Here is a 54,220-nt window from a genome sequence, read left to right on the forward strand (position 1 = left end):
GTCGGCGAGGTGGTGACGCTGATCACCGGCATCGCCAGCCAGACCAACCTGCTGGCGCTCAACGCCACGATCGAGGCCTCCCGCGCCGGGGCGGCGGGACGGGGCTTCGCGGTGGTGGCCGCCGAGGTCAAGGCGCTCGCTCAGCAGACCGCCCGGGCGACCGGGACGATCGCCGGGCAGATCGAGGCCATGCGGGCGGCGGCGGGCGACTCGGTCGAGGCGATGGCGCGCATCCGCGAGACGATCGGGCGGGTGAGCGAGAGCAGCGCGATGATCAGCGCCGCGGTCGAGGAGCAGAGCGCCGCCACTGCCGAGATCGCCCGCAGCACCCGCGACGTCAGCGCCGGCACCGACGAGGTCGCCCGCCTGATCGACCGGGTGCGCGAAGATGCCGGCGGCACCGCCGAGGCGGCGTCGCGCGTCACCGGCTCGACCCAGGATCTCGGGCGGCAGGCGGCGGCGATGAGCGCGGCGGTAGGGGCGTTCCTCGGCGAGGTCAGGGCGGCGTAGGGCTGCCGATCCCCGCCCGTTTCAAGGTCCCGGCCAGGAGCTCGACCTGGGCGGCGATGCGCCCGAACGCCGCCGAATCCGAGCCTTCCGGCTTCGGCGGCAGCCGCTCGCCGCTGGCGGTGCGGGCGAGCGCCCCGGCGAGCCACTCGCGCCAGGCCCGCCAGGTCGCGGCGTCCGCCCCCGCCGGCTCGGGCTCGTGGCGCAGGATCGAGAGCCGCCCGGCCATGCGGCGCAGGGTGGCGTCGGCGACCATCGCGGCCTCGATGCGCGAGCGGCCGCGCCGGCGCGGCTCCTGGAGCGCGCGGGAGAGCGCGGCTTCGAGGTTGTTGCTGGCAAGCCCCGCCGCCCGGGCCGCGGCCTCGGCGGCGGCGGAGGTGCCGTCCCCCAAGCGCTCCGCCACCACCGCCTCGGCGTAGCGGGCATGGGCCGAGAGGGCGGCGCGCAGGGCATCGCGCACCCGTCCCGGCTCCCAGAGCGGCCACAGCAGCAGACCGGCGAGCACCGCCACCGCGCCGCCCAGCACCGTGAAGAGCGCCCGCATCCCGACGATCTCCCAGGACGAATGGCCGGGCTCGACGAGCTCGACCAGCACCACCACGAGGGGCGTCAGGCAGGCGATGAAGGTGCCGTAGCTCACGCCGCGGGCGGCGAAGCCGATCACGCTGAGCGGCACCATCATGGCGGCGAGGATCGGCGGCGAGGTGGCGTAGAAGGCGAGCACCGCCCCGATCACCCCGCCGAGCACCGTGCCGCCGATGCGCTCCAGCGCCCGCTGCCAGGTGGCGGCGTAGAACGGCTGCATCGTCAGCACCACCGTGATGGTGAGCCAGTGGGTGAACGGGCCCGGCCACAAGAAGGTGACGGCCAGCGCCGGCAGCGCCACCACGGTCGCCCGCACGGCGTGGCGCAGGTTCGCCGAGGACCAGGTGAGGTTGGCGCGCAGCGGCTGAAGCACCGTCTCGCGCCAGGGCGGGGCCGGCGCGCCGGCGAGCCCGCCGCCGCCGGCCAGATCCTCCGGCCCCGACAGCTTGGCGCCGATCCGCACCCGGTCGATGATGCGCTCGGCCATCCGGCGATAGGCCGGGTCGGCGTCCGCCGCGGGCCTCGCCCGGGCGAGCGCCCGCTCGATGCGCCATAAGTCCACCGGCTTGTCGCGGCGGATCGCCCGGGCGAGGATCTTCAGCATCGGCGGCAGCAGGCGCAGGAGCTTCTCGGCCTGTCCCCGCTGCGCCGGGGTGGCGCGCTCGAGGTAGTCGGAGAGGGCGATCATCACCCCGAACAGCTGCTCGGCCGCCTCCAGCCGGATCAGCGCCCGGGCGTTGCGCTCCGAGAGCCGGGCACGGCTGCGGGCGAGATCGAGCACCAGGGTGCGGGCGGCCTCGATGGCGTCGCGCACCGCCCGGCGGTGGCCGCGGGCATGGGCCTCCCAGACCGCCAGGTCGAGGCCTTTCATGTCGAGGCCGTTCATGTCGGCCCCGTTCGTGTCGGATCCCGGCGGGTCGGCCGAGAGCCGGCGCAGGTCGCGGGCGAGCCGCGACAGGCCGCGCCAGACGCCCCCGATCGCCGCGTGGGCGGGCCGGTAGGGGTGGAGGCGCCAGACGACGAGCGCGAGGAACGCGGCCCAGAGCCCGCCGGCCCAGAACATCGCGGCGACGACCGCGCCCTGCTCGACCGTGAGCGCCCGGTCGAGGGCGAGGCAGAGCACCACCACCAGCACGTTGCCGACGGTCTGGGCCGGTACGCCCCAGACCCGCGCGAAGGTGCAGCCGAAGATGACGACGAGGGCCACCGGCAGCACCAGGGCCGGGCCGTAGCCCTCCATCACCCCGAAGGCGCCCCAGAACAGGCCGCCGAGCCCCGCGAAGGCGAGGAGTGCCCGGAGCCGCGGCCGGATCGGCCCGCCGATGTCGCAGAAGCACGTCAGGTTGGCGGCGAGCGCCATGGTGAGGAGCGGCGGCCAGGCCAGCCACCATTCGAGGAGGATGATGCTCGCGAAGGCGACCGCGGCCCGCAGGCCCTCGGCGACGTTGATGCCGGTGAGGTCCGGCGCCACCGGCAGCCGGGCGAGGTCGGGACCCGGCTCGCGCAGGGTGCCGCGGCGGAGGGGAAGGGGCTTCATCGGGGGGTAAGGGTCACGGGCGCGCGAGTCCTGAAGGGGCGCCGCGGGCGTGGCAAGCCGCGTGCCCCAAAGCCCCCTGATAGAGACCGGTTATAGGATGCGGGCGCGCGCCGTGTACCGCTCAGCCCTCCGGTCGCGCCGGGTAGACCGGCCGGCCCGCGACCGGCAGCGCGGTCCGGCGGCAGAGATAGACCTCCTCCTCCGGGTGCGCCTCGATCCGGAAGCCGGAGGCGCGCAGCATCGCCTCGGTGCAGGCACGATTGGGCGCCCACCAGTTGGTCGGGTCGCCGGCGTAGGCCTGCTCGATGAAGTGCAGCTTCGGGTAGCCCGGATCGTCGAAGGGGGCGGCGTCGAAGAAGTCGTAATCCGCCGCCACCGGCGCCACCGTGCTCGCGCCCCGCTGCATCGACTGGAACACCATCAGGTCGCCGGCGACGTGGGCGTGGATCAGGTCGAGGGCGAGGAGCGGGTGGCGCAGGTGGTAGAGCACGCCCATGAACAGCACCACGTCGAAGCGCTCGCCCAGGGCACCGACGTCGTAGACCGAGAGGTTGCGGAACTCGATCTCGGCGCGCAGCGCCCGGGCGACGAAGCGGGCTTGGGCGAGGTAGCGCTCGTCCTCGTCGATCCCGAGCACCCGGGCGGCGCCGCGGCGCTTCATCTCGACGGCGTAGAAGCCGGCATTGCAGCCGATGTCGAGCACCGTCTTGCCCGTGAGGTCGGCCGGCACCGCGTCGGCGAAGGTGCGCCACTTCACCATCGGGTAGTCGCCGAGGAAGTGGCCGGGCGCGGTGAACACGCCCGGCGCGATCTCGATGTTGTGGAACCACGGCCCCAGGGCCTCGGCGCGTTCGCGCAACGATTCGGCGCGCAAGGTCTCGTCGGTCATGGGTGGCTCCCCAGGAAGGCGCGCTCGTTCAGGCTCTCGACCTTGGCGCCCCAGGCGCCCAGCACCAGCACGCTCACCGAGGCCGGGCCGATCTCGAACAGCCGCATCGCATCCGCCCCGAGCCCGAGGGCGTGGGCGATCACGAGCTTGATCACGTCGGCGTGGCTGACGAGGGCGAGGCGGGCCTCGCCGTGGCGCGCCCGCAGCTCCTCCAGCCCCCGCAGCACCCGGGCCTGCGCCTCCAGCGCCGTCTCGCCTCCGGGCGGCCGGGTGACGTGGCGGGCCTGGTTCCAGCCGGCCCAGAGCGGATCCTGGTGCAGCTCGTCGAAAGGCAGCCCGGCCCAGGCGCCGAAATCGATCTCGTTGAGCGCCGGCAGGATCCCGACCGCGAGTCCCGCCCGGGCGGCGACCGGCTCGGCCGTCTCCCGCGCCCGCTCCAGCGGCGAGGCGTAGACCGCCGCCAGCCCCTCGCCGGAGAGCCGCGCGGCGAGCGCGTCGGCTTGCGCCCGCCCCTCGCGCCCGAGCGTCACCCCGGGCATCCGCCCGCACAAGACGCGGCCGAGCCGGTCGTGGGCGGCGTGCCGCACCAGGAAGAAGGTCGTGGTCATGCCCGGCGCGGCTCCCTCGTTCCGGACGCCAGATAGGCCGGGGGGCGGGAGCGGCCATGGGTGGGGCAGATACTGGAGGGTAGTTTTTTGAAACGGGGTGGCACGGCGGAGCCGACGCTCGTCGCGGTTCTCCTCACCCTGGCGCCCACGGCCGCTCGCGCTAGCTTCGCACCCGTGCCGAAACACGGCCTCGGACCGTGCGGCATCGCCCGGAGGATCCCCGCCATGCGCCCGACCCTGCTCCTCGCCCTGGCGGCCGCGCTCGCCGCCGGCCCGGCCGGCGCGCAGGGCATGCGCAACGCGCCCCCGCCCCGGGCGCTGGAGACGGCGGCCTACGTGTTCGCGGCGGCCAATGTCTGCGGCTACCGCATCGGCACCGCGCCGTTCGAGGCGCTGCTCGCCCGCTACCAGGTGTCGATCGAGGACGTGCGCCCGCCCCGCGGCCCGTTCGGCGCCAAGGTGCAGACGATCTTTTCCCTGATGTCGAACCAGATGATGCAGAACCGGGACGCCGCCTGCCGGGCGGTGGCCGGCGAGTACGGCCCCGAGGGCACCATCGCCCCGGGCATCCTCCTGCCCGCCGCCCCGGCGGAGCCGCCCGCGAAACAGCCTTGAGGATATGGAGACACGGATGAGCGACGAGGCCCGCCCGCAAGGCCAGCCGCACGGGCGCTACGCCTACAGCCCGCTGCCGCAGCGCCCGACCTACGACTGGCCGGGGGGAAAGCGGCTCGCGGTCTACGTCGCCCTCAACGTCGAGTGCTTCGACTTCGGCGGCGGCCTCGGGGCCGAGCTGGCGCCGGGCGGGCCGCAGCCGGACGTGCTGAACTACGCCTGGCGCGACTGGGGCAACCGGGTCGGGGTGTTTCGCCTCGCGGACGCGTTCGACGCCCTGTCCCTGCCCGCCTCGGTGCTGGTCAACAGCCGCATCTACGCCGAGTGCCCCGGCCTGATGGACACCTTCCGCGCCCGCGGCGACGAGGTGGTGGGGCACGGCCGCAGCAACGCCGAGCGCCAGGGCACCTTGGCCGAGGACGAGGAGCGGGCGCTGATCGCCGAGGCCACCGCGACCCTCGCCCGGGCGGAGGGCAAGGCCCCGGCAGGCTGGCTCGGCCCCTGGATCTCGCAGAGCCGCGCCACCCCGGACCTGCTGGCCGAGGCCGGCTACCGCTACCTCCTCGACTGGTGCCACGACGACCAGCCGACTTGGTTTAAGACCCGCGGCGGCGGCCGCATCCTCTCGGTGCCCTACCCGCAGGAGCTGAACGACATCCCGTCGATCGTCGGGCGCAAGGATTCCGGCGCGCAGTTCGCCGAGATGATCGTCGACGCCTTCGAAGAGATGCGCGCCACCGCCTCCGACGCGCCGCTGGTGATGGGCATCGCGCTCCACCCCTACCTCGTCGGCCAGCCGCACCGGCTGCGCCCGCTGCGCCGGGCGCTGGCGCATATCGCCGAACACCGGGATGAGGTGTGGATCACTCGCGCCGGAGACATCGCGGACCACGCGATCGGGCTGCCGGAGGGGATGGTGCCGGCCTGATGCCGAAGGGGAGCGACGCCGTACTCGAAGTCGAGGAGTCGCCCACAACCGGAGATCGCGTTGTGCGCGCCCTCTACCTCAGGGTTATACGCCGGGTAATGCGTTAACCGGCAATTCACGATGTTTTCCTACATCAACGGAGTATAGCTTCATTCGGGTAGTGGTATGTTACGCAGGCTGACCGTCCGATCCCGCCTCTACGTCGGCTTCGCGTCGTTGATGATCATCGCCGCGAGCTTGGGCGGATTCTCGATCTACCAGCAGGCCGGCCTCACCGAGCAGTACGAGCGCCGGGCGCTGCTCGACGACCTGTCGCGCTCCGCGCTTGCCGTGACCGCGTCCACCGGCACCCTGTCGGGCCTGGCCGAGCAGTACCGGCTCTCGCCGCGGCCGGAGCTGATCGCCGGGATCGACGGGGAGCGCCGGTCGATCGAGGAGGCGGGCGACCGCATGGCGACCCGGGCGATCAACGAGGAGCGCCGCCGGCTCTACGGCGAGATCCGCGAGCGGGCGCGCGAGCTGAAGCCCGACCTCCAGCGCCTGGAGGCCGCGGGGCGCAGCATGGCGGAGGCCAAGGAGAAGCTGTTCAAGGGCGGCGACGAGCTGACCCGCGCGAGCAACGCGATGGTGGCCGAGATGCGCGCCCGCGCCAGCGACGCGCAGGTGCTCCAGGCCGCCGCCGCCGAGAGCGCGGTGCTGCTGGTGCGGGTCGCCAACTGGCGCTTCCTGGCGACGCAGGACGCGAACGGCCCGGCGACCTTCGCGACCAATGCCGGCAAGGCCGAGGCCGCCCTCAAGGCCCTGCGCGGGACCGACGCCGCCGGCGCCTTCGCGCAGCCGATCCGCGCTACCGAGCAGGCGCTCGTATCTTACGTCGCCGCCTTCCAGGCCTACACCGCGGCGTCGGGCGAGAGCCGCCAGGCCTACGATTCCGGCATCAAGCCGCGGGTGGCGGCGATTGATCAGGCCACCCGGACGGTGCGGGCCAAGGTCGAGGCCGCGGTGCGCGAGATCGCCGCCGACACGGAGGCGATGACGGCCCGGACGCTGACGATCCAGCTCGTCCTGATGACCCTCGCCCTGTCCCTCGGCGCCGCCCTGGCGTTCCTGATCGCCCGCAGCATCGTCGGGCCGGTCACCGGGATGACCGCCGCGATGAAGCGGCTGGCGCAGGGCGAGACCGATCTCGTCGTCCCCTCCCGCGATGCCCGCGACGAGATGGGCGAGATGGCCCAGGCCGTCGAGATCTTCCGCCGGAACGCCATCGCCCGCGAGGAACTGGAGGCCCAGCAGCGCGACGAGCAATCCGCCCGCCAGCGCCGGGCCGACCGGGTCGACCAGCTGGTGCGGGGCTTCCAGCACCGGGTCGCGGGCTCGCTCGAGATCGTCACCTCGGCGGCGACCGAGCTCGACGCCACCGCCCGCACCATGACGAGCGTCGCCGACACCACCAGCGCCCAGGCGCAGGCCTCCAGCACCACCGCCGAGCAGACCTCGGCCAACGTCCAGATGGTCGCCGCCGCCGCCGAGGAGATGGTCAGCTCGCTCCAGGAGATCGAGCGCCAGGTGCTGCGCTCGAACGAGGTCGCGGGCAACGCTACCCGCGAGGCCGCGGCGACCGACGCCGCGATGACGAGCCTCAGCGCCGCCGCCACGCAGATCGGCGCCGCGGTGGCGACGATCACGGCAATCGCCGACCAGACCAACCTGCTCGCGCTGAACGCCACGATCGAGGCGGCGCGGGCGGGGGCCGCCGGCCGCGGCTTCGCGGTGGTGGCGGCCGAGGTGAAGGAGCTCGCCGCCCAGACCTCCCGGGCGACCGTCGAGATCGGCGGGCAGATCACCGCGATCCAGGCCGCCACCGGCCAAGCCGCCGGCGCCATCGGGCAGATCGGCCAGACCATCGCGACGATCAACGAGATCAGCGGCATGATCGCCGCGACGGTGACGGAGCAGACCGCCGCCACGGCCGAGATCTCGCGCAACGCCTCCCAGGCCGCCCGCAGCACCCAGGACGTGACCGTCGCGATGTCCGGCGTCCTCGGCTCGGCCGGCGAGACCGGCAGCGCCGCCTCCCAGGTGCTGACGGCCGCCGCCGAGCTGGCCATGCAGTCGCTCACGGTCAAGCAGGAGGTCGACGGCTTCCTGCGCGACATCCAGGCGGCCTGACCCGGCGGCGCTCGCCGGCACCGGACGTCACCGGGCCTGCCGCGGCGACGCGGCGGGACCGCTTCTGCGTCCGCCTCCCGGCGCCGTACCGGACGGTGATCTCCGCCGTTCCTCTCGCCTCAATGGACAGACTTGCTGTCCTCCAGGTCGTCCCGAACCGGGAGAGCGGAGCCCGGAGTGCCGAAGGCACGCCTGGAACCGCCGACGTTGCAGGATGGTGAGGCGACCGGTTCGCTTCGTTTACCGGCAAGGGCGGGCAGCACCGGCGCCGGACCTTGGCCGTATCCATCGCAACGTCACCGCAACGATTCCTACGTCTTCGCCGCCGGCCGTCGCGCCGGACCAGACCGTATGCGCGTCGCTGCCGTTCAAGAGCAAGATGTCGGAAATATTGGGCGGCGGAACGACTTTGTGCGCTGGCGCACACGGGGCGCCAGCGAGGCCTCGCTGGCGAGTGACGAATGTTGACATTCATCACCCCTCCGGTAGGTTGATCGACATGCGGCCGGGCCGGCCGCGACCTTGAGTTGAGCTCCGCCCCCTCGCTCCGCTCAAGGCCGTGGATCGGCCCGGCCGTACCCGTTTCCGTGACGCCGCTTTACGCCGGGCGGCGATTCTGGCACCGCCCACCCATGTCGCTGCGCGCCTGCCTCGTCCTCGCCCTGCTCACCGGCCTCGCCGGCTTAAGCTTGCGCCTCGCCGTGCCGGTCGCCCCGGTCGACCAGGATTATCGCGACGTGGTGGCGTTCTACCGCGCGATGCCGGCGGGCAGCGGGCACTGATCGGTCAGCCGATCTCCCGCTCCGCCGCCTCGGCCAGGGTCCGGAAGCGCTCCCCGGTCAGACCGGACCCCGAGATCTCGTAGAGCAGCCTCCCGCCATTCGGCAGGAGGCCGAACCCGCCCTCCGGCGCCTCGCGGAAGCGCTCGAGCGCGATCGGGACCCGGTTCAGGGTCGCGGCCTGGCTCGCATGGGCGGCGAACAGCTCGGCCTTGAAGGCGCAATCCTCGGGATCGAGGTGGAGCGCGATCGCCCGCCGCGGCGGGTCGGTGGGCAGGAAGCTGCCGGCGTCGAACCCGTCCGGGCCGGCATGGTAGAACGGCATCTCGATCACCGCGAGACGGTCCGGCCCGAGCAGCCGGCGGGCACCGCGCAGGGCGAGCGCCACGGCGTCGTGATCCGGATGGCCGCCCTCGACGGCGTGGGTCAGCGCCACGGTGATGCCGCGCGCGGTGAAGAGGTCGGCCAGCTGCCGGGCGAGCGGCGCGATCGCCTCCGCCACCCCTCCGTCGGGGTATCCAAGGGCGATGCGCCGCGCCTGTTCGATGCCCGCGAGGGTCAGCGCCGCGTCGAGTTCCCGGGCACGGGCGGCCGCGTAAGCCGTGGGATCGGGGAAGCCGCGGCGCATGGCATCTCCCCCATCGCGGGGCACGCCGTCGGTGACGTGGATCACCGTGAGGCCCAAGAGGCGCGGCAGCTGCGCGCCGCAGCCGATGCTCTCGTCGTCCGGGTGGGCGACGACGAGCGCGGCGGATTGCGCCGGAACCGGCCCGCAGGCCGGGTCGGCGAGGGCCGCCAGGAAGGCTTCGGCGGCGGGCGAGGTCGAGGCGATCGATCCCATCGCGATCAGATCGCCGGCTGCGGCCCGAGGGCGGGACCCGGCCGGATCATCCCGGCGTAGCGCCGCACCATCGCGGCGCAGAACTCGGCGAATTCCTCCTTCACCTGCGGCGGGCTGGTATGGTGGGGGGCGATGCCCCGGTGCTCGGGGGTGAAGCAGAAGGTCACGGTCACGTCGAACTCCGCCAGGGCCTCCATCTGCCGGTCGAACCAATCGAGGGCATCCGGCCGGAACGAATCGGCCCAGGACAGGCCGGTGCGCAAGTAGGTCACCCCGAGCCGCCGCATCCAGGCCACCGCCTCGTCGAGGCGGTGATCCTGGTAGTGGAACCACTGGCATAAGCCCAGCGCCGGGGTGTGGCGGGCGAAGTGCTCCAGAGCGGGCTTCGGCGTGCCGTCCTCGCGCAGCAATCCCATGTAGAAGTGCCGGTAGTACGAGGAGCCCTCCGCCTCCCGGTGCCGGGTGGTGGCGCCCCAGGCCTGCGGCAGGTCGTAGAGGCTGTACCAGTGGATCCGCGGCGCCCGGCCGATCAGCAATTCGGCGGTGCGATCGACCCCGAAGACCTGCACCTCCTCGGCGCCGAAGGTCGAGACGCCGACCTCGGTGACCCAGATCGGCTTCTCCGTCACCGCGCGGATCTCGGCGATCTTGTCCGGCCACTCGTTGATCTGCCAGAGGTTCCAGTCGAGGGGAAAGCCGTGCACCGCCACCACGTCGACGTGGTCGAGGGCGCCTCGCCCGTCGAGCATCCGGATGAAGGTCGGGTCGATCGGCGAGATGCCGCCCAGCACCGTCGGCAGGTGCGGCGCCTCCGCCTTCACGGCACGCGCGGCGCAATCGAGGGTGTCGGCGAAGAGCGACCAGCCCGGATCGATCTCGGGATCCCAGTGCGACTTGTTGTTGGGCTCGTTCCAGATCATCGCCGCTTCGATCATGCCGGCCTCGTCGCCAAAGGGGGTGGGAGTATGGTGGCCCGTCATGGCGGCAGGCCGGGCGCGGTGCAAGCCGTCCGCCGCCGCAGCGAGCGGACCGGGATGGAGTGAGTGCTTCCGGAGCGCGAGCACGCTGGAAGCATTCCGAAGAACAGCCGGTTGTCCCTGCGGCTTGACGGCCACGCAGCCCCCGCTTGTGCGGCGACGCCTTGACGGCGATGCCGCACCTGCGAGATGACCTCTCCCAAATCGAAACCCGTCGAACGCCTTCAGGATTCCTGGCCCGATGAGCAACTTCAACGAGGAGCGCGTCCTGTCCGTCCATCACTGGACGGATTCGCTCTTCAGCTTCCGCACCACCCGCGACCCGTCGTTCCGCTTCCGCAACGGCGAGTTCACCATGATCGGCCTCAAGGGCGAGGGCGCCAAGCCGTTGCTGCGCGCCTACAGCGTGGTCAGCGCCAACTACGAGGACGAGCTGGAGTTCTTCTCCATCAAGGTGGCCAACGGCCCGCTCACCTCGAAGCTCCAGCACCTCAAGGTCGGCGACCCGATCGTGGTCAGCCGCAAGGCCACCGGCACCCTGGTGCTCGACAACCTGATGCCCGGCCGCCACCTCTACCTGCTCGGCACCGGCACCGGCCTCGCCCCCTTCCTGGCGATCATCAAGGACCCGGAGACCTACGAGCGCTTCGAGAAGGTGATCCTGGTCCACGGCTGCCGCCACGTCCAGGAACTGGCCTACGGCGAGACGATCACCGAGACGCTGCCGAACCACGAGCTGATCGGCGACATGGTCCGCGACCAGCTGATCTACTATCCGACCGTGACCCGCGAGCCGTTCCGCAACCGCGGCCGGATCACCGACCTGATGACTTCGGGCAAGCTCTTCTCCGACATCGGCCTGCCGATGATGACGCGGGAGGCCGACCGCTTCATGCTCTGCGGCAGCCCCGACATGATCCGCGACACCCGCGACCTGCTGGCCGGCGCCGACTACGTCGAGGGCAACCACGGCGAGGCCGGCCACTACGTCATCGAGAAGGCCTTCGTCGAGAAGTAGCGGTGTGATACGCCGGATGCGCCGGGAGACTCGCGTGCGCATCCTGCTCATCAACCCCAACACCACGCCCGCCGTCACCGAGCAGGCCGCCGCGCATGTGCGGCGCCTGATCCCGGCCGAGATCGTGCCGGTGACCGGCCGGTTCGGCGCCCGCTACATCGCGAGCCGCGCCGCCGCCGCCATCGCCGGCCACGCCGCCCTCGACGCGCTGGCCGCGCATGTCGGGGCTTGCGACGCGGTCTACCTCGCCTGCTTCGGCGATCCGGGGCTTCTCGCCCTCAAGGAGGTCTCGCCGGTGCCGGTCGTCGGCATGGCCGAGGGCGCGCTGCATCTGGCCTGCACCCGCGGACGGCGCATCGGCATCGTCACCGGCGGCGTGCTGTGGAAGCCGATGCTGACCGAGTTCGCGGCGATGCTCGGCCTTTCCGAGCGGCTCGCCGGCATCCGCACCGTGGCGCCGACCGGCGGCGAGATCGCCCGCGACCCCGACGCGGCGCTCGGCCGCCTGGCCGAGGCCTGCCGCGCCTCGGCCGCGATCGACGGCGCCGACGTGGTGGTGCTCGGCGGCGCGGCGCTCGCCGGCCTCGCCGAGCGGGTCCAGCCCCAGGTGGAGGTGCCGGTGATCTGCTCGGTCGAGGCCGGGGCGCGGGCGGTCGTGGCCGCCGCGGGGCTCGCCGGCGCGCGCCCGACCCTGCCGCCGACCGAGAGCGTGGGGCTGTCGGAGGAGCTGGCGGGGTTGCTGCGCGGGGGTTGATGGGCGCGGGATCCCCGCCCGGCAGGGCTGTCAGTCCCACGAACGAAGCGCGGGCTTTCTCCTCTCCCCGCCGGGCGGGGAGAGGGCTGCATTCCCGTTCAGGGAATGCAGCAAGCGGAGGCGCAGCCGAAGCGAGGGTGAGGGGGTCTCGACGAGTGAGCCTCTTCCGGCAAAACCCCCTCACCCTCGCCCTTCGGGCTTGCTGCTGACCCAACGAGGGGTCAGCAGCCCTCTCCCCACCCGCGGGGAGAGGAGGGACCCGCGCCTTTCCTGTCCCCGGACGGCCCCGGCCCCCACAGGCCCGGAGATCAGGCGCCCCTTCGCCCCATCAAGCGCCCGGCTCCGCCCCCACCGAACCCTCGACGGGCCGGAAGCACGGCACCGGCGTCCCGTTCTTCGACGAGACGAAGACCAGCCTCACCGGCTGTCCCACTGCGACCTGCCCCGCCTCGCATTCGACGAGGCTCGTCAGCATCGTCGGCCCTTCCGCCAGGGTGACGTAGGCGATCGCCCGCGGCGGGTCCTCGCGGGTGAGCACCGTGTAGCTGTAGATCGTGCCCTCGCCCGAGGCCTCCTCCCAGGCGGTCTCACCGAAGCAGAACGGGCAAAGCTCGCGCGGGTACCAGTGCGCCTTGCCGCAGGCCGTGCAGCGGCGCAGCAGGAACCGGCCCTCCTTCGCCGCCGCCACGAAGGGCGCGGAGTCGGGGCTCGCCGGCGGATCGGGCCAGTCGCCGTCGCGCAAGGGGATCCGGGTCATCGTCTCACTCCCTTCCGAGTACCAGGGTCGCGGCGCCGTGGCGGCTGCCCAAGAGGCCGCCGATCCCGGTCGCGACGGCTAGGTCGCAGTTTCGCACCTGCACGGCCGGATGGGCCTCGCCGCGCAGCTGGCGCACCGCCTCGATCACCTTGGTGATGCCGCCCCGGTTGGCCGGGTGGTTGTTGCACAGGCCTCCGCCGTCGGTGTTGAACGGCAGGCGGCCCGTCCCCGCGATCAGGTTGCCGTCGGCGACGAAGCGGCCCCCCTCCCCCTTGGCGCAGAAGCCCAGATCCTCGAGCTGCATTAGCACCGTGATGGTGAAGCTGTCGTAGATCGAGGCATACTTGATGTCGGCCGGCGTCACCCCGGCCTCCGCGAAGGCCGCGGGCCCCGAATGGCGCGCCGCCGAATACGTCAGGTCGACCTCGCCGCCGAGCTGGCCCTTGTGGGCCTCGCCCGCCCCCATCACCCGCACCAGCGGGCGCTTGAGGCCCCGGGCGATCTCGGGCCGCACCACCACCAGCGCCCCGCCGCCGTCGCTGACGACGCAGCAATCGAGCCGGTGCAGCGGATCGGCGACCATCGGCGAGGCGAGCACGTCCGCGACGCTCACGACGTCGCGCAGCATGGCGTGCGGATTGTGTTGCGCGTGGTGCGAGGCCGCGACCTTGATCCAGGCGAGCTGCTCCGCCGTGGTGCCGAACTCGTGCATGTGGCGGCGCGCGCACAGGGCGTAGAGGTTGACCGTGGTCGGGCCGAAGGGCGTCTCCCACGGGCTGTCCGGCGCGTCGGCGATCACCGGCCGGGCGGCGGTGCCGGAATGCCCGGCGCTGCGGGGGCGGCCGGCCAGCGTGACGAGGGCGACGTTGCACCTCCCCATCGCGATCGCCTGCGCCGCATGCGCCACGTGGGCGATGTAGGAGGCGCCGCCGATATCGGTGCTGTCGAGGTGGCGCAGCTTCAGGTTCATGTAGTCGGCCATCGCCAGCGGCCCGAGGCCCGGCGCGTCGCCGGCGCAGAAATAGCCGTCGACGTCGTCCTTGGTGAGCCCGGCATCGGCCAGCGCGCCGGCGGCGGATTCGGCGTGGAGCTGAGCCACCGACTTGTCCGGAGCCTTGCGGGTCGGGTGCTCGTAGGCCCCGACGATGTGGGCGCGTCCGTTGATCGTCATGGTCACACCGGGTCCCAGGAGAAGACGTCGGGGCTGCGGTCGAGGGGGGCGAGGTGGCCCGAGAGCGCCGGCATGCCGTGATCGGCGATGGTCTCCGGCGTCCAGCCCTCGCCCCGGTGCACGCCGCGCACCGGGCGGGGATGGTTGAAGACGAACAGCTCGTTGTGGCGGGCGGCGAAGATCTGGCCGGTGACGTGGCTCGCCTGATCGGAGGCGAGGAAGACCGCGAGCGGCGCGTTCTTCTCCGGCCCCATCGCCTGGAGCTTGGCGACACGGGCCTTCTGCTCGGGGGTCTCGGCGGGGATCGAGCTCGTCATCCGGCTCCAGGCGAAGGGCGCGATGCAGTTCGAGCGCACACCGAACCGGCCCATGTCGAGGGCGATCGACTTCGACAGGGCGGCGACGCCGAGCTTGGCGGCGGAATAATTGGCCTGCCCGACATTGCCGATCAGCCCCGAGGTCGAGGTCATGTGGACGTAAGCGCCCGCATTCTGGCGCCGGAAGATCTCGGCGGCGGCGCGGGAGACGAAGAAGCTGCCGTTGAGATGGACGTTGATGACCGACAGCCACTCCTCGGGGGTCATCTTGTGAAAGATCTGGTCGCGCAGGATGCCGGCATTGTTGACCACGATGTCGAGGCGGCCGAAGGCGTCGAGCGCCGTGGCGACGATGCGTTGCGCCGCCGCCCATTCGGCCACCGTGTCGGTGTTGACCACGGCCTCGCCGCCGCGCTGCTCGATGATGGCGCGGGTCTGCTCGCCCGGCGTCGCCGAGGTCTCGCCGAGCCCGCTCAGGGATGCGCCGACGTCGTTGACCACGACCTTGGCGCCGGCGAGCGCCATGGCGAGCGCGATCTCCCGCCCGATGCCGCCCCCGGCCCCGGTGACGAGCGCGACCTTGCCGTCCAGCATGCCCATGGGGTTCCTCCCTTGCTTCACCGCCCGCTCCATTGCGGCGGGCGCTTCTCGACGAAGGCGCGCGGCCCCTCGCGGTAATCCTCGGAGGCCTGGACCCGGGCGCGGGCGGCGGCGCTCGCGGCGCGCAGGGCCGCCTCGTCGGAATCCGGCGCCAGCCGCGCGACCGCCAGGCTCTCGCGCACGGCGAGCGGAGCGTTGCCGGCGATGGTCTGCGCCAGCGCCAGCGCCTCCGCCCGGGCCGCGCCCGGCGCCGCCAGCCGGTTGACGAGGCCGAGCGCGTGGGCGCGCGAGGCCTCCAGCCGCGCGCCGGTCAGGATCAGTTCGAGGGCGACGGCCCGGGGCAGCGCCCGCGGCAGCCGGTAGAGGCCGCCGGCCGCCGCGACGAGGCCGCGGGTCACCTCCGGCAGGCCGAAGCTCGCGCCCTCCCCCGCGACGACCAGCTCGCAGGCGAGCGCGATCTCGCAGCCGCCGGCGAGGGCCGGGCCGTCGACCGCGGCGATCCAGGGCTTGGCCCGCGCCGCGTGGACGAAGCCGGCAAACCCGCCGGTTTCCGTCCAGAGGTCGTCGGCCCGGCCCTCGGCGACGACCTTGAGGTCGGCCCCGGCGCAGAAGACGGAACGTGAGCCGGCGAGCACCACCGCGCGGACCGCGTCGTCGGCCTCGGTTTCGGCCACCGCACGCGCGAGGGCGCGGGCGAGACCCGGATCGACGGCGTTGCGGGCCGCCGGCCGGTTCAGCGTCACGACGGCGACGTGCGCGCCGACGCGCTCGACGAGGACCGGCTCCGCCATCACGCCGCCTCCCATTCGAGGAGCCCGTCGGGGGCCGTGCGCAGGGTGCCGTCGCGCCCGACGGGGGAGCGGTCGAGGTCGGTGAGCAGGCCCAGCGTCGCGGGGTCGGCCGCCGGCACCCGGGCGAGCAGCCGCGCTTCCCCCCGGCGCAGCACCACGACGCCGCGCTCGGGCGCGCCGTCGCGGTCAAACAGCACCGTGTGGGTCTCGATGACGGCCCGGCCCGCGGCCTCGTCGAGAACCGGCGGCACCGGCCCGCGGCGACGATCGGCCTCGTCCTGGACCGAGGCCGGCGCGTCGTCGGGCGCGCGGGGCGGACCGCCCAGCACCAGGGCGTGGTGCTTGGTCACGAACTCGCCCTGGCCGTAGAGCAGCCCGGCCGCGCCCGGGCTGGCGCGCAGGCGCCGCACCATCGCGCAGGCGGCGTGCGCCATGGTGCCGTTGAGCGGCGCGCCGAAGAAGGTCAGCCCGCCCGTCACGCTCGGCACGGTGTCCTCGGGCAGCCCAAGGCTGCGCCGCGCCATCTTCGGCACGCACGGAAAGCAGCTGTAGAGCTCGACCGCCGCGAGGTCGGCGGGGGTGAGCCCGGCCCGGCGCAGGGTCTCGGTCAGAACCGCGTCCTGCGCCGGGGCGTGGTCGAAGCGGTCGCGCGACAGCCAGTCCCGGGGCTCGGTCGCGGCAGCGCCGGGGCCGATCGGGACCAGGCGGTGCTCAGGCAGGCCGGCGGCGCGGGCGAGGCCCAGGCTCGTCACGATCAGGGCCGCGGCCTGGTTCACCACGGGGTTGGCTACCATCAGCTTCGGGTAGGGCCAGGCGATCGGCCGGTTGGCGGCGGACGGGGTGGCGATCTCGTCCGCGGTGAACGGACGGCGCAGCCAACCATAGGGATTCTCGGCCGCGACCAGGGACATCGCGGCGCCGAGAGACGCCGATTCATCGCGGCCCTGGCGCGGGGTCTGGCCCCAGGCGGCCTGGAGCGCGGTCTCGTAGAGGGGATAGACGACGACCGGCTGCGACAGCCCGTGGCGCAGGGCCTGGGGGTGGAGGTAGTCGCGCGCCCGCGGGTTGGTCCAGGCGGGGTCCGGCGCGGTCCAGGGCGGGACGGCGTCCTGCGCGGGGTTCAGGCCGGCCCGGCGCGCGGCGCTCGCGCTGTGCTCCGCCTCGCCGCTGCACAGGGCCGCGACCTCGGCCTCGCCGCGGGCGATCCTCAGCGCCGCCTCGTGCAGGAACCGCACCGGCGTCTCGCCGCCGACCGGGCCGTAGGCAAGGCGGGCCGGGCGGTGGCCGACGAGGTCGGCGACGCGAGCCGGCAGGTCGGCGTAGGGCCAGGAGACGGCGTTGACGACGTCGAGCGAGGCGATCCGGGAGAGCCAGCCGCCGCCGGCATCCCGGTCGGCGCGGGCCAGGGCCTCGGCCATCAGGGCGGCGGGCTCGGGGCCGATCAGGCCCCGGCTGGGGGTGTCAGGCCGGTCGGCGACCTCGCCGATGCCGACGATGACGGGGATGCGGGCGGGGTCGGTCATGCGAGGTTCGCCACTCGGGAGGCACCGCCGCCTGACCCCTCCCCCCTCTGCGGGGGAGGGTGCCCGGCGGATGCCGGGCGGGAGAGGGGAACCACGTTTCCGGAAAGGATTGAACCGTTGTGACGGGCGCCACCTGGATCGATGTCGCGCTGCCCCTCTCCCGGCCTGCTCCGCAGGCCACCCTCCCCCGCAGAGGGGGGAGGGTTCGGGTGCTTCACCTCGAAGCGGCCCAGCCGCCCCTCCATCACCCCGCCTCCCCCACCTCGATCACCGCATCCGCCGCGAAGGCCCCCTCCGGCAGGGCGAAGACCGGGTTGAGGTCGATCGAGGCGAGCCGCGGCCCCGCTGCGGCGGCGAAGACCGAGAGGCGCGACAGCATCCGGGCGAGCGCCGCGACGTCGCAGGGCGGCCGGCCGCGGGTGCCGGTGAGCAGGGGTGCGGCCTTGATCGAGCGGATCATCGCCTCGGCGACGTCCTCGCCGAACGGGCAGCGGCGGAAGACCACGTCGCGCATCACCTCGACGAAGACCCCGCCGAGGCCGACCATCGCCACCGGGCCGAAGACCGGGTCGCGCTGGATGCCGATGATGCACTCGACCGCACCCTTGACCTGGCGCGCCACAAGCACGCCCTCGATCCGCGCCGAGGGAGCGTGGCGGGCGGCGCGCTCCAGAAGCGTGGCGTGGCCGCGCCGGACCGCCTCGGCGTCCGACACGTCGAGCAGCACGCCGCCGATCTCGGTCTTGTGCAGGATGTCCGGCGACAGGATCTTCATCACCACCGGGAAGCCGAAGGATTCCGCCGCCGCCACCGCCGCCTCGGCGTCGGCGCAGACCGCCTCCGGCACCGTCGCGATGCCGGCCGCCGCGAGCAGGCGCTTGGCCTCGGCCTCGCTCGGCGTCGCCGCGGGCAGCCGGACGGGCTCGCCCGCCGGCGGCGCGGCCGGTGCGGACTCCGAAAAGCTCGCGCCGAGGCGGCCCATCGCGTCGAGGGCGACCACGGCCCGGGCCGGGTCCTCGTAGAGCAGGTAGCCGTCGGCCTCGTATTCGCGGTTGCGCTCCTCTGAGGCCAGGACCGAGAGGGCGTAGAGCCGGTCGGGGTGGCGCGCCTTGACGGCGTTGAGCTGGGTGCGGATCGCCGGGGCCATGCTGGGGGCGCCGCCGATCTGGGTGAAGAACGCCAGGATCGAGGAGTAGCCGCCGTCGGCGATCATCGATTCGGTGAAGCGGCCGATCAGCGACAGGTCGTTGAAGGCCTGTGCGGTGCAATCGACCGGGTTGAGGGGCGAGGCGATCGGCAGGACCGCCTTGAGGCGCGCTTGCGCCTCCTCGGGCATCGGGGGCATCGGCAGGCCGGCGGCCTCGGCGGCGTCCGAGATCAGCACGCCGGCACCGCCCGAGATGGTGATGACGCCCAAGCTGTTCGGCACCGGGTAGATCCGCCGCGTCGCCGCGTAGGCGATGTCGATCAGCTCCTCCGTCGAGCGGGCCCGGATCGCGCCGTGCTCGGCGAGCACGGCCGAGAAGATCGCGTCGTTGCCGGCGATCGAGGCGGTGTGCGACTCCGCCGCCGCGCTGCCGACCGCGCTGCGCCCGACCTTCATCATGACGACGGGCTTCTTCGCCCGCCGGGCCGCCGCCAGCGCATCCGCGAAGGCCGGGCCGTTCTGCACGCCCTCGACGTAGGCCATGATCACGTCGAGGTCGTCGTCCCGGGTCATCCAGCCGATCGCGTCGGCGACCGCGAGGTCGGCCTCGTTGCCGGTGGTGATCAGCATCCCGGTGCCGATGTTCCGCGCCCGGCAGGCGGCGAAGAGGTGGGTGCCGTAGGCCCCCGACTGGCTGGCGATGCCGATCCGCCCCGGCAGCGGCAGCCCGCCCTCCAGCGAGGCGGTGAAGATCGGGTAGAAGCCGGACGCCGCGTTGAACAGGCCGAGGCAGTTGGGGCCGAGCAGCCGCATCCCGTGCCGCCGCGCCGCGGCGACGAGGGCGTCCTGCGCCCCCACCTCCCCGACCTCGGCGTAGCCCGCCGTGAACATCACGGCGAATCGCGTGCCGCGCGCGCCCAGCTCCTCCACCGCCCGGAGCGCCGCCGCGCCCGGCACCGCCACCACCGCGACGTCCGGCACCTGCGGCAGGGCCGCGACGGAGGGGTAGCAGGGCAGCCCCTGCACCTCGGGCCGGTTCGGGTTCACCGGCAGGATCGCGCCCTGGAATCCCGCGCGGAGCATGTAGGCGATCGGCCGGCCGCCGATGCGGGTCGGGTCGGCGGAGGCGCCGACGATCGCGACCGCGCCGGGGCGGACGAGAGGGGCGAGGTCGGCGGTCGTCACGTCGGCGTCAGTTCTGGACATACGGGCATCCGCCCTCGTTGAGCGGCCGGAACGCCTCGTCGCCGGGCACCGTGGCGACGAGCTCGTAGAGGTCCCACTTGCCCTTCGACTGGGACGGCTTCTTGAAGCGCATCAGGTACATGTCGTGGACCATGCGGCCGTCGACCCGGACCTTGCCTCCTTCCGCGAAGAAGTCGTTCACCGGCGTCGCGCGCATCTTCGCCATCACGGCGGCGGACTCGGTGGTGCCGGCGGCCTGCACCGCCTTGAGGTAGTGGGTGAGCGCCGAGGTCACGCCGGCCTGGTAGGCGGTCGGCATCGCCCTGCGGCGGGCGTAGAACCGCTCGGCATAGGCCCGGGTCTCCGGCGTGCGGTCCCAGTAGAAGCTGTCGGTGAACAGCGCGCCCTGCACCACCTCGAGGCCCAGCGAGGCGGAATCGGTCAGCGTGACCTGGAGCGCCGCCATGATCTTGTCCGACTGCGACAGGCCGAACTCGTGCGCCTGCTTGATCGCGTTGGCGAAGTCGCTGCCCGCATTGGCGAGCGCGATCACCTGCGCGGGCGAGGATTGCGCCTGGAGCAGGAAGGACGAGAAATCGGGATTGTTGAACGGGTGGCGGACCTTGCCGACCACCTTGCCGCCCGCGGCCTCGACCGCCCGGCTCGCGTCGCGCTCCAGCGCGTGGCCGAAGGCGTAGTCGGCGGTGAGGAAGTACCAGGACTTCGCCCCGCGGGCGACCAGCGCCTTGGCGGTGGAATTCGACGAGGCGTAGGTGTCGTAGGTCCACTGCACGCTGGTCGGCGAGCACGACTTGCCGGTGAGGTCCGAGGAGCCGGCCCCCGAGATCAGGAAGATCCGGTTGCGCTCGCGGGTCACCGCCTGGACCGCCAGGGCGACCGCGGAGTTCACCCCCTCCGCCACCACGTCGACGCCCTTGGTGTCGATCCAGTTGCGCACGATGGTGGAGGCGATGTCGGGCTTGTTCTGGTGGTCGGCCGAGATGATCTCGATCCGCTTGCCCAGCACCGTCGGGCCGAAATCCTCGACCGCGATCTGGGCAGCGGCGACCGAGCCCTCGCCGTTGCCCTCGCTGTACTGCCCGCTCATGTCGGTGATGATGCCGATCCGCAGCACGTCGCCGTCGGCGCGGGCCGCGGACGCGAAGGGGCTGAGCAGCGCGGTCGCGGCGCAGAGCGCCCGCAGCAGCGCGCCGGCGCGTCGCGTCCTCGCACAGGGCGCCGTCCGGGCCCGTCGGGTCCGTGCCATCCTGGTCCTCCCATGATGCTTCCGCCCGGTGTTCCGGGTCGCGCGCGGATCGTCGTTTTCATTCCGTCCGCTGAACGCTATTCTGTACCGTAAACGACTAGCACGGCAAGGGGGTCGACGTTGGAGGAGCGGCGCGAGGCGGCCGGCGACCGGGTGGGCGTGATGGAGGTCGGCCGCGAGGTCGGGGCGGTGGCGCAGGCCGCAGCGATCCTGCGGGCCGTCGCGGGTGCGCGCGAGGCGCTGGGCGTCACGGCGATCGCGCGCGCCGCGGGCGTCAGCCCCTCGACCACGCTCAACATCCTGCGCACCCTGGTGCACGAGGGCTTCGTCGCGCTGGTGCCGGAGACCAAGACCTACCGGCTCGGTCTCGGCCTCCTGGAGGTGGCGCGTCCGCTCCTCAACCGCTCGGACGTGGAACTGCTCCAGCCGCGCCTGCAATCGATCGCGACGGAGTTCGAGGCGACGGCGACCGTCTGGCAGGTGGCGCCCGACGACAAGGCGCTGCTCCTCGGGCGGATCGTGCCGGCGAGCGGCATCCACATCGAGTTCCGCCTCGCCACCCGCATCCCGGCCTATGCGGGCGCGATCGGCCGCGCGGTGGCGGCGGCGGGCCAGGGCGCCGGCCTGTTGCCGCGCGCCACCCTGCGGGCCCGGTTCGGGGCGATCCGCTGGCACGTGCCGGTGCCGTTCGACGCCTTCCTCTCCGAGATCGAGACCGCCGCGGCCAACGGCTACGCGGTCGATCTCGGCCAGCTCATCCGCGGCGTCACCTCGGCCGCCGCCGCCCTGTGCGACCGCTCGGGGCGCCCGCGCCTCGTGGTCGCGGCCCACCTGTTCCAGGGGCAGTTGACGGAGGAGCGGCTGGAGGCGCTGGGCCTCGCCCTGCGCGGGCTCGTGGCGGCGGCGCAGCCGGCGATGTTCGGGGTGTCGGAGGGGGCGGGGCGGGGCGCGGTGAGGGCCCGCTAGAGCACTTCACGATCGCGTTGCAATCGCGAAGCTCTCTAGGCCTTTGATTTTGCCGCATTTTCTGCGGCGAACCGGTATCCACTTCGTCGGAAAATGCTCTAGCGCGGCAGCACCTTGGCCTCCTGCAGGCGACGGATCGCGTCGATCAGGGCCGCGACGCCGTCGACGCTCTCGGTGAAGCCGGCGCGGCGGATCTTGCCCATGTCGGAGACGAGATCGAAGTCGCTGTGGAACACGAAGTCGCCGAACGACCAGCCGACGGCGCGCGCATAGGGCGTGTCGACCAGGCCCTGCTCGGCGACGAGGCGCGCCCAGGCCGGCGCCTTGTCGGCCATGTGCTGGCCGAGGCGCATCGGCACCGGGGGCCCGGGCGGCAGATCGAGGGCGGCGGTGAGCTTCTCCCAGACCCGGCGCCAGCGGAACGGCTCGTGGACGTAGTTGAAGGCCTCGCCCCGCGCCGCCTCGGCGGTGGCGGCCCACAGGCTCGCCCGCGCCAGCGCCCGGGCGTCGGTGACCTGGGCGAGGACGCCGTCATAGACGTGGGCCGGACCGGGGAAGCGGAAGGCCGCGCCCTCCATCCGGCACAGGGCCGCGTAGGCGCCGATCACCATGGCGATGTTCATCGCATTGCCGGCGGCGTCCCCCACCACCACGTCCGGCCGCAGGATGGCGAAGTCGGGCCCGCCGCGGGCGGCGCGGGCGCGCAGCTCGTCCTCCTGCGTGAAGTAGAAGTTCGGCCCGACATGGCGCGGGTTCTCGTCCTCGTAGAACGGCGAGGGCACCGGCCCGAGATGGACGCCGTAGACCTTGGCGCCCTGATACAGCACCACCCGCTCGAGGGTTGCGCCGGCGGCCTCCAGCCCGTCGAGGAGGTGGCGCAGCATCGCGCCGTTCACCCTGTCCTCCTCCGCCAGGCCCGGCTGAGGCGCGAGGGCGGCGTAGAACAGGTGCGTGACGTCGCCGGCCTGGCCGAGGGCGGCGCGAGTCGCGGCCGCGTCCGTGAGGTCGACCGCCACCGCTCCGGGCGAGCCGTGCGGGCGGCGCGACAGGGCGCGGGCCCGCCAGCCGGGTGTGGCCGCCAGCGTCTCCATCAGCGCCTTGCCGATGATGCCGTTGGCACCGGCGACCAGGGCGGTTCTGCTGTCCGACATCGTATGCGTGCCTCCCTCCGGACCCGGGAGGCAACATCCTCCGGCTGGCCCGGATCCCGCCGGGCGCGTTGACGGGGGATGAGGAGACGCACCCGCCGCCCGACGGAACCCCGGAAACCCTCGGCCTGGTTCGAGGTTGCCCGCCGTGCGGCCGGCGCCCTGCCGGGCGTCACCGAGCACGCCGGCGCGGCCGGACCGATCTTCCGGATCGGTCGCCGGCGGCTCGCCTGGCTGGCGCAGGACGGGGTGTCGCTGGTGGTCGGAATCGAGGAGGACGAGCGGGCGATGCTGATCGCGGCCGAGCCCCGGACGTTCTGCGCGGCGCCGGCCGCGGGCGGGCGCCCGATGGTGCGCATCCACCTCGCCTACGTCGATCCCGGCACCCTGGCGCGCCTCCTCGCGCAGGCCTCTCTCACCCTCAGCGGAGCGAACCCAAGACCATGAGCGAGCAGCGCGACGTGACCACCCCGGACGGCACCGCCTGGACCTGCATCGAGGCGCTCGCCGACCTGCCGGAGGCGGCGAAGGACAAGCTCGCCGGCGCGGGGCGCCGGGCAGTGGTCTGCACGCCGTCGGGCGGCGCGCAATCGGTGCGGCTGTCGCTGGCCGAGGACTGGCGGGACATGCCGGAGACCGATCTCGCTGCCGCGATCGAGACGGGGCGCTCGAACGGCGACCGGTGATGGCCGCGCCCGGTCGCGGTGAGAAGCCCTCGGTCTCACCCGCGATCGAGCCGGTAGAACGACGCGGCGTTGGCCCCTAACACCGCGTCGTGGTGGGCGGGCGGCACCAGGGCCCGGCACGCGTCGAGCCAGGCGCCGTAGGTGCCGGCGAGGTCGAGGACCGGCCAGTCGCTGCCCCACATCACCCGGGCGGGCCCGAACAGCTCCAGGATCGCCTCCGCGTAGGGGCGCGCAGCAGACCAGCCGCCCTCCCCCGCCTCGGTCAGGAGGCCGGAGAGCTTGCACCACACGTTCGGCCGGGCGGCGAGCGCCGCCATGGCCTCCCGCCAGCCGGGCGTGCCGCCCGCGCCGATCTCCGGCTTCGCGCCGTGGTCGACGACGATGCGCAGGTCGGGATGGCGTGACGCGAAGGTGAGGAGGGCCCCGAGCTGGCGCGGTCGCACCAGGGCGTCGAAGGCGAGGCCGTGCGCCACCATCGCGTCGGCCGCGGGCGCGAGGGCCGGATCGGCGATCCAGGCCGCGTCGGGATGGTCCTGGAGCATCGGGCGCACGCCCTTCAGGTGCGGGTCGCGGGCGAGCCGCGCGATCGCCTCCGGCGCGTCCGGGGCCTTCAGGTCGGTCCAGCCGACGACGCCGCGGATGACGGGCGCGCGCGCGGCGAGCGCCAGCATCGCGGCGGTCTCGGCCTCGTCCTCCAGGGTCTGGACCAGCACCGTGCCGTCGATGTAGCCGGCGGCCAGCAGCGGCGCCAGGTCGTCGAGGGTGAAATCGCGGTGGATCGCCGCGAGGTCCGGCGGCGGCCAGTGGCCGGCCCGCTCGGCGATGCGCCAGAGGTGGTGGTGGGCGTCGATGCGCGGGGTGGATGCGGACATGGCGGCCTTCAGGTCGGGGCGGCTTCGCTGAGGAGGCCGCGGGCCTTCAGCCGGGCCCAGAACCCGTCCGGGATCGGCTCCTCGAACCAGGCGGCGTTGGCCTCGACCTGCGCGGCGTTGCGCGCCCCGGTGACGAGGGTGAGCGCCGCCGGGTGGCGCAGGGGGAATTGCAGTGCCGCCGCCTCCAGCCGCACGCCCTCCTCCTCGCAGGCCGCGCGCAGGGCCTGCGCCCGGGCCGCGACGGCGGGCGGCGCGTCGGCGTAGTTGAACTTGGCCTTGCCGGCGAGCAGGCCGGAATTGAACGCCCCGGCGACGACGATGCCGACGCCACGGCGGGCGCATTCGTCCATCAGCGCCAGGCTGTCCTGTTCGAGCAGCGTGTAGCGGCCGGCCAGCATGCAGAGGTCGAGATCGGCCACGTCGATCGCCTCCGCGACGACCTCCCACTCGTTGACGCCGAGCCCGATACCCCGCACGGCGCCCTCCTCGCGCAGCCGCGTCAGGGCGCGGAAGCCGCCGCCGGTCGTCAGCTGCTCCCAGGTATGGGCATAGCGCTCGCCGTGGGTGACGCGGCCGATGTCGTGGACGTAGAGGATGTCGGGGCTGAGAATGCCGAGGCGCTGCCGGCTCGCCTCGAAGGAGCGCAGGACGCCGTCGTGGCTGTAGTCGAAGGTCGGGCGGAACGGCAGCGGATCGGCGTAGCCCTCCTCCATCGGCCCCACCGTCGGGTCCGGCACCATCACCCGGCCGACCTTGGTGCTCACCACGTACTCGCCGCGGGGCTCCTCCGTCAGAAAGGTCCCAAGGCGGCGCTCCGAGCGGGTGAAGCCGTAGAACGGCGCGGTGTCGTAGTAGCGCACGCCCCGGTCCCAGGCCGCCCGGAACGCGCTGGCCGCCTCGGCGAGCGGCGTCGGCCGGTAGAGGCCGCCCATCTGCGCGCAGCCGAGGCCGAGGGCGGTGACCGTGAGGCCGGTGCGCGCGTGGGTGCGGGGGGTCGAGGGGTGCATGGGGGTCCTCTACGGGGATGGGGGCAGCGGATCCGGTCGGACAACCGGGCGATGAGGGTGGCCGATGGTCCGACCCTCTGCGCCATCCCGGGGCACGCCTGAAGCGGCCACCCGGACACCGCCTGAGAGATTGTTCGAGCCGCGAGGACGCTGCCGCAAAGCAGCTTCCTATCCCATCGACAACCTCATCCTGATGTCGCGGGTCGAACAAACTTCTACAGAGCAATCACACGGACTCTTGCAGGATCGACACCCTCCGCAGCCTTCCGGAGCTCGACGCAGTCGAGAGCCCGGGATGACCCGGAGGGCGAGACTTCCATCGCGACGATCAGGACGACCCTGCCTCCCCCGACGGCTCCCGCAGGTACCCCGCCGCCCGCAAAGCCGCCTCGACCGCGTCGCGCAAGGCGCCCTCGGGATCGTCGTTGACCGCCGGCGGCGGCGTGAGTGGCACCATGGGGGCGAACCGCGCGACGTCGTCCGGCGGCGCGGCCAGGACGGAGTCTTCCGGCTCCGCCTCGCGGTCGTCGGGCAGCCTGTGCGGACGCAGGGTGGAGATCAGCCGTCCGATCATGCGGGTCCTCACACCCTCCGGTTTATCGGCAGCCAACAGGCAAGCCAAGCGTGCAGGCCCAGCGTGCAGGCGCGACCGAGGCCGGACACGCAGGCGACACGCAAGAAACGTGCGCGCGGCCGGTTTCGATCCAGCGCCCCGCCCTCTTCCCACCGGCGCGCGTGCACCCATCTCGGAACTCTCCCGAGACGCGAGGAGCGTGCCGATGCCCTGGACCACAGACCTGATCCCGCCCCAGGCCGGGCGCCGCGCGGTCGTTACCGGGGCGACGAGCGGCATCGGCTACGAGGCGGCCCTGGCGCTCGCCGGGGCCGGGGCCGAGATCGTCATCGCCGCCCGCGATCTCGGCAAAGCCGAGGCGACGTCCGCGGCGATCCGCCGTGCGCATCCGGCAGCCGTCATCGAGACCCGCGCCCTCGACACTGCGCGCCTCGCCTCGGTGCGGGCCTTCGCGGCGGCCGAGGGGCGGCCGATCGACATCCTGCTGCTCAATGCCGGCATCGCCGCGGTGCCGCGGCGCGAGGAGACCGAGGACGGGTTCGAGCGCCAGCTCGCCACCAACTATCTCGGCCACTTCGCCCTGGCCGGACTGCTGTGGCCGAGCCTGCGCCGGGAGGCCGGCACCCGGGTCGTGGCGGTGGCGAGCATCGCCCATCGCTCCGGGACAATCGCCTTCGACGACCTGCAGTTGCGCCGCGCCTACGGCCCGCAGAGCGCCTACCGGCAGACCAAGCTGGCGATGCTGATGTTTGCTCTCGAACTCGACCGGCGCCTGCGCGCGGCCGGTTCCCCGGTGCGGTCGGTCGCGGCCCATCCGGGCGTCGCGGCGACGTCGATCGCTCGGCGCGGCGACCGGGCCGGGCCGCTCGCCACGCGCATCGGCGCAGGCCTCCTCGGGCTCCTCGGCCAGTCGGCGGCACGCGGCGCCCTGCCCTTGCTCTACGCCGCGACGGCACCGGAGGCGGAGGGCGGCCACTATTACGGCCCCGATGGCCCCTGGGAGGTCCGCGGCCAGGTCGGCCCGGCGCGGATCGAGCCCCATGCCGCCGATCCCGCGGCGGCGGCACGGCTCTGGACCCTGTCCGAGGCACTGACCGGCGTGACCTACCCGCTCTGACGCCGCCTACTCGTCGTCGTCCTCGTCGGGCGCCGGGGCCGGGAGGACGGAGGGCACCGTGACGGACGGGCCCGCCGCCACCTGCGGGCGCGAGGGCATCATGCCGGCCGCGAAGGCGACGAAGCCCGCCGCGTCGCGCAGGTCCTGGGGCTGGTGCGGATCGCGCGAGATCAGCTCGGCCTCGCGCCGGAGGCGGGCGTTGCAGGCCGCCGTGGCCATGCCGCCGCGGGGCGTGCAGGCATCGTGCCGGGCGCAGGCCGCGTCGAGGGCGTCGATCGGCGGCAGGGGCGCGTTGTTGCCCGGGCCGCAGTAATTGCCGTGGATGAGCAGCGCGGGCGGCCGGCCGGATTGCGCGAGGGCGGGCGCGGCGAGGCAGCAGCCAAGGACGAGCGGAATGGCGAATCGCATCGATCTGGTCTCTCCGATTGCCCCCTCGGCCGACAACAGCGTTAAGGGAACGCAGTTCCGTCCCGCGCCCGACCGTCCCGCGCTCGCGCAGGTTCGTGGTGGAACGAATCACGCCGGCCGGTGTCGATCGTGAGTGCGTGGGAAACCGACGGAGGCTTGCCGCCGGCCTCCATATGCCAAATGTAGGGCCGATGATCGCATCCGATTCCGATATGTCCGGGTACCGCGAGCCGTCGGACGGCGGCCCGACCCTCGACGCGGCGAGCCGGGAGCGGCTCGGCCGCTATCTCCAGGCCCTCTACGAGCCCATTCTCGACGAGGGGCTCGATCCGCGCCTCGCCGAGCTGATGCGCCAGCTCGACCGCGACCGGGCCGGGCTGGACGACGCGCCGCCCGACTCTTGATGCGGCGGCCCGTCCCCGGGGAGCGACCGTGGGCTGCTGGACTGCTGCGGGCCTCCGGCAGTACCGAGCCGATCTCGACGCTCAAGCGGCGCGGGATCCACGGTCCGCCCCGGAGGTGATCGGCGTCGATGCCTATCCCCTCGTCAAGGCCAAGCTCGATGTCGCCCTGGCCGACCCGTGCCAGGCCAGGGCGTTCCGCTCCGCCGAAGGGCCGATCGCCGGGATCGACCCGGCAAGAATTGACCTGGCAGGACCGATCCCTCTCGACGCGCGCATCAGGCCGGCAGCGTCAGCTCGAGCGGGGATTCCGGGGTGCCGATGCCCGAGACCGCGATCTCGGCCTGGCCCGCGTAAGCCGAGATCAGGCGCGGGCCGATCCGCGGCACGCCGGCCGGCGGTTCGCCGGCGACGCCGCCCGAGGTGATCCGCACCCGCACCGGATCGGTGCCCGCGCCCGCCGGCACCTCGACCCGCGTGACGCAAGCGGCCGCCTCGTCGGTGCCGTCGAGGCATTCGGCGACGATCTCGGCGAGGATCATGCCGAGCGCGTTGACCCGGCGCGGCTCCAGGAGCGCCGTGCGCCCAGCCTCGACCGTGACGGTGATCCGCCCGGCCCGGCGCAGCTGGCCCAGGCCCTCGGCGAGGCGCGTCAGGTACTCGGCGAGGTCGACGCTGGCGATCTGCGGCGCCTCGTGCAGGTGCTGTTGCACCAGGGCGATCGCCCGCACCCGCTGGCCGAGGGCGTCGAAGGCGGGGCGGCAGGGCCCCGCGGCGGCGCGGCCGTAGAGCCCGATCAGGCTGACCGTGACCTGGAGGTTGTTGCGCACCCGGTGGTAGATCTCGGCGAGCAGCGCCTCCTGCTCGGCCATCGCCCGGGCGGCGTGCTCCTCGGCCTCCTTGCGCTCGGTGATGTCGAAGCAGGAGCCGGCGAAGCCCGCGAAGTCGTCGCCCTCGTGCAGCGGGTAGGCGTGGCCGTGGATCCACCGGAACGCGCCGTCGTGGCGGCGCAGGCGGTACTCGGCGCTGTGCGGCCGGCGCCGGGCGTAGGCCGCCGCCAGCGCCGCCTCGTGCGCGTCCCGGTCTTGCGGGTGCAGGCCGTCCTTCCAGCCGTGGCCGAGCTCGTCCGCGGCCGCGCGGCCGCGGAATTCCGTCCAGGCCGGGTTGACGTAGATCAGGCGCGCCTGGGTATCGGCGCGCCACATCATCAGGCCTGCGCCCTCGGCGAAGCTGCGGAAGGCCGCGTCCGGCGATGTCGTGTCCGCGGCCATGACCCTTACCCACCCCTCGCGTCGCCGATCGCGTTCCTTCAGGGGCGGTCAACGTACCGGGCGCGGCGGCGTTCCGGCGCGGCGCGCACGACGAAAAGTCCCGTGGTCAGCGCCGGTTGAGGGCGAAGCGGCCGGGGCCGGCGGCGGCGATCATCAGGAGGCCGCCGATGATCGAGAGGTTCTTCATCGCCTGGATCTGGTTCGTACGGAACGCGTCGCCCGACATCGTCCAGAAGTTGTGGAACACCACGATCGTCGCGAGGGTGAAGACGGCGAGCAGCACGGACGCCGCGCGGGCGTAGAAGCCGAGCGCGATCAGCAGCCCGAGGCCGAGCTCGGCCGCGATGGTGAGCCAGGCCAGCACCTCCGGGTAGGGCAGCCCTTTGCCCGAGACCGCCGCCGCGACGCCGGCCGGGTTCATCAGCTTCTGGGCGCCGGAGACGCAGAACAGCACGACGACGAGGATGCGGGCGAGGCTGAAGACGGCTTGGCTCATCGGGAATCTCCGGGTGTGTCGGAGCCCGTTGGAAGACCTGGCCGCGGAACAGTCAAGCTTGTGTCAGAGCTTTTACCGACGCGCGAACAGCCGGCGATCTAGCGCCCGCCGGTCCAGTCCGCCCGGTTGGGGCGGGTGCCGGCCGGCATCGCCTCGCCGGGCTCGAAGCGGGCGAGTTCGGCGGCGCGGGCGTTGATCCAGCTCGCATGCTGGCCGATCGGCGTCACGGCGGTGAAGCCGCCGCAGGCGGTGCGGACCCGGCCCTGCTGGGCGGCGCCGCTCGACCAGCTCACCACGCCGACGAGCTGGTAGCCGCCGGGGCCCCCGCGCAGGATCGGCCCACCGGAATCGCCGAGGCAGGCGCCGGCACCGGCGGTCTCGGCCAGCGTGGTGCGGTCGGCCACGACGGTCACGGTGTTGGCGACCTGGAGCTCGCCGAGCGAGACGAGGCGGGCCTGGCGCAGCACCCGGGCGGAGCCGCGGCGGTTCTCCGCCACCACGCCGTAGCCGGCGATGGCGACGGTGTCGCCCTGCGGGATCTCGCCGCCGTACCGGGTGTCGAGGGGCCGGAAATCGGGCCCGAGGCGCTCGTTGAGCTTGAGGATGGCGAGGTCTGTGCCGGGCTGGTTCTCGGGCGTGGTGCCGGGCACGAAATCCGGGTGCATCGCCGCCGCGATCGCCCGCAGGCGGCGCTGGCGGAAGCCGCGGTCGACGACGACGATCCAGTAGCCGGCCTTGCGCATCACGCAATGGGCCGCCGTCAGCACCAGGTCGGGGGCGATGAGCGAACCGGAGCACATCTCGCCGGTGGTGCTCTCGATCCGCACCACCGAGCCGCGCAGGCCGTCGGGATCGCGCGTCACCTCGCCCCGGACCACGGCGCCGGCGGCACCGCTCCACAGGCCGAGGGGCGCGGCCACCACGAGGGCGGCCAGGGTCGAGCGGAGGCGGGACGGAGAGACGCGCATGGGACCACCCTAGAAGCGTGCGGCCACGCTCGACAAGTGAAGTCTCGCGCGAAGGGTGTGGTTCCGCACCGGAACGGGGCCGCCGCGCAAACGAAGCCGTGAGCGCGGCAGCCTCCCCGTCACTCCCAGCGTGCCTCGGCGCCCCAGGCGCCGGTCGTGCGGGAGAGCCAGGCCCGCTGCGGCCCGACCAGCACGCCCTGCGAGACGCCGCCGCAGGTGGATGTCCCGGCTCCGCTCGACCAGGTGGTCACCGCGAGCACCGCCCCGCCCGCCGTGACGATCGGTCCGCCCGAATCGCCCTCGCAGGCGCCGGCCGCGGACCCGCCCTTGAGCCAGACCAGGATGCGGCTCGGGCCGTAGGGCTCGACCAGCGGCAGGGTCGCGGTGCGGAAGGTGCCGGTGCTGCGGTGATCGCCCGGGCGGGCGACGCCGTAGCCGCCGAGCGTCAGCGGCGTGCCCGCGGCGACCGGCGCCTCGGTGAGGCTCGCCGGGACGAAGCGGGCCGGGAGCGCCGTCTCGGTGCGCAGGAGCGCGAGGTCGATCGAGCGCCGCCGCCCGGCGATCGCCCCCGCGTCGTAGCCCGGATGCACCGCCCGGGCGGCGACCCCGAGCAGCACCGGCGATCCGGATTCGTCGCGAAAATGCACCCGGTGCTCGGCCCCCGGCGCGGCGCAATGGGCGGCGGTGAGCACCACGTCGCGGGCGAGCACGATGCCGGTGCAGACCCCGCCGCGGGAGGAGAGCACCATCACGCTGGAGCGGGCGAGGCTTGCGTCGGGCGCCTCGGTGCCGCCGACCACGGCATGGGCGGGGGTGACGAGCAGGGCGGCGAGAAACGAGATGGCTGGGCGGATCACGTCGCTCTCGGGACAGGGGGGACCGGTGCCCATGCCCTGCCCGATCCGGCCCGCGAGGTCCAGGGCGGCGGACCGCGGCGGACGAACCCCTCGGGCGGGCCGCGAAGCGGCTCGGCACGCGCGGAAGCGGCGTAATCGATCCGACGACCGACCGAAGGCCTTCGTCAGGCCGGCACCCGCACCGTCGCCCGCAGGCCCCCGAGGGGCGAATCGTGCAAGGCCACGTCGCCGCCATGCGCCCGCGCGATGTCGAGGGCGATGGCGAGGCCGAGGCCCGATCCGCCGGCATCCTGGCGGGCGTCGTCGAGGCGCACGAACGGCTTGAACACCTCCTCGCGCTGCTCGGGCGGAATGCCGGGGCCGTCGTCGTCGATCGAGACCGCGAGCCAGCGCGCCTCCTGGCGGGCGGTGATCGCGATGGTGTCGCCGTAGCGCGCCGCGTTGGCGGCGAGGTTGAACAGGCAGCGCCGGAAGGCGTCGGGCCGGACCGTCACGGTCGACTGGCCCTCCAGCGTCACCTCGGAGACGTGGCCGCCCAAGCGCTCCACGTCGGTGCGCACGTCCTCGAGCAGCGCTCTGAGGTCGATGGCCGCGGCGGGCTCGCCGGAATCGCCCTTGGCGAAGGCGAGGTAGGCCTCCAGCATCCGGCTCATCTCGTCGACGTCGCGTTGCAGGTCGTCGATCTCGGGGGTCTGGGGCAAGAGCACCAGGGAGAGCCGGAAGCGGGTGATGATGGTGCGCAGGTCGTGGCTCACCCCGTTGAGCATCGTGGTGCGCTGCTCCATCGCCCGCTCGATGCGCCGCTTCATCTCGATGAAGGCGTGGCCGGCCTTGCGCACCTCGCGGGCGCCGCGGGGGCGGAAATCCAGCTCGCGCCCCTTGCCGAAGCTCTCCGCCACGTCGGCAAGGCGCAGGATCGGGCGGATCTGGTTGCGCAGGAACAGGATCGCGACGCCGAGCAGCACCATCGAGGAGCCGCCCATCCAGAGCAGGAAGATGTGCGAGTTCGAGGCGTAGGCCTGGCTGCGCCTGGCGATCACCCGCATCACCCCGCCGGGGATCTCGACCCGGATCTCGATCAGGCTGGAGCGGCCGACCGTGTCGATCCAGAACGGCCGGGCGATCTGGCGGCGCAGCTCGTCCGACAGGGCCTCGTCGAGGAGCGAGAAGAACGGCCGCGGCCCCGGCGCCGGCAGGGCGGCGCCCTCCAGGATGTCGACGTCGAGGTTCAGCCGCTCGCTGGCGATCCGCTCCAGGGTCTCGGAGCCCTTGTCCTGCGGATAGCTCTCGTAGATGTCGATCAGCGCCGCGACGTCGGCGGTGACGGCGGCCGAGAGGCGGCGCGTCACCAGCTGCCAGTGCCGCTCCATGAAGGTGTAGGCGATCACCGATTGCAGCAGCACCATCGGGGCGATGATGATGATGAGCGAGCGGGCGTAGAGCCCCTTCGGCAGCCGGTCGCCGATGACGCGGCCGAGCCGGCGCCAGGCCCGCCGGGGCGTCGGCAGCGTCCCGGCGATGCTGGGGGCGGGCATCCCGCGCCCTAATCCAGCACCAGCCGGTAGCCGACGCCGCGCACGGTCTGCACGTAGCGCGGGTTGGCCGGGTCGTCCTCGATGCGGCGGCGCAGGCGGTTCATCTGCACGTCGACGGTGCGCTCGTTGGCGGCGCCGTTGGTGCCGGTCAGCGCCTCGCGCTCGACGTTGCCGCCGCGGGCGAGCGCCAGGATGGTCAGGATCTCGCGCTCGCGCTCGGAGAGGCGGATCGCCTCGTCGTCGCGGGTGAGCTCGCCGCGCTCGATGCGGAACTGGAACGGCCCGAAGCGCACCGCGTCGAGGGGGGCGGCCGTGCCGTCGGCGGGCCCGCGGGCGCTGCGGCGCAGGATGTTGTTGAGGCGCAGGATCAGCTCCCGCGGCTCGAAGGGCTTGGGGAGGTAGTCGTCGGCGCCGATCTCGAGCCCGGTGACCCGGTCGTTCGGGTTCGAGCGGGCGGTGAGCATCAGGATCGGTACGCTCGAGGTCAGGCGGATCTGGCGGGCGTAATCGAAGCCGGTCTCGCCCGGCATCATCACGTCGAGCACCACCGCGTCGAAGACGAGGCTGCGGCCGCGCGCCCGGGCCTCGGCGGCGCTGGCGGCCGCGGTGACGCGGTAGCCGTTCTCGCCGAGGAAGCGGGCGAGCAGGTCGCGCAGGCGGCGGTCGTCGTCGACCACCAGGATGTGGGGGGCGTGGTCGGGCAGCTCGGCCCGGGGGCTGAGGGCGGGACCGGCGCTCACGGGTGGGCCTCGCTCTCGGGCGCGGAGTTCTCGGCCGCGGGCGTCTCGGGCACGGGATTCTCGGGCGTGGAGTCGCCGCCGGCGAGGAGCCGGCGCACCGCCGCGCGCTCCTCCGGCTCGATCATCGCGAGGAGGAACCGGCTCGCCGGCTCGCGCAAGCCCGAGCCGGCCTCGTCCAGCGCCCGGCGGACCCGCCGGTCCTGGACGCCGGCGAGGCGCCGGGCGAGCTGGCGCCCTTGCGGCGTGCAGGTGAGGAGGCGGTGGCGGCGGTCGCTCGTGCCCGTCCGCTGCGCGATGTAGCCCTGCTCGATCAATTCCTTCAGCACCCGGTTCAGGCTCTGCTTGGTGATCCGCAGGATATCCAGGAGTTCGGCGATGGTGAGGCCGGGATGGCGGTCGACGAAGTGCAGCACCCGGTGGTGGGCGCGGCCGAAGCCGTACTCGGCGAGGATCCGGTCGGGATCGGCGACGAAGTCGCGATAGGCGAAGAACAGGAGCTCGATCAGGTCGTAGGCCGGGGCCTCGCCGGCGGTGCACGCATCATCGAGAGCGAGGTCTTGCTCGGAGGGGCCTTGCGCGGGCTTGTCCGGGGAGTAGCCTGCCTTCGGCAGGTCCTCGTTGGCGGCGTCCGGGATGGGGGCCGGACGGGTCCGGGCGGCCTGGGTCACGGGTCGCACCTCTTCGCGGGACCGGGCTTTCGGGAGCCCTCGTCATTTATGTCAGTCTTGTTGACATATCTCAGCCCCATTGATACCCGTCAACCCCGCCGGCGAAACGAACGTACGCCCCGCGCCCCGCTCAAGCACGAACGTTGCGCGAGAACCAGCCAGGCGGAAACGAACGCATACGAGGATCATCGTCATGTCCGTCATTCCCTTCGACCAGCGTGAAGGCCACATCTGGTTCGACGGCCGCATGGTGCCGTGGGCGGACGCGAAGATTCACGTACTCAGCCACGGCCTGCACTACGGCTCCAGCGTGTTCGAGGGCGAGCGCGCCTATGGCGGCGAGATCTTCAAGTGCACCGAGCATTCGCAGCGCCTGCGCCGCTCGGCCGAGCTCCTCGACTTCGAGGTCCCGTACTCGGTGGCCGAGATCGACGCCGCCAAGCGGCTGGTGCTGAAGGAGAGCGGCCTGCAGGACGCCTACCTGCGCCCGGTCGCCTGGCGCGGCTCGGAGATGATGGGCGTGTCGGCGCAACACAACACCATCCACCTCGCCATCGCGGCGTGGGAATGGCCGAGCTACTTCGACCCGGCGACCAAGATGAAGGGCATCCGCCTCGACCTCGCCGATTATCGCCGGCCCGATCCCCGCACCGCGCCCTCGGCCTCGAAGGCGGCGGGCCTGTACATGATCTGCACGATCTCCAAGCACCGGGCCGAGAACAAGGGCTACGCCGACGCCCTGATGCTCGACTGGGAGGACAACGTCGCCGAGTGCACCGGCGCCAACGTGTTCTTCGTGCAGAACGGGGTGATCCACACGCCGCAGGCCGACCGCTTCCTCAACGGCATCACCCGCCAGACCGTGATCGAGCTGGCGCGTCGCCGCGGCTACGAGGTGGTCGAGCGGCGCATCCGCCCCGAGGAGATGACGGGCTTCTCCGAGTGCTTCATCACCGGCTCGGCCGCCGAGGTCACCCCGGTCTCGGAGATCGCCCAGTACCGCTTCACCCCGGGCGCGATCACCAAGACCCTGATGGACGACTACAGCGCCGAGGTGCAGCCGCGGGCCAAGGCGGCGTGAAGGCGGCGTGAAGGCCGCCTGAACGGAGGCGGCCCGAGCCCCACCACGCGCGTGAACGAAGAGGCCCCGGGCGGGAGACCGCCCGGGGCCTTCGCATGTGCGGTGCTCGGCGGGGTTTTTTCGGTTTTGCGGGGACAAGCCTCGCCTGCGGCGCTCGGGCCGGGAACGCGGGCCGGGGCTTGCCCGTTGTCTGGCTGGAACATTCAGAGAACATGGGGAGCCCTCATGACTGCCAAGACCGCGACCAAGAAGGCCGAGACCGAGCACCACGAGACCGAGAACCCGAAGCAGGACCCGAAGGACACCTCGAACCGCATCAAGGACCCGAAGGACTGGACCACCGGCTCCGAGCCGATGACCGGTGCGCAGGCCTCCTATCTCAAGACCCTGGCCGAGCAGGCCAAGGACGACGAGGCCTTCGACCCCGATCTCGACAAGGCCGAGGCCTCGCAGCGCATCGACGCCCTGCGCAAGGAGACCGGCAAGGCCTGAGACGGGTCGCGTCCCGCCGCGCGGGACAGGGATCGCTCAAGCGCACGGGCGAGGCGCTGCTTCCTTTCTGTATTGGAGGAGCAGCGCCTCTTCTTTGTCTCAAACGCTTCTTGCGGAGAAGAATGACCGGCGCGAAGCCGAGACCTGGATGACGCTGCGTCCAGTAAGGATCGAATGTTCGCGCTCGCACCGCGTTGCAGATCGCGGCGTCGGATCAGTTGCGCGAATTAACCCCCGGGTGAGGATATCTCGCCTATCGTCCTGCGTGATGGGCCGGGAGAACTCGACGTGCGTGGCAGATCGCGGGTGACGGAGGCGCTCCGGCGGTTCCTGCGTGAGCAGTCGGGCGCGACAGCGATCGAGTACGCGATCATCGCGACCTTGATCTTCCTCGCGCTGACGAGCGCGCTCGCCGTTTACGGCAGCACGGCCGGCGGCCTGTACAGCAACCTCAGCAATCATGTCGGCACCGCCCTGCGCTGAAGGCGGGTCCTCGCTTCGTCACTCCGCCGCCAGCCCGAGATTGTCCAGGCATTGCCGGATCTGCCCGGCCAGGATGTCGGTGAGCGGGTTGGGCTCGCCCGTGCGGTAGCGCATCAGGCCGATGCGGATGACCGGCAGGGCGGCAAACCCATCCTGCGGCCCGAGCACCCGCATGCCCGGGCGCAGCGCGCTCTCGGGCAGCACCGAGACGGCGAGCCCCGCCAGCACCGCGGCCCCGACCGCGGTCGAGTTCCAGCTGACGAACAGGATCCGGCACTGCCGGCCCCCGCGCTCCAGCGCCTCGATCGCGGCCCGGCGCCAGTTGCAATCCGGCCGCCCGAGGGCGAGGGGCACCGGCTCCTCGCCATGGACGGCGTGGCGGCTCGATGTCACCCAGAGCAGCGCCTCGGTGCGGACCGTCTCGATGTTGCGCCGGCCCTTGGCCTCGGTGACGATGGCAAGGTCGATGTCGCCGTCGGCGATCCGCGCAGCCAGCATGTCGGTCGGCTCGCACACCACCGTCACCTCGGCCCGCGGATGGGTCCGGGCGAAGCGCGCGAGGATCTCCGGCAGGTAGCGGTCGGCATAGTCGTCGGGCAGGCCGAGGCGCACCCGGCCGGCGAGGTCGCCCTCGTCGAAGGTCGCCAGGCACTCGGTCTGGAGCCGCACGATGCGCCGGGCATAGTCGAGCAGGCGCTCGCCGTCGTCGGTCAGCCGCACGCCGCGGCCGGCCTTGGCGAAGATCTCGCGCCCGACCCGCTCCTCGAGCCGCTTCATCTGCATCGAGACGGCGGACTGGGTCTTGTTCACCGCCTCCGCCGCGCGGGTGAACGACCCGCTCTCGGCGATCGCCACCAGGGTCCGGAGCTGGTCGATGTCGAGGGGATGCACCGCGTCGCTCCGTCATCGATCTCTGCATCAATCCGCGTGATGTGACACATCTCAATCATTCGCTCAACGCATCGACCGAGCTGGGCTATGACGCTGGGGCGGACGAGCGCTGCCGGCTCACACGAGGTACGCCGAAAAGCTCCCGCCGGAGACCACGATGACGATCAGTTTCGCCCCCCTCTTCGGTGTCCTCTCGCTGGCGCTCGGCGCCGGCCGCAAGGCCGCGCAGATCGTGGCCCGGATCGTCACCCTGTGGATCAACCGCCGCGCCGCCTACCGCCTCGCCGAACTCGACGACCGGGCCCTGAAAGACATCGGCCTCACCCGCAACGACGTGCTCGGCGCCCTCGACCTGCCGTTCGCCCAGGACCCGACCGTGCCGCTGGTGCATCGACGCCGCGCCCGGCGCCAGTTGCCGCCGGTGGTGAGCGTGCGCCTCGCCGCCCGGGACGGGCGGGTGGTGGAGGGGCGGGCGCGGGAGGCGTGAGGCCTGCCTGCATCGTCTGATCCGGCGATCCGCACGAGAGCATTTTCCGACGAAGTGGATACCTGTTCGTCGGAGGTATGCGGCAAAACAAGAGCTTAGAGAGCTTCGCGATTGCAACGCGATCGTGAAGTGCTCCAGGGCCCCGGGTCCCTCCCTCGCCCGAGGGACGGGATCCGGGGCTCGTTGCTGTCGGCCTTCCGGAGGCGACAGGCGCCTCTGTCGCCCCAGGGCCGCGCGGCGGAGCCCGGGATCCACGGCCGGCGACGAGGCAGGACAAGTGGTGCACGTTTCGGCGTGCGGGACGACCGCGAGGTCCGTCGGCGTCCCATCGGGGCGGCAGCCTCGATGATCTTACGGCCTTTACCGCAGCGTCCACTGCCGTAAGCTCGGGCCTCACAATCAAGAAGAAGAATCGCTCGGGGCGGCAGCGCACGGGGAGGACGGCATGGTCAAGATCTTGGCGGGTCTGCGCATCGTCGAGGGGTCGGCCTTCGTCGCCGCTCCTCTCGCCGGCATGACGCTGGCGCAGATGGGCGCGGACGTGATCCGCTTCGACCGCATCCGCGGCGGGCTCGACCACGCGCGCTGGCCGGTGACCGACCAGGGCCGCAGCCTGTTCTGGGCCGGGCTCAACAAGGGCAAGCGCAGCCTCGCGGTCGACATGGCGACCCCGCGCGGCCAGGAAGTGGTGACCCGCCTGATCTGCCAGCCCGGCGAGGGTAACGGCATCTTCCTCACCAACCTGCGCGTGCGCGGCTGGATGGACTACGAGTCGCTGCGCCGTCACCGCGAGGACCTGATCATGATGTCGGTCACCGGCGACCGCCACGGCGGGCCGCAGGTGGACTACACGGTCAACCCCGCGGTCGGATTTCCCGGCGCCACCGGGCCGGAGGGCTCGTCCGAGCCGGTCGGCCACGTGCTGCCGGCCTGGGACTGCATCACCGGCCAGCAGGCGGCCCTCGGCATCCTCGCGGCCGAGCGCCACCGCCGCCTCACCGGCCGCGGCCAGGTGGTCGAGCTCGCGCTCAAGGACATGGCGCTGGCGATGCTGGGCAATCTCGGCATCATCGGCGAGGTGACGGTGAACGGCACCGATCGGCCCAAGGTCGGCAACGCGCTCTACGGCGCCTACGCCCAGGACTTCACCTGCCGCGACGGCGAGCGGGTGATCGTGGTGGCGCTGACCCAGCGCCAGTGGGACAATTTGCAGGCCGCGACCGGCACGAAGCCCGAGATGGACGCGCTCGCCGCCCGGCTCGGCGCCGACCTGCGGCAGGAGGGCGAGCGCTACGCCCACCGCCACGCCATCACGGCGGTGCTCAGCCCCTTCTTCGCGAGCCGGCGACTCGACGAATTCGCGGGCGAGTTCCAGGCCCGCAGCGTCACCTGGTCCCGCTACCGCTCCTTCCGCCAGGTCGTCGAGGAGGATCCGGACTGCTCGACCGACAACCCGATGTTCTCCCGCCTGGAGCATCCGGGGATCGGCTCGTACCTGACCCCGGGCAACCCGATCGTGTTCTCGGATGTCGAGCGCGTGCCCCCGACCCGGGCGCCGAGCTTGGGGGAGAACACCGACGAGATCCTGGCGGAGATCGGCTACAGCGACGGGGAGGTGGCGCGGTTGCACGATGACGGGGTGGTGGCGGGGCCGCGGGGGTGAGGGCGATCGCATCCGGTTGCTGGGAAGGGCGCTGCGGGTGAGCGCCACACGGCTCGCGCTGGCGGCGGCTCGGAGTCAGTCTTAGCCATTTTGCCTGTGCGAAGGTTTGCTCGGAATAGATAGCGGACTCGCGGGCCCTCGGCGTCGACCTACTATCGGAGGGATAGGACGTGGTCCTCCCGTGCACGGCAAAATCGCAGCACGCCCATTTCCGCTGCCCATTCGCGGACACGGTCCCGTATAGCTCGGGAGCACGACCATCGCGCCACTTAGCAGCTAACAGGGGGTGTTGCGCCTTCACGCTTGACTTTTTGAGTCGAAAGCGACATGTTGCTTGAACGGTTAGCCTACCAGAGGATCCTGTGTCTCTGACGCTTGAACGAACCGACCAGATCCTGCGGGGTGACCTCAACCCCGAGTACATGGAGGCAGCGTTAAAATCCCTCGCTTGGGGGTACAGCCGGCTCTATGAGGAGTTGGCTGACAACAGAGCTATTAATGACGCGATGCGGCATGAGCAGTTCGGTCGTCGGCGCGGCACATGCGCCATTGACGCCCTTCTCCAAAATGCCAAAAAGCACGGCGTGCCATACGATATTCGCCGTCTCGACTGCAATGGGCAGAATAAGTTGCTTGTGAGGATGGGGCGTCTAGTCTTGATGCAGGAGCCTGTTCTTAGTTTTTACGATGGCCCGCGAGTATCTGATTATAAGATAAAGTTAGCAAATTTATATGGTATGATGAGTCAGCTTGAGCTCGATCTTGGTGATGGATATTTCCGTAACAGTGACTGGGCTGGATGCATTCTTTCGGTTCTCCTGCACGGAGCGGCTGGACCGAGATTTACACGCGATCACAAGAAGCTCGGTGGCGTAATGCTCGCCGTACCAGACGCGGATTACAGTTCGTGGGTGCACCGGCTGGACCTGTACGAGTTGGCAATGTACGGGCGCAATGGGGCGGATTGGACGCAGAAGAAGGAGCCGAACGTAAGTCCGCTCATCCAGCCAGATAATGTGATCGTTAATCCAAAGCGTAAGAATTCGAAGAGATCAGAAAGATGAGTATCGGCGTTCAAGCTTTTCAAGGGGCTCGACTTAATGAGGCAAGACGCGCCCGAGGCATGTATAAAAAAGTACTTGGTGATTTGATTGGTGTAAGCGGTACTGCGATAAGTCGTTATGAAGACGGTCTGGACAAGCCCCAGCATGACAAGTTATGTGCAATTGCAAGTCAACTGGGATTTTCATACGAATTTTTCCTCAAGCCAGTATGGACTGAAGAAATTGGACTCGTCTTCTGGCGCTCGCGAAATGCTGAGACAAAAACCGCCCGTGATATGACTGAACAGCGCATGCGCTGGCTATGCGAAGTTTTCTCGTTTCTGGAAGACGAAGTTACATTTCCGTCATACACGCCGCCGGAACTCGGCTCAATCGGTGATCCTCGTCAAATCACGCCAGAAATTGTCGAACGCGCTGCTGAACAGGTGCGCGAGCAATGGAAGTTGGGAAATCATCCTATTCCCGACGTTGCTCTCGCTCTCGAAAATGCCGGTATCCCAGTAGTTAATCTAGAAATACCATCAGATAAGCAAGATGGTTTCTGTTTTTACTCGAGACGTTTAGAGCGCTCATTCGTAGGGATTAATATCTATGATGTAAGCTGCGCGCGAGCGCGATACGATTGTGCTCACGAGCTTGGACATATGGTTCTCCACTCGCAAGTTACCCCGCAGCAAGAGCGCGATCCCTCACTTCACAAGCTTATTGAACAGCAAGCACACCGCTTTGCTGGTGCGCTTCTGTTTCCCAGGAAAGCATTTTTCGAAGAAGTCAGAAACCCATCGCTTGACTACTTTGCGTCATTGAAAAAGCGCTGGGGATTGTCGATTGGTGCGATGATATTTAGGGCTTATAATTTAGACATGATAAATGATCAGGAAAGGACGGTTTTATATCGTAATCTGACGCGGAGAGGTTGGCGCGGGGCATTGCGCGAACCATTCGACGACCGCTCTGTCATGCCTCTTGAGCGTCCGCGTATGTTTAAACGTGGCGTTGAGACGCTTCTAAGCGAAGGGTACTATACACGGTCCGGCTTACTGGATTGCCTGTCGCTTCCTGAGCAGGAGGTCGAGCAGATAACTGGCGTCGAGCCAGGCTTCTTTAGGTCTGGCGAACTTGTGCAGCTTGCTGTTCCAAAAAACTCCAAGACATTCAGATCGCTTGATCTCGAAAGTGGTGAAATTATTGAGTTCTCGCGACGATTTAAATGATCCAAGGCGGATGACTGGTTGGGGTTTTTTAGAGCGGCCAGTCACCGCCTTCGCTTTAATTGCCTGAGAACCAACATCTTGAATTGTGCATCTTCTACATATGAATGCCTTCCTCTGCTAATAAAGTCAATAAATAATCAGCTTGATTGTAAGAGCGGCAGCTAAATGAAAACAGCTCGTCCGTTGTTGGGTCGATCAAATTAGGGCCTAAGACATCCGTTCCCCAACCGGCTGCGCCTCCACATTGAGGCTCGCCCCCTCCCTCCCCTCCAACACCCCCACCGTCCGAAACGCCAGTGCCAGCCCCACCACCCCGAACAAAGCCGAACCGATCCCCATCCCGGCCATCGCCCCCTCCGGCCCGGCGAGATGCGCGCCGAGCAGCGCCGTCGGCATGGTCCCGAGCGTCGCCCGGCCCCAGTTGAGGGCGCTGGCTGCCAGCGGAAAGCCGAGGTTGTTGAACGAGGCGTTGCCGAGGAAGAGGAGCCCGTTGAAGAACCAGATCGCCCCGCCGGCGTGGCAGAAGAAGCCGAGGAGGTCGGCGCCGGCGCCCGTGAGCCCGAACAGGGCGGTGAGCGGCGCGCGGGCGATGACGAGCGCGAGCCAGACCGTGCCGACGTAGAATCCGGTCACCAGGGCGGCATCGCGAAGGGTCGCGCGCATCCGGTCGAAGCGGCCGGCACCCCAGTTCTGGCCGAGGATCGGCCCGATCGCGCCGGAGAGGGCGAACAGCCCGCCGAAGGCCACCGGCACCACCCGGTCGACCACCGCGTTGCCGGCCACCGTCGCGGTGCCGAACCCCGCCATGACGTGGGCGAGGAAGGCGCTCGCCACCGGGGGCGCGAGGTTGGTGAGCACGGTCGGCAGCGCGACCCGCAGGATCGGGCCGGCGTCGCCGATGACCGCCGCCAGGGTGGGCGTCGCCACCATCCGGTGGACGCGGACAGCCCCCGAATAGCCCACCCACGCGAAGGCGAGGCGGGCGATCACGATCGTGACCGCCGCGCCCTCGACGCCGAGATTCAGGCCGAAGATCAGCAGCGGATCGAGCACGACCGTGACCGCGGCGCCGGCGAGCGTCACGTTCATGCTGCGGCGCGCATCGCCCACCGCCCGCAGCACGCCGGAGAACCCCATGCCGAGCGCCATCAGGAGGCTCGAGGGCAAGGCGATCCACAGGAAGGTCCGGGCCGTCGGCACGGTCTCGGGGGAAGCGCCGATCAGCGTCAGGAAGGGGTCGAGCAGCGGGATCATGAGCGCCGTCACGAGGCCCGAGGCGACCACCGCCAGCACCAGGGACGAGGCGGCGAGCCGGCGCGCCTCCCCGACATCGCCGCGCCCGAGCGCGCGCGAGACGAGCGCGCCGACCGCGATCATCATCCCGATGTTGATCGAGACCGCGAAGACCTGGACGATGGTGGCAAAGCCCACCGCCGCCGTCAGCACGGGATCGCCGAGCCGCGCGATGTAGAGCAGCGACAGGAGGTCGACGACGAAGATCGCCATCAGGCCGACCGAGCCGGTCGCCGCCATCACCACGACGTGGCGCAGGGTCGAGCCGGTGACGAAGCGGGCGGCCGGGGCGGCGTCGGGGTCGGGAGGGCGCACCTCACCCATCGGCGCCGGCCCGCTCGCGGGCGATGATGTCCTCGGTCTCCGGGTTCAGGCCGTGCGAGGCGTGGAGCGGCGCGGTCAGGGGCTCGGGCTTGATCCGCACCAGGCTGCGCAGGGGGTCGGCCCGGTCGAGGGGCTCGCCGGCCTGCTGGAGCACCAGCCGGGCGAGGTCGCGCTTGCGCACGTCGTCGACCGTGCGGGCCGCCTCGTCGGGCGAGAGGCCGAGCGCCTCCAGGGTGGCGCGGCCGAAGGCGAGGGCCGATTCGAAGGTCTCGCGGATCTGGTAGTCGACGTCGCGGCCCATCGCCTCGATCGCCTGGACCCGGTCGAACACCCGCACGTAGGTGCGCGCGGCCGGGAACTCGGCGTGGACGAGGTCGACGATCTTCAGCGTCGCCTCCGGGTCGTCGATGCAGATGCACACCACCTCCGCCTTGCCGGCGCCCGAGGAGCGCAGCACGTCGAGGCGGGTGCCGTCGCCGTAATAGACCCGGAAGCCGAAGCGGGCGGCGCTGCGGATCTGCTCGACGTCCTTGTCGATCACCGTGACGCTGAGGCCCTGCGCCAGCAGCACCTGGTTGAGGATGTGGCCGAAGCGGCCGAAGCCGATCACCAGCACCCGCGCCTCGGCGCCCTCGATCGCCTCGTGCTCCGGCTCGTGCGGAGCGCTGGCGCGGCGCGACAGCACCCCGTCGAGGACCTTGGCGCCGATCGGCCCGATCAGCATGGTGATGGCGGCGAGCGCGATGGCGAGCCGCCCGGACGGGCCGTCGACGAGGCCGAGCTCCTGGCCGACCGGCAGGAGCACGAAGGCGAACTCGCCCGCCGGGGCCAGAACGGCTGCGCCGCGCAGGGCGTCGAGCCAGGGCGAGCCGAACAGGCGAAAGAGGCCCGCCACCAGCGCGACCTTGATCAGGATCGCCCCGACGGTGGCGGCGGACAGGCCGAGCCAGTTCTGGCCGACGAGGCCGAGGTCGATCGACATGCCGACGCTCATGAAGAACAGGCCGAGCAGCATGCCGCGGAACGGCTCGATATCGGCCTCGAGCTGATGGCGAAAATTCGATTCGGCCAGCAGCAGCCCGGCGAGGAACGCCCCCATCGCCATCGACAGCCCGACCTCCTCCATGATGAGGGCGGTGCCGAGCACCACGAGGAGGGCCGCCGCCGTCATCACCTCGCGCGCGCCGCTCGCCGCGAGCAGGCGGAAGAACGGGTTGAGGCCGTAGCGCCCGACGAGCACGACACCGATCACCGCGGCGACCGCGGTCCCGGCCGATTGCAGCGCCGTGCCGAGCCAGGCCTCGCTGCCCCCGGCCGTGCCGGTCTGGGCGATCAGCGGCAGCAGCGCCAGGATGCCGACGATCGACAGGTCCTGGAACAGCAGCACCGCGAAGGCGCGCTGGCCGTAAGGGGCCGCGAGGTCGCGGCGCTCCTCGAGGAGCTGGAGCGCGACCGCCGTCGCCGAGAGGGCGAGCGCGATGCCGATCACGGTCGCGGCGCCCCCCGACAGGCCGGAGAGGTAGCCGAGGCCGCCGAGCGCCAGGGCGCAGAGCCCGAGCTGAAGCGTGCCGAGGCCGAGGATGTCGCGCCGGAGCGAGATCAGGCGCGAGATCTCGAGTTCGAGCCCGACGATGAACAGGAGCAGCACCACCCCGAGTTCCGAGACGCTGCGGGCGGTCTCCGGCTCGGTGATGAGGGAGAGGCCCGACGGGCCGATGACGACGCCGGCGACGAGGTAGCCGAGCACCGCGCTCTGCCCGAGCAGGCGGAAGATCGGCACGCCGATCACCGCGGCGGACAGGAAGGTCAGGACCGGCGGCAGGAAGCTGGCGTGGTCGGCGGCGGTCGCCATCGCGCGGGATTCTCCCGGGTTCGAGGTCGGCTCAAGTCTCCCCTTACCCCGAACGGGGCCGCGGCGCGAACCCGGGTTTCGGCCCGCCGGCGGGACCTGCGCCGCCCGTCGCGCGGCTGCCGCAGGGGAGGTGTCGCGCGGGAGATCTATTGATCGCCACGATTGCGTGGCACAAGGGAGGTTGACAGGGGCCGCCCCGCCTCGCCACATCCCGGATCATGAGCGCCTCCGTGAACCAGACCGACGCCGGTGCCGCCGCGCCCGCGAAGCCGCCCCTCGAGATCCTCCTCTGCGCGCCGCGCGGCTTCTGCGCCGGCGTGGTGCGGGCCATCGACGTGGTCGAGCGCGCGCTCGCCCTCTACGGCCCGCCCGTCTACGTGCGGCACGAGATCGTGCACAACAAGTACGTGGTCGAGAGCCTGAAGCGCAAAGGCGCGGTCTTCGTCGCCGAGCTCGACGAGGTGCCGGACGGCAAGGCCCCGGTGATCTTCTCCGCCCACGGCGTGGCGAAGACCGTGCCGCAGAACGCGAACTCCCGCGGGCTGACCACCATCGACGCGACCTGCCCGCTGGTGACCAAGGTCCACCGCGAGGCCGAGATCCACCACAAGCGCGGCCGCCACGTGCTGCTCGTCGGCCATTCCGGCCACCCGGAGGTCGTCGGCACCATGGGCCAGCTGCCCAAGGGCTCGATTACCCTGGTCGAGGATATCGAGCAGATCGAGGCCCTGGAGCCCGAGAGCCGCGACAACCTCGCTTGGGTGACCCAGACCACCCTCTCGGTCGACGACACCCACCACATCGTCGAGGCCTTGAAGCACAAGTTCCCGAAGATCGTCGGCCCGCACAAGGACGACATCTGCTACGCCACCACCAACCGCCAGGAAGCGGTGAAGCAGGTCGCCCCGCTCGTCGACGCGCTGATCGTCGTCGGCTCGTCGAACTCCTCGAATTCGCAGCGCCTGCGCGAGGTCGCCGAGCGCGTCGGCTGCCCGATCACCCGGCTCGTCAACCGCGCCGAGGATCTGGACTGGGAGGCCTTCTCCGACATCCGCCGCCTCGGGCTCACCGCCGGCGCCTCGGCCCCCGAGGTGCTGGTGGAGGAGATCATCGACGCTTTCGCGACCCGCTACGAGGTCACCGTCGACACCGTCTCGACGACGACCGAGGACATGGTGTTTCCGCTGCCGCGCGAGCTGCGCAGCGAGGCGGCGGAGTAAAGCCAAGCGCCTATCCGCGGACACCAGCGTATCAGGGTGGTGCACGGTCTCCCTCTCCAGGCGATGCCGGGCTTGCCCGGCATCGCCTGGAGAGGGGATCCCGCGCCCGATTTGAGGCGCCGGCGTTTCATTTCCTTCATCCCTTTTCCAGAGCGAAGCAGAACGGCCGTGGCGGTCTACACCGAGGTTCCGGACGAGGCGCTGGCCGCCTTTCTCGCCGCCTACGAGATCGGCGATCTCCTGTCCTACAAGGGCATCGCCGAGGGGGTGGAGAACACCAACTTCATCCTGCACACCACCACCGGCTCCTACATCCTGACCCTCTACGAGAAGCGGGTGCGGGAGGGCGACCTGCCGTTCTTCCTCGGGCTGATGCAGCACCTGGCCGCCAACGGCCTCGCCTGCCCGCAGCCGATCCGCACCCGTGACGGCGCCACCCTGGGCCGGCTCTGCGGCCGGCCGGCGGTGATCGTGTCGTTCCTGGAGGGCGTCTCAGTGCGCCGGCCCGGCGTCAGGCACTGCCGGGCGCTGGGCGCCGCGCTCGCCGGCCTGCACGCCGCCGGGGCGGATTTCCCGATGCGGCGCCCGAACGCCCTCTCGGTCGCGGGCTGGCGCCCGCTCTTCGAGGCGGCCGAAGCCCAGGCCGACCGCGTCGCACCCGGTCTCGCCGATCGCACCCGCGCGGATCTGGAGCTTCTGGAAAAATCCTGGCCGCAGGACCTGCCCGGCGGCGTCATCCACGCTGATCTCTTCACCGACAACGTGTTCTTCCTCGGCGACGAGGTCTCGGGCCTGATCGACTTCTACTTCGCCTGCACCGATTCCTTCGCCTACGACTTGGCGATCTGCCTCAACGCCTGGTGCTTCGAGGCGGACTACTCGTTCAACCGCACCAAGGGCCAGGCGATGATCGCCGCCTACCAGGCGGTGCGCCCGCTCGAACCGCGAGAAGTGGAAGTCCTGCCGCTGCTCGCCCGCGGCGCGGCGCTCCGCTTCATGCTGACCCGCCTCGTCGACTGGCTCAACGTGCCCCCCGGCGCCCTGGTGAAGCCGAAGGACCCGCTCGAATACGACCGCAAGCTGGCGTTCCACCGCAAGGTCGCGGCGGCGGAAGAGTATGGGTGGAGCGCGGTGGGGCGGTGAGCAACCGGTCCCGCAACGGCGTTGAGGCGGCAGGTGGTCGGTCGGAACTTGGCTGCGTGACGTGGTCGGGGTGACCTACGACGCGATGATGGATGATCCGGGCCGCGGACGATCCACCGACGAGGTGCGGGCCGGCCTCCGTGGATGCCATGCCGCCCGGTTGATCGCTTTCCCGATCATCCTATCCTCAACCTCATCCTGAGGTGCTGCGCAGCAGCCTCGAAGGAGGGCTCCAGAAACCACGGCGATTGCTGGATACCTCCTTCGAGGCTGCTTGCAGTCGCACCTCAGGATGAGGTGCTTGATATGGATAACCGGTCATCTTTCGCGAGGCGCCGCTCGTGAATGCCTTCGTCTATATCCTGCGCTGTTCCGACGACAGCTACGACGTTGGATCAGCGCGCGGAACTAGCCTCGACAAACGCATCAGCGAGCATCAAACCAGCATTTACCCCGGCTACACACGCCAACGCCGGCCCGTGACCCTCGTCTATGCCGAACTCTTTGAGCGTATCGCGGATGCGGTTGCTATGGAGAGGCGCATCAAGGGGTGGAGCAGGGCAAAGAAGGAAGCATTGATCCAGCGCGACTGGGACCGGCTCCAGTTCCTGGCCAAGCGCCAGAGCGTGCAGGATGAGGAGCGCGAGCGCGACAGCAGCGCTTGATGAGTGTCTTCAGAGCCTGTCAGCTTTCGGCGATTCCGCCCGCGACCTCATCCTGAGGTGCCGGAGCGAAGCGAAGGCCTCGAAGGAGGCCTCCAGGGATCTCGGAGACTTCTGGAGGCCTCCTTCGAGGCTCGCTTTGCTCGCACCTCAGGATGAGGGCGCGGGCGGGATAGAGGGGGCTTCGAAAGCATCGTAGCTCTCAAGACCAGCCTTCGCAGCGTCCGATGCCGCGATCCGCCGCCCTCGAATCCGCATCGATCCCTTACAACCGCGCCAGCAACTCCGTCTTCTTCGCGGCGAACTCGGCCTCGGTGAGCACCCCCCGGCGGTGCAACTCCGACAGGCGCTCGATCAGGCCGAACACGTCCCCGCTCGGCGCGCCGGCCGGCTGGGACGGGGGCGTCGGCGTGGATGTCTCCGGCGCGAGTGCCGGCGCGGCCTGCGGGGCGGGGCCCGCATCCGGGCCGGGCTCGCCCACCACCGGTAATTCGTCGAGCCGCACCGGGCCGTGCTGGCTGGTGAAGCTCAGGGAATGGGACGAGCCCTGCTGCTGCGAGACGCCGCCGATCCGGTGGTCGCCGGTGTCGTAGAGCGTCACCCGGCCGCCGCTCTCGATGGCCAGCCGCCGGGATTCCGGGAAGAAGGCGTAGCGGGCGTCGTTCTGCGAGCCGGAGGTGGCCGGCTGGCCCAGACCCTCGGGCCACCAGGACCCGCCGAAGCCCTGGCCTGAGAAGCCCTGCCCCGAGAAGCCTTGTCCAGAGAAACCCTGGGACTGGAAGCTCCCGCTCTCCGCCGGCATCGCCGTCGCGAGCGGCGCCAGATCCTCGCAGAGCGCGATCACCCGCGCCTTGAGGCCGGCATTGAACATGTCGCCGATCATCGTCATCCCGCCGGCGGACCACTGGCCCATGCCGCCAAGATCGGGATGGTTGAACTGCGCCATCCGGCCGTGGCCGCGGGCGAGCGCATCGAGGAGGTGGCGGGCGGCGTCTAGGCCGACGCCGTGGCGGGCGGCGATCGCGTCGAGGTCGGGCATCGGTCAGGTCGCTCCGGAGCAGCGCCCGGGCTTAGCGCACTCCCTGCCCGAGGGGAACGGCCGGGGAGAACCCCGCCGGCGCAATCCTCGCCTCAGCCGAGCCCCGGCAGCCCTCTGCACTTGCGCGGCAGGGGCGGGATCGTCGGCGAGAGGTGCCAAGCGCCGGGATCGCTCCGCATGTCGCTCTCCCGCAGGGCGTCGATCCGGGCGATCTTGCCGAGGAGTTCCGCCGCCACAGCCTCCGGCTCCGGCAGCGCGAAGGTGACGGTGAAGCCGTCGCCGGCGTGGCTGCTGGTCCCGACGGGGTAGTAGTAATGCGCCTCAGTGCCCGTGATGAGGTCGATCAGCCGGTAGGTCGCGCTCAGCTTGAGCCGGTCGGCGATGGCGATGACCCGCCGGCCCGGGGGCGCGAAGAGGAGGGTGTGGAAGGCCGAGCCGTTGGCCCCCAGGATCACCCGGTGGCGGGCGAACAGGCGCACCTGCTCGGGGAAGGTCAGGAGCTCGGGGTAGACGATCCGCACGCCCTCGCGCTCCAGCACCGCCGTCACCGCCGCCTCGTTGGAGAAGCGGCGCACGCCGCCGGTCAGGCGCGCCTTCGAGAGGTAGACCGGCTGCGGATCGGCATCGACCTCCTCGGGCGCGTAGTAGCCGCGTCCGATCTCCCGGCACAGCTCGGCCAGGACCGGGAAGGCGTAGTCGTCCTGTTGCAGCGCGGCCTGGGGCACGAGCAGGGTCGGGATCCGAACCGGCCGGCCGAAGGTGGTGAGGTCCATGACGCTCAAGCCCAGCCGGCCGAGGATCTCCGGGATGAACGGGGTGGCGCTCCAGTCGGCGTCGGGCCCCGGCCCGTGGCAGAGCAGGGTCGGGCGCAAGGTCCCGCCGTCGAAGCCGAGGAGCGGCCAGAACCGCGCCAGCGTGTTGATGACGAAGTGGCCGTAATGCGGGTGGATCGCCCCGACATAGAGGTAGGTCCCCTCCGGCGCCGTGTCGGTCACCGGGCCCTGCTCCTCGGGCCACTCGGTGGTCTGCCAGGTCGGGGTGCGCTCGCCGCTGTGGTGGTCGAGGGATTCCGGCACCATCCGGCCGGCGGCGTCGAAGATCACCGGGATCTTGTCGAGCCGGGGCACCCGCATGAGGTAGTGGGCGTCCTCGACCAGGCGCAGGGCCGGCCGGCCCTGGCGCACCTCGGCACGGCCGTAGAACGCTTCGCTCCGTTGCAGGATCATGCCGAACTTGAATTCCCGTCGCGCGGGCCGTCAGGCCTGCGCCGCCGCCGGGCTCGCATCGCCCGGCACCTCGATCACTGCCCTTAAGCCGCCGAGGGTGGCCGCGTCGAGGCGAAGCCGCCCGCGATAGAGCGCGGCGAGGTCGGAGACGATGGAGAGGCCGAGCCCCGAGCCGGGCTTGGTCTCGTCGAGGCGCCGGCCGCGCTCCAGCACGGCGGCTCTCGCCTCCGGCGGCAGGCCGGGCCCGTCATCCTCCACCGTGACGATGAGGTGCGGGTACTCGCCCTGGCCGATCACCTCGGCGCGGATCGAGACGCGCGAGTGCGCCCACTTGGCGGCATTGTCGACGAGGTTGCCGATCATCTCCTCGAAATCCTGGCGCTCGCCGCGAAAGCGCAGGCCCGGGGTGACGCTGGTGTCGAAGGTCAGGTCCTTGTCGTAGAAGATCTTGCCGAAGGTGCGCACGAGCGCCGCCACCACCGGCTCGACGTCGGTGAAGGTGCCGAGCGCACCGGCGAGCGCCGCGGCCCGCGCCCGGTCGAGGTGGTAGTTCACCTGGTCGCGCATCACCGCGGCCTGCTCGCGCACCTTCACGGCGAGCTCGCTGCCGGCATCCCCCGCCGAGGCCTCGTTGACGATGATGCTCAAGGGGGTCTTCAGCGCATGCGCCAGGTTGCCGACCTGGGTGCGGGCCCGCTCGAGGATCTCGCGGTTGGTCTCGAGCAGGAGGTTCACCTCGCCGGCGAGCGGCGCGATGTCGCGCGGGTACTGGCCCGAGATGCGGTCGGCCTCGCCGCGGCGGATGGCGCCGAGCGCCGCCCGCAGCTTGATGAGGGGGGCGAGGCCGAAGCGGATCTGCAGCAGGGTGGTGAGGCCGAGCGAGAGGCCGAGCAGCGCGAAGGTCGTGGTGAGCGCGAAGGTGAAGCGCCGCATGTCGGCGGCGATCTCGTCGGAGGGTCCGGCGACCCGCACGACGTAGCGGCCCTCCTCGCCGAGATCGACGGTGCGCTCGATGATGCGCAGCGGGCGGTCGTCCTGCGCCTTGCCGTAGCCCTTGCGCAACTGCCCGGCGCCGGCCTCGCCGACGGCGTTGTCGGGCGGCTGGAGCGGCACGCCGACGAGCGAGCGCGAGGTGCGCAGGTCCCTCGGCCGAGCGTTCGGCCGGCCGACCTGCCAGTACCAGCCCGACAGCGGCAGGTCGAAGCGCGGGTCGCCGAGCGCCCCGAAGCTGCGCGCCTCGGAATCGGAAGGCGAGACGAGATTGGTGGCGAGATCGTTGGCGTAGACGAGGAGCCGGCTGTCGAAGGCCCGCTCGGTGGTCTCGCGGTAGAGGGTCGAGAGGATCAGCCCGGCGATCAGCAGGATGAGCGCGCTCGCGATCAGCGCCGAGACGGCGAGGCGCACCGCGATCGAGCGCTTGCGCCACGGCCGCCAGCCGAGCCACCAGAATCGTCCTGATGCGCGCGGGGAAGCGGGGGCGACGCCGCCGGCGAGGCCGGTCTCCGCCGGCGAGGCCTCGGCCGCGGCCCGGCCGGGGGCGGTCACGGCTGCTTTCCGCCGGCGCCCGCGTCGATCAGGTAGCCGAGGCCGCGCACGGTCTGGATCAGGTCGACCGCGAGCTTCTTGCGCAGGCGCCCGACGAAGACCTCGATGGTGTTCGAGTCGCGGTCGAAATCCTGGTCGTAGAGGTGCTCGGTCAATTCGGCCCGGGACACGACCCGGCCGGTATGGTGCATCAGGTAGGAGAGCAGCCGGTACTCGTGCGAGGTGAGCTTGACCGGACTGCCGTCGACGAAGACGCGGCCCGACCGGGTGTCGAGGACGACCGGGCCGACGCTGATCTGGCTCGTGGCGTGGCCGGCGGTGCGGCGCAGGAGCGCGCGCACCCGGGCCAGCAGCTCCTCCATGTGGAAGGGCTTCGTGACGTAGTCGTCGGCGCCGGCGTCGAAGCCGTTGACCTTGTCGCTCCAGCGGTCGCGGGCGGTCAGGATGATGACCGGCGTCTTCACCTGCGCCCGGCGCCAGCCCGACAGGACCGAGACGCCGTCGGCCTTCGGCAGGCCCATGTCGAGGATGATGCAGTCGTAGGGCTCGGTCTCGCCGAGGAAGGCGCCCTCCTCGCCGTCGAACGCCTTGTCGACGGCGTAGCCCGCCTCTTCCAGGGCGCTCACGACCTGGCGGTTGAGATCCCGGTCATCCTCGACCACGAGCAGACGCACGACCCGAATCCCTCAGTTCAGAATGAACCCGCGTGTCACCACTGGCCGGACACTTGTCCCGACCGGGCATCCACCATCACGTGCACGAACTGGCCGTCCTTGCGCAAGGCCGTCAGCATGTAGACCAGCACCTCGTCCCGCCGGCAGAGATTGGCCCGCACGATGTCGGCCCGCGGCACGGCCGCCCGCGCCGCGCGGATCGCCGCCACCGGCTCGACGACGCGCTTCTCCGCCACCGCCTCGCGCAGGTCGCCGGAGGAGAGGCAGGTCTGGTGCGTCTCCACCGCCTTCAGCGGCTGGGCCGGCACGGCGCCGGTGGCGGTCTCGTCCCGCTCCTCCGCGGCCGCGAGCCAGCCCGAGGCGCCGGCGAGGCCGACGAGGGCGGGGACCAGGAGGAGAGCGAGGTTGCGCATGCCGGGGACCATCGTCGCCGGGCACTGAATGCACCCTGAATGCGAAGGTGCCGGGATCCGGCCCGCCGGACCGGTCACGTTCTCGTGTGCGGCCGAGGTTCCGGCAGCGGTCGCGGTGTGGCCCGGGCGCCGTGGGCGGACCGATCCGGCGGCTCGGCCGTTATGGTTAAGGCCGCGCTAACCCCGCCGGCCGACCCTGCCGGCCGCCAGCCAGGGAGTTGCCATGCGCCCCACCGCGTTCCCGTTCCTCGCCCTCGCGTGGTGCCTCGCCGGCGCGGCTCACGCGCAGGACGCGTCGCTTGAGCCCGCGGCTGCGGTAGCGGAGTCGGGAGGCGCGCCCCTGCTGCTGCGCATCCGCCCGCGCGACGAGGCGCCGGAGGGGGGCTCCGGCGACGATGCGGCCGCCCGCGAGGCTGAGGCCGCGCGCGAGGTGGCGCTCGCCCGCGCCGTCGCCGCCCGCGAGGCGTTCGAGGCGCGGATCACCGCCCGGGCCAACCGGGCGATCGCCTCGGTCTGCACCGGGTGCCTGGGGCCGGTGCCGCCGTCGGTGGCCTTGGCGCCGACGGCCGCCTCGGCCGCGCCTGTGTGGCCGGTTCCGGCCTCGGTCGCGATGACGGAGCCGTGACCGGGAAGGTCCCGGTCCGTCCCCGGTTGGACAGGGCGGGGCGGTCCTTCGCCTCGGTCGCCCGGAAGCAGGGAGAATCGACGAGCATGGTCGCCGACATCGAACTCGTCCTCTTCGACCTCGACAACGTCCTGTACCACTACGACCGGC

The 54,220-nt window shown here is 71.5% G+C and carries 56 protein-coding genes (2 of these 56 only partly in view); 24 read left to right on the plus strand and 32 right to left on the minus strand.

The annotated features are described in order from the left end of the window. Positions 1-510 carry the 3' portion of a methyl-accepting chemotaxis protein gene (locus ACS5PV_RS14415; protein WP_455396013.1) on the plus strand. The gene continues 828 nt to the left of window position 1, outside the view, so only the last 510 of its 1,338 coding nucleotides appear in the window; its start codon lies beyond the left edge, outside the window; its stop codon occupies positions 508-510. Here the strand turns inward: ACS5PV_RS14415 and ACS5PV_RS14420 are convergent. From ACS5PV_RS14420 to ACS5PV_RS14430, 3 genes are all read right to left on the minus strand, one after another. Beyond that, on the minus strand, positions 497-2,629 hold the full coding sequence (locus ACS5PV_RS14420; protein ID WP_455396014.1) for an FUSC family protein: 2,133 nt from the start codon (positions 2,627-2,629) through the stop codon (positions 497-499). The two genes, ACS5PV_RS14415 and ACS5PV_RS14420, sit on opposite strands and share 14 nt — an antisense overlap. Positions 2,630-2,750: 121 nt before the next feature. Next, complete coding sequence (locus tag ACS5PV_RS14425) at positions 2,751-3,518, minus strand: TIGR04290 family methyltransferase (protein ID WP_455396015.1); 768 nt, start codon at positions 3,516-3,518, stop codon at positions 2,751-2,753. Then, positions 3,515-4,126 (minus strand): histidine phosphatase family protein, encoded by a 612-nt coding sequence (locus tag ACS5PV_RS14430; protein WP_455396016.1) that lies wholly within the window; start codon positions 4,124-4,126, stop codon positions 3,515-3,517. Before ACS5PV_RS14430 ends, ACS5PV_RS14425 begins: the two co-directional genes overlap by 4 nt. A 225-nt stretch (positions 4,127-4,351) precedes the next feature. On the opposite strand from ACS5PV_RS14430, the gene ACS5PV_RS14435 reads away from it, so the two are divergent. The 4 genes from ACS5PV_RS14435 (at position 4,352) to ACS5PV_RS14450 (ending at position 8,620) form a co-directional block, all read left to right on the plus strand. Next, positions 4,352-4,741, plus strand: a complete 390-nt coding sequence (locus ACS5PV_RS14435; protein ID WP_455396017.1) for a hypothetical protein — start codon at positions 4,352-4,354, stop codon at positions 4,739-4,741. 16 nt (positions 4,742-4,757) lie between these two features. Further along, entirely contained in the window at positions 4,758-5,669 is a 912-nt protein-coding gene (locus tag ACS5PV_RS14440) for a polysaccharide deacetylase family protein (protein ID WP_455396018.1), read from the plus strand. A 165-nt stretch (positions 5,670-5,834) separates the two neighbouring features. Next, positions 5,835-7,838 (plus strand): HAMP domain-containing methyl-accepting chemotaxis protein, encoded by a 2,004-nt coding sequence (locus tag ACS5PV_RS14445; protein ID WP_455396019.1) that lies wholly within the window; start codon positions 5,835-5,837, stop codon positions 7,836-7,838. Between the two features lie 632 nt (positions 7,839-8,470). Continuing rightward, positions 8,471-8,620 (plus strand): hypothetical protein, encoded by a 150-nt coding sequence (locus ACS5PV_RS14450; protein ID WP_455396020.1) that lies wholly within the window; start codon positions 8,471-8,473, stop codon positions 8,618-8,620. Between the two features lie 4 nt (positions 8,621-8,624). On the opposite strand, the gene ACS5PV_RS14455 is transcribed toward ACS5PV_RS14450, so the two are convergent. Together ACS5PV_RS14455 and ACS5PV_RS14460 are read right to left on the minus strand one after the other, a co-directional pair. Then, the gene (locus tag ACS5PV_RS14455) at positions 8,625-9,458 is read right to left on the minus strand and encodes a PIG-L deacetylase family protein (RefSeq protein ID WP_455396021.1); all 834 of its coding nucleotides are present in this window, start codon (positions 9,456-9,458) and stop codon (positions 8,625-8,627) included. Positions 9,459-9,463: 5 nt separating this feature from the next. Continuing rightward, a complete protein-coding gene (locus ACS5PV_RS14460) occupies positions 9,464-10,393 on the minus strand; it encodes a beta-xylosidase (protein ID WP_455396022.1) in 930 nt (309 codons plus the stop codon). A 283-nt stretch (positions 10,394-10,676) separates the two neighbouring features. Between ACS5PV_RS14460 and ACS5PV_RS14465 the strand changes: the two genes are divergently transcribed. Continuing rightward, on the plus strand, positions 10,677-11,453 hold the full coding sequence (locus ACS5PV_RS14465) for a ferredoxin--NADP reductase (protein WP_109972662.1): 777 nt from the start codon (positions 10,677-10,679) through the stop codon (positions 11,451-11,453). Between the two features lie 34 nt (positions 11,454-11,487). Further along, the gene (locus ACS5PV_RS14470) at positions 11,488-12,207 is read left to right on the plus strand and encodes an aspartate/glutamate racemase family protein (protein WP_455396023.1); all 720 of its coding nucleotides are present in this window, start codon (positions 11,488-11,490) and stop codon (positions 12,205-12,207) included. 328 nt (positions 12,208-12,535) lie between these two features. Here ACS5PV_RS14470 and ACS5PV_RS14475 read toward each other — a convergent pair whose 3' ends face one another. From ACS5PV_RS14475 to ACS5PV_RS14505, 7 genes are all read right to left on the minus strand, one after another. Further along, the gene (locus tag ACS5PV_RS14475) at positions 12,536-12,964 is read right to left on the minus strand and encodes a Zn-ribbon domain-containing OB-fold protein (protein ID WP_455396024.1); all 429 of its coding nucleotides are present in this window, start codon (positions 12,962-12,964) and stop codon (positions 12,536-12,538) included. A gap of 4 nt (positions 12,965-12,968) precedes the next feature. Then, positions 12,969-14,135: a thiolase domain-containing protein gene (locus ACS5PV_RS14480; protein ID WP_455396025.1), complete on the minus strand. Its 1,167-nt coding sequence runs from the start codon at positions 14,133-14,135 to the stop codon at positions 12,969-12,971. 2 nt (positions 14,136-14,137) lie between these two features. Beyond that, positions 14,138-15,052, minus strand: coding sequence for an SDR family oxidoreductase (locus ACS5PV_RS14485; protein WP_455396026.1), 915 nt, complete (start codon positions 15,050-15,052; stop codon positions 14,138-14,140). A gap of 17 nt (positions 15,053-15,069) precedes the next feature. Further along, on the minus strand, positions 15,070-15,843 hold the full coding sequence (locus tag ACS5PV_RS14490) for an enoyl-CoA hydratase-related protein (RefSeq protein WP_455396027.1): 774 nt from the start codon (positions 15,841-15,843) through the stop codon (positions 15,070-15,072). Continuing rightward, positions 15,843-17,366, minus strand: a complete 1,524-nt coding sequence (locus ACS5PV_RS14495) for an acetyl-CoA acetyltransferase (protein ID WP_455396028.1) — start codon at positions 17,364-17,366, stop codon at positions 15,843-15,845. Before ACS5PV_RS14495 ends, ACS5PV_RS14490 begins: the two co-directional genes overlap by 1 nt. Before the next feature lie 244 nt (positions 17,367-17,610). Then, positions 17,611-19,719, minus strand: coding sequence for an acetate--CoA ligase family protein (locus ACS5PV_RS14500; RefSeq protein ID WP_455396029.1), 2,109 nt, complete (start codon positions 19,717-19,719; stop codon positions 17,611-17,613). After that, complete coding sequence (locus tag ACS5PV_RS14505) at positions 19,706-20,965, minus strand: ABC transporter substrate-binding protein (RefSeq protein WP_455396030.1); 1,260 nt, start codon at positions 20,963-20,965, stop codon at positions 19,706-19,708. Before ACS5PV_RS14505 ends, ACS5PV_RS14500 begins: the two co-directional genes overlap by 14 nt. Before the next feature lie 120 nt (positions 20,966-21,085). Between ACS5PV_RS14505 and ACS5PV_RS14510 the strand changes: the two genes are divergently transcribed. Next, on the plus strand, positions 21,086-21,931 hold the full coding sequence (locus tag ACS5PV_RS14510; protein ID WP_455396031.1) for an IclR family transcriptional regulator: 846 nt from the start codon (positions 21,086-21,088) through the stop codon (positions 21,929-21,931). Between the two features lie 98 nt (positions 21,932-22,029). Here the strand turns inward: ACS5PV_RS14510 and ACS5PV_RS14515 are convergent, their stop codons facing one another. Beyond that, complete coding sequence (locus ACS5PV_RS14515; protein WP_455396032.1) at positions 22,030-23,082, minus strand: SDR family oxidoreductase; 1,053 nt, start codon at positions 23,080-23,082, stop codon at positions 22,030-22,032. A gap of 78 nt (positions 23,083-23,160) precedes the next feature. Between ACS5PV_RS14515 and ACS5PV_RS14520 the strand changes: the two genes are divergently transcribed. Continuing rightward, positions 23,161-23,526, plus strand: a complete 366-nt coding sequence (locus ACS5PV_RS14520; RefSeq protein ID WP_455396033.1) for an MmcQ/YjbR family DNA-binding protein — start codon at positions 23,161-23,163, stop codon at positions 23,524-23,526. Continuing rightward, positions 23,523-23,765: a hypothetical protein gene (locus ACS5PV_RS14525; RefSeq protein ID WP_455396034.1), complete on the plus strand. Its 243-nt coding sequence runs from the start codon at positions 23,523-23,525 to the stop codon at positions 23,763-23,765. Before ACS5PV_RS14520 ends, ACS5PV_RS14525 begins: the two co-directional genes overlap by 4 nt. Before the next feature lie 35 nt (positions 23,766-23,800). On the opposite strand, the gene ACS5PV_RS14530 is transcribed toward ACS5PV_RS14525, so the two are convergent. The 3 genes from ACS5PV_RS14530 to ACS5PV_RS14540 form a co-directional block, all read right to left on the minus strand. Beyond that, positions 23,801-24,637, minus strand: coding sequence for an amidohydrolase family protein (locus ACS5PV_RS14530; protein ID WP_455396035.1), 837 nt, complete (start codon positions 24,635-24,637; stop codon positions 23,801-23,803). A gap of 8 nt (positions 24,638-24,645) precedes the next feature. After that, on the minus strand, positions 24,646-25,644 hold the full coding sequence (locus tag ACS5PV_RS14535) for an aldo/keto reductase (protein WP_455396036.1): 999 nt from the start codon (positions 25,642-25,644) through the stop codon (positions 24,646-24,648). A gap of 328 nt (positions 25,645-25,972) precedes the next feature. Next, a complete protein-coding gene (locus ACS5PV_RS14540; RefSeq protein WP_455396037.1) occupies positions 25,973-26,218 on the minus strand; it encodes a hypothetical protein in 246 nt (81 codons plus the stop codon). 205 nt (positions 26,219-26,423) lie between these two features. Here ACS5PV_RS14540 and ACS5PV_RS14545 point away from each other — a divergent pair, with 205 nt between their 5' ends. Further along, positions 26,424-27,335, plus strand: coding sequence for an oxidoreductase (locus ACS5PV_RS14545; protein WP_455396038.1), 912 nt, complete (start codon positions 26,424-26,426; stop codon positions 27,333-27,335). 6 nt (positions 27,336-27,341) lie between these two features. Here the strand turns inward: ACS5PV_RS14545 and ACS5PV_RS14550 are convergent, their stop codons facing one another. After that, positions 27,342-27,743, minus strand: a complete 402-nt coding sequence (locus ACS5PV_RS14550) for a hypothetical protein (RefSeq protein WP_455396039.1) — start codon at positions 27,741-27,743, stop codon at positions 27,342-27,344. A 212-nt stretch (positions 27,744-27,955) separates the two neighbouring features. Here ACS5PV_RS14550 and ACS5PV_RS14555 point away from each other — a divergent pair, with 212 nt between their 5' ends. Continuing rightward, positions 27,956-28,147 carry a hypothetical protein gene (locus ACS5PV_RS14555; RefSeq protein WP_455396040.1) on the plus strand — a complete coding sequence of 64 codons (192 nt, stop codon included), beginning with the start codon at positions 27,956-27,958 and terminating at the stop codon, positions 28,145-28,147. A 275-nt stretch (positions 28,148-28,422) separates the two neighbouring features. Here ACS5PV_RS14555 and ACS5PV_RS14560 read toward each other — a convergent pair whose 3' ends face one another. The 7 genes from ACS5PV_RS14560 to ACS5PV_RS14590 form a co-directional block, all read right to left on the minus strand. Then, complete coding sequence (locus tag ACS5PV_RS14560) at positions 28,423-29,415, minus strand: sensor histidine kinase (RefSeq protein ID WP_455396041.1); 993 nt, start codon at positions 29,413-29,415, stop codon at positions 28,423-28,425. A 106-nt stretch (positions 29,416-29,521) separates the two neighbouring features. Next, a complete protein-coding gene (locus ACS5PV_RS14565) occupies positions 29,522-29,911 on the minus strand; it encodes a DoxX family protein (RefSeq protein ID WP_455396042.1) in 390 nt (129 codons plus the stop codon). Between the two features lie 98 nt (positions 29,912-30,009). After that, positions 30,010-30,879, minus strand: coding sequence for a S1 family peptidase (locus tag ACS5PV_RS14570; RefSeq protein WP_455396043.1), 870 nt, complete (start codon positions 30,877-30,879; stop codon positions 30,010-30,012). Positions 30,880-30,998: 119 nt separating this feature from the next. After that, on the minus strand, positions 30,999-31,769 hold the full coding sequence (locus ACS5PV_RS14575; RefSeq protein WP_455396044.1) for a S1 family peptidase: 771 nt from the start codon (positions 31,767-31,769) through the stop codon (positions 30,999-31,001). A 131-nt stretch (positions 31,770-31,900) separates the two neighbouring features. After that, entirely contained in the window at positions 31,901-33,271 is a 1,371-nt protein-coding gene (locus ACS5PV_RS14580; protein WP_455396045.1) for an ATP-binding protein, read from the minus strand. A gap of 8 nt (positions 33,272-33,279) precedes the next feature. Further along, positions 33,280-34,011 carry a response regulator gene (locus ACS5PV_RS14585; protein WP_455396046.1) on the minus strand — a complete coding sequence of 244 codons (732 nt, stop codon included), beginning with the start codon at positions 34,009-34,011 and terminating at the stop codon, positions 33,280-33,282. After that, positions 34,008-34,646, minus strand: a complete 639-nt coding sequence (locus ACS5PV_RS14590; protein ID WP_455396219.1) for a MarR family winged helix-turn-helix transcriptional regulator — start codon at positions 34,644-34,646, stop codon at positions 34,008-34,010. Before ACS5PV_RS14590 ends, ACS5PV_RS14585 begins: the two co-directional genes overlap by 4 nt. A 226-nt stretch (positions 34,647-34,872) precedes the next feature. On the opposite strand from ACS5PV_RS14590, the gene ACS5PV_RS14595 reads away from it, so the two are divergent. From ACS5PV_RS14595 to ACS5PV_RS14605, 3 genes are all read left to right on the plus strand, one after another. Beyond that, positions 34,873-35,760 (plus strand): branched-chain amino acid aminotransferase, encoded by an 888-nt coding sequence (locus tag ACS5PV_RS14595; protein ID WP_455396047.1) that lies wholly within the window; start codon positions 34,873-34,875, stop codon positions 35,758-35,760. 225 nt (positions 35,761-35,985) lie between these two features. After that, positions 35,986-36,252 carry a DUF3072 domain-containing protein gene (locus ACS5PV_RS14600; protein WP_455396048.1) on the plus strand — a complete coding sequence of 89 codons (267 nt, stop codon included), beginning with the start codon at positions 35,986-35,988 and terminating at the stop codon, positions 36,250-36,252. Between the two features lie 288 nt (positions 36,253-36,540). Then, positions 36,541-36,735, plus strand: coding sequence for a Flp family type IVb pilin (locus tag ACS5PV_RS14605; RefSeq protein WP_455396049.1), 195 nt, complete (start codon positions 36,541-36,543; stop codon positions 36,733-36,735). A gap of 18 nt (positions 36,736-36,753) precedes the next feature. Here ACS5PV_RS14605 and ACS5PV_RS14610 read toward each other — a convergent pair whose 3' ends face one another. Beyond that, positions 36,754-37,626, minus strand: coding sequence for a LysR substrate-binding domain-containing protein (locus ACS5PV_RS14610; protein ID WP_455396050.1), 873 nt, complete (start codon positions 37,624-37,626; stop codon positions 36,754-36,756). A 157-nt stretch (positions 37,627-37,783) separates the two neighbouring features. On the opposite strand from ACS5PV_RS14610, the gene ACS5PV_RS14615 reads away from it, so the two are divergent. The 4 genes from ACS5PV_RS14615 (at position 37,784) to ACS5PV_RS14630 (ending at position 42,054) form a co-directional block, all read left to right on the plus strand. Continuing rightward, positions 37,784-38,113, plus strand: coding sequence for a DUF1127 domain-containing protein (locus ACS5PV_RS14615; RefSeq protein ID WP_455396051.1), 330 nt, complete (start codon positions 37,784-37,786; stop codon positions 38,111-38,113). Between the two features lie 445 nt (positions 38,114-38,558). Then, the gene (locus ACS5PV_RS14620) at positions 38,559-39,776 is read left to right on the plus strand and encodes a CoA transferase (RefSeq protein WP_455396052.1); all 1,218 of its coding nucleotides are present in this window, start codon (positions 38,559-38,561) and stop codon (positions 39,774-39,776) included. A 362-nt stretch (positions 39,777-40,138) separates the two neighbouring features. Further along, complete coding sequence (locus tag ACS5PV_RS14625) at positions 40,139-40,840, plus strand: hypothetical protein (RefSeq protein ID WP_455396053.1); 702 nt, start codon at positions 40,139-40,141, stop codon at positions 40,838-40,840. Next, on the plus strand, positions 40,837-42,054 hold the full coding sequence (locus tag ACS5PV_RS14630) for a helix-turn-helix domain-containing protein (protein ID WP_455396054.1): 1,218 nt from the start codon (positions 40,837-40,839) through the stop codon (positions 42,052-42,054). Before ACS5PV_RS14625 ends, ACS5PV_RS14630 begins: the two co-directional genes overlap by 4 nt. Positions 42,055-42,261: 207 nt before the next feature. Here ACS5PV_RS14630 and ACS5PV_RS14635 read toward each other — a convergent pair whose 3' ends face one another. Further along, positions 42,262-43,671, minus strand: coding sequence for an MATE family efflux transporter (locus ACS5PV_RS14635; RefSeq protein WP_455396055.1), 1,410 nt, complete (start codon positions 43,669-43,671; stop codon positions 42,262-42,264). Further along, positions 43,664-45,523, minus strand: coding sequence for a monovalent cation:proton antiporter-2 (CPA2) family protein (locus ACS5PV_RS14640; RefSeq protein ID WP_455396056.1), 1,860 nt, complete (start codon positions 45,521-45,523; stop codon positions 43,664-43,666). Before ACS5PV_RS14640 ends, ACS5PV_RS14635 begins: the two co-directional genes overlap by 8 nt. Before the next feature lie 218 nt (positions 45,524-45,741). Between ACS5PV_RS14640 and ispH the strand changes: the two genes are divergently transcribed. The 3 genes from ispH to ACS5PV_RS14655 all read left to right on the plus strand — a co-directional run bounded on the left by ispH (position 45,742) and on the right by ACS5PV_RS14655 (position 48,551). After that, complete coding sequence (gene ispH, locus ACS5PV_RS14645; protein ID WP_455396057.1) at positions 45,742-46,743, plus strand: 4-hydroxy-3-methylbut-2-enyl diphosphate reductase; 1,002 nt, start codon at positions 45,742-45,744, stop codon at positions 46,741-46,743. Between the two features lie 168 nt (positions 46,744-46,911). Then, on the plus strand, positions 46,912-47,886 hold the full coding sequence (locus tag ACS5PV_RS14650; protein ID WP_455396058.1) for a homoserine kinase: 975 nt from the start codon (positions 46,912-46,914) through the stop codon (positions 47,884-47,886). A 341-nt stretch (positions 47,887-48,227) separates the two neighbouring features. Beyond that, the gene (locus tag ACS5PV_RS14655) at positions 48,228-48,551 is read left to right on the plus strand and encodes a GIY-YIG nuclease family protein (RefSeq protein ID WP_455396059.1); all 324 of its coding nucleotides are present in this window, start codon (positions 48,228-48,230) and stop codon (positions 48,549-48,551) included. 262 nt (positions 48,552-48,813) lie between these two features. On the opposite strand, the gene ACS5PV_RS14660 is transcribed toward ACS5PV_RS14655, so the two are convergent. The 5 genes from ACS5PV_RS14660 to ACS5PV_RS14680 form a co-directional block, all read right to left on the minus strand. After that, entirely contained in the window at positions 48,814-49,587 is a 774-nt protein-coding gene (locus ACS5PV_RS14660) for an SHOCT domain-containing protein (protein ID WP_455396060.1), read from the minus strand. Between the two features lie 92 nt (positions 49,588-49,679). Beyond that, complete coding sequence (locus ACS5PV_RS14665; RefSeq protein ID WP_455396061.1) at positions 49,680-50,813, minus strand: glycosyltransferase family 61 protein; 1,134 nt, start codon at positions 50,811-50,813, stop codon at positions 49,680-49,682. Positions 50,814-50,843: 30 nt separating this feature from the next. Then, on the minus strand, positions 50,844-52,358 hold the full coding sequence (locus tag ACS5PV_RS14670; protein ID WP_455396062.1) for a sensor histidine kinase: 1,515 nt from the start codon (positions 52,356-52,358) through the stop codon (positions 50,844-50,846). Then, a complete protein-coding gene (locus ACS5PV_RS14675) occupies positions 52,355-53,032 on the minus strand; it encodes a response regulator transcription factor (protein WP_236991814.1) in 678 nt (225 codons plus the stop codon). The genes ACS5PV_RS14670 and ACS5PV_RS14675 overlap by 4 nt, the downstream gene beginning before the upstream one ends. Positions 53,033-53,067: 35 nt before the next feature. Then, positions 53,068-53,445 carry a PepSY domain-containing protein gene (locus tag ACS5PV_RS14680; protein ID WP_455396063.1) on the minus strand — a complete coding sequence of 126 codons (378 nt, stop codon included), beginning with the start codon at positions 53,443-53,445 and terminating at the stop codon, positions 53,068-53,070. A gap of 223 nt (positions 53,446-53,668) precedes the next feature. On the opposite strand from ACS5PV_RS14680, the gene ACS5PV_RS14685 reads away from it, so the two are divergent. Together ACS5PV_RS14685 and ACS5PV_RS14690 are read left to right on the plus strand one after the other, a co-directional pair. After that, a complete protein-coding gene (locus ACS5PV_RS14685) occupies positions 53,669-54,070 on the plus strand; it encodes a hypothetical protein (protein WP_455396064.1) in 402 nt (133 codons plus the stop codon). A gap of 86 nt (positions 54,071-54,156) precedes the next feature. Further along, positions 54,157-54,220: the 5' portion of an HAD family hydrolase gene (locus tag ACS5PV_RS14690; protein WP_455396065.1), read on the plus strand. 554 nt of this gene lie beyond the right edge of the window; 64 of the gene's 618 nt are visible here — the first part of the coding sequence; it begins with the start codon at positions 54,157-54,159; its stop codon lies off the right edge, out of view.

The organism is Methylobacterium sp. Gmos1 (assembly GCF_053764715.1).

Excerpts from the sequence above, each read along its gene's own strand:
- ACS5PV_RS14420 (WP_455396014.1), bottom strand. The coding sequence starts at position 2,629 with ATGAAGCCCCTTCCCCTCCGCCGCGGCACCCTGCGCGAGCCGGGTCCC.
- ACS5PV_RS14425 (WP_455396015.1), bottom strand. The coding sequence starts at position 3,518 with ATGACCGACGAGACCTTGCGCGCCGAATCGTTGCGCGAACGCGCCGAG.
- ACS5PV_RS14430 (WP_455396016.1), bottom strand. The coding sequence starts at position 4,126 with ATGACCACGACCTTCTTCCTGGTGCGGCACGCCGCCCACGACCGGCTC.
- ACS5PV_RS14435 (WP_455396017.1), top strand. The coding sequence starts at position 4,352 with ATGCGCCCGACCCTGCTCCTCGCCCTGGCGGCCGCGCTCGCCGCCGGC.
- ACS5PV_RS14440 (WP_455396018.1), top strand. The coding sequence starts at position 4,758 with ATGAGCGACGAGGCCCGCCCGCAAGGCCAGCCGCACGGGCGCTACGCC.
- ACS5PV_RS14445 (WP_455396019.1), top strand. The coding sequence starts at position 5,835 with ATGTTACGCAGGCTGACCGTCCGATCCCGCCTCTACGTCGGCTTCGCG.
- ACS5PV_RS14450 (WP_455396020.1), top strand. The coding sequence starts at position 8,471 with ATGTCGCTGCGCGCCTGCCTCGTCCTCGCCCTGCTCACCGGCCTCGCC.
- ACS5PV_RS14455 (WP_455396021.1), bottom strand. The coding sequence starts at position 9,458 with ATGGGATCGATCGCCTCGACCTCGCCCGCCGCCGAAGCCTTCCTGGCG.
- ACS5PV_RS14460 (WP_455396022.1), bottom strand. The coding sequence starts at position 10,393 with ATGATCGAAGCGGCGATGATCTGGAACGAGCCCAACAACAAGTCGCAC.
- ACS5PV_RS14465 (WP_109972662.1), top strand. The coding sequence starts at position 10,677 with ATGAGCAACTTCAACGAGGAGCGCGTCCTGTCCGTCCATCACTGGACG.
- ACS5PV_RS14475 (WP_455396024.1), bottom strand. The coding sequence starts at position 12,964 with ATGACCCGGATCCCCTTGCGCGACGGCGACTGGCCCGATCCGCCGGCG.
- ACS5PV_RS14480 (WP_455396025.1), bottom strand. The coding sequence starts at position 14,135 with ATGACGATCAACGGACGCGCCCACATCGTCGGGGCCTACGAGCACCCG.
- ACS5PV_RS14485 (WP_455396026.1), bottom strand. The coding sequence starts at position 15,052 with ATGGGCATGCTGGACGGCAAGGTCGCGCTCGTCACCGGGGCCGGGGGC.
- ACS5PV_RS14490 (WP_455396027.1), bottom strand. The coding sequence starts at position 15,843 with ATGGCGGAGCCGGTCCTCGTCGAGCGCGTCGGCGCGCACGTCGCCGTC.
- ACS5PV_RS14495 (WP_455396028.1), bottom strand. The coding sequence starts at position 17,366 with ATGACCGACCCCGCCCGCATCCCCGTCATCGTCGGCATCGGCGAGGTC.
- ACS5PV_RS14500 (WP_455396029.1), bottom strand. The coding sequence starts at position 19,719 with ATGTCCAGAACTGACGCCGACGTGACGACCGCCGACCTCGCCCCTCTC.
- ACS5PV_RS14505 (WP_455396030.1), bottom strand. The coding sequence starts at position 20,965 with ATGGCACGGACCCGACGGGCCCGGACGGCGCCCTGTGCGAGGACGCGA.
- ACS5PV_RS14515 (WP_455396032.1), bottom strand. The coding sequence starts at position 23,082 with ATGTCGGACAGCAGAACCGCCCTGGTCGCCGGTGCCAACGGCATCATC.
- ACS5PV_RS14520 (WP_455396033.1), top strand. The coding sequence starts at position 23,161 with ATGAGGAGACGCACCCGCCGCCCGACGGAACCCCGGAAACCCTCGGCC.
- ACS5PV_RS14525 (WP_455396034.1), top strand. The coding sequence starts at position 23,523 with ATGAGCGAGCAGCGCGACGTGACCACCCCGGACGGCACCGCCTGGACC.
- ACS5PV_RS14530 (WP_455396035.1), bottom strand. The coding sequence starts at position 24,637 with ATGTCCGCATCCACCCCGCGCATCGACGCCCACCACCACCTCTGGCGC.
- ACS5PV_RS14535 (WP_455396036.1), bottom strand. The coding sequence starts at position 25,644 with ATGCACCCCTCGACCCCCCGCACCCACGCGCGCACCGGCCTCACGGTC.
- ACS5PV_RS14540 (WP_455396037.1), bottom strand. The coding sequence starts at position 26,218 with ATGATCGGACGGCTGATCTCCACCCTGCGTCCGCACAGGCTGCCCGAC.
- ACS5PV_RS14545 (WP_455396038.1), top strand. The coding sequence starts at position 26,424 with ATGCCCTGGACCACAGACCTGATCCCGCCCCAGGCCGGGCGCCGCGCG.
- ACS5PV_RS14550 (WP_455396039.1), bottom strand. The coding sequence starts at position 27,743 with ATGCGATTCGCCATTCCGCTCGTCCTTGGCTGCTGCCTCGCCGCGCCC.
- ACS5PV_RS14555 (WP_455396040.1), top strand. The coding sequence starts at position 27,956 with ATGTCCGGGTACCGCGAGCCGTCGGACGGCGGCCCGACCCTCGACGCG.
- ACS5PV_RS14560 (WP_455396041.1), bottom strand. The coding sequence starts at position 29,415 with ATGGCCGCGGACACGACATCGCCGGACGCGGCCTTCCGCAGCTTCGCC.
- ACS5PV_RS14565 (WP_455396042.1), bottom strand. The coding sequence starts at position 29,911 with ATGAGCCAAGCCGTCTTCAGCCTCGCCCGCATCCTCGTCGTCGTGCTG.
- ACS5PV_RS14570 (WP_455396043.1), bottom strand. The coding sequence starts at position 30,879 with ATGCGCGTCTCTCCGTCCCGCCTCCGCTCGACCCTGGCCGCCCTCGTG.
- ACS5PV_RS14575 (WP_455396044.1), bottom strand. The coding sequence starts at position 31,769 with ATGGGCACCGGTCCCCCCTGTCCCGAGAGCGACGTGATCCGCCCAGCC.
- ACS5PV_RS14580 (WP_455396045.1), bottom strand. The coding sequence starts at position 33,271 with ATGCCCGCCCCCAGCATCGCCGGGACGCTGCCGACGCCCCGGCGGGCC.
- ACS5PV_RS14595 (WP_455396047.1), top strand. The coding sequence starts at position 34,873 with ATGTCCGTCATTCCCTTCGACCAGCGTGAAGGCCACATCTGGTTCGAC.
- ACS5PV_RS14600 (WP_455396048.1), top strand. The coding sequence starts at position 35,986 with ATGACTGCCAAGACCGCGACCAAGAAGGCCGAGACCGAGCACCACGAG.
- ACS5PV_RS14615 (WP_455396051.1), top strand. The coding sequence starts at position 37,784 with ATGACGATCAGTTTCGCCCCCCTCTTCGGTGTCCTCTCGCTGGCGCTC.
- ACS5PV_RS14620 (WP_455396052.1), top strand. The coding sequence starts at position 38,559 with ATGGTCAAGATCTTGGCGGGTCTGCGCATCGTCGAGGGGTCGGCCTTC.
- ACS5PV_RS14630 (WP_455396054.1), top strand. The coding sequence starts at position 40,837 with ATGAGTATCGGCGTTCAAGCTTTTCAAGGGGCTCGACTTAATGAGGCA.
- ACS5PV_RS14635 (WP_455396055.1), bottom strand. The coding sequence starts at position 43,671 with ATGGGTGAGGTGCGCCCTCCCGACCCCGACGCCGCCCCGGCCGCCCGC.
- ACS5PV_RS14640 (WP_455396056.1), bottom strand. The coding sequence starts at position 45,523 with ATGGCGACCGCCGCCGACCACGCCAGCTTCCTGCCGCCGGTCCTGACC.
- ispH (WP_455396057.1), top strand. The coding sequence starts at position 45,742 with ATGAGCGCCTCCGTGAACCAGACCGACGCCGGTGCCGCCGCGCCCGCG.
- ACS5PV_RS14660 (WP_455396060.1), bottom strand. The coding sequence starts at position 49,587 with ATGCCCGACCTCGACGCGATCGCCGCCCGCCACGGCGTCGGCCTAGAC.
- ACS5PV_RS14665 (WP_455396061.1), bottom strand. The coding sequence starts at position 50,813 with ATGATCCTGCAACGGAGCGAAGCGTTCTACGGCCGTGCCGAGGTGCGC.
- ACS5PV_RS14680 (WP_455396063.1), bottom strand. The coding sequence starts at position 53,445 with ATGCGCAACCTCGCTCTCCTCCTGGTCCCCGCCCTCGTCGGCCTCGCC.
- ACS5PV_RS14685 (WP_455396064.1), top strand. The coding sequence starts at position 53,669 with ATGCGCCCCACCGCGTTCCCGTTCCTCGCCCTCGCGTGGTGCCTCGCC.